The sequence below is a fragment of the Pantoea allii genome (genome assembly GCF_002307475.1).
Lineage (GTDB): Bacteria > Pseudomonadota > Gammaproteobacteria > Enterobacterales > Enterobacteriaceae > Pantoea > Pantoea allii.
Window position 1 is genome coordinate 1 of the sequence record NZ_NTMH01000024.1, and the last position, 57,087, is coordinate 57,087.

A 57,087-nucleotide genomic window follows, 5' to 3' on the forward strand; every position below is an offset into this window, starting at 1 on the left:
GCCGCCCGTCTCCGCCGAACCGCAAAGGGCCGCGTTTCGGGCCTCCCGGCTAAGGTCTGATGGCTGAGGTCAAGGGCTGCAACCGGCTGTCGCCGGTGCGTTCACCGGGCGCGGGCGCCCTGTAAGGCCGTCACGCCGTTCCGTCGTGCCGCAGGTGTTCATGCTCATGTTATCCCGTGCGGCTGTTCTGTTCCGGTGGTTCAGCGCGGAGGGCTGACAGTAGCACAGTCCGTCGCCCTCCCACTCCGGTACGCTTCGCCGTTCCTCACCCGTTCGCACTCGCCATAAACCCGGCTCGCTTGCGCTGCGGCTTCCGGTGACGCCTCCGTTCCGGTCGCCGGCCGGTGCCACTTTGCCCTTCGCCGCGATGAACTCACCGAAACATGGATAACAGCAACCGACAGAGGAGAACCAGCATGAACACACACAACGTCAAGACCGCCGCTTCTGAATCTACCGAAACACGGGTTGAAGGGACAAAAGTCAACACAGGACTGACAGCGGATCAGTTTCAGGATCTCAGCGAATTCATCATCGACAACGGCACGTTTTGCGGGCCAGGCGGAGTGACCTGGCAGGAACTGGCGCTGTTTGACGAAATCATCGATCCGTCAGAAGACGGTGAGCCACGCAAAATTTATGTCTGGGAGGGCTGGCCATACGCCCTTTATGAATTCGACCTGGGCTACACGGCGATCAATTACGCGCAGACCCGAAAACTGATCGCCTGGTCACTGGAAAACGCCGGTAAGCATTCCTCAGTGCCGCGCTGAGCGACAAACGCCCGATGCCGGGACAACCCCGGCTTAATAACAACGTATCTTAGAGGTAATCACTATGGTCAGTTTTGCAAGCCGTTATGCCCCAAAAACATCCATTCGCGAAAACCGCCCGCTCACCAATGATGAGCTTATGCGGTACGTCCCGAGCGCGTTTTCCGTTGAAAAACACGAGTCGCGCTCAGACCGTTATACGTATATTCCGACGATTACCCTGCTCGACAAACTCCGCTCCGAAGGGTTCGAACCTTTCTATGCAAAACAGTCCCGCGTGCGCGACCAGAACCGCCGGGATTTTACCAAACACATGATCCGCCTGCGTCGCGGAAATAACGGCAGCGGCAAGGAAGTACCTGAAATTGTTCTGCTGAACAGTCATGACGGTTCCAGCAGTTATAAAATGATCCCCGGTATTTTCCGCGAAGTCTGCACCAACGGGCTGGTCTGCTGGAAAACATTTGGTGAAATCAGCGTGCCGCACAAAGGTGATATTGTCAGCCAGGTAATTGAAGGCGCGTATTCGGTTCTCGATGTGTTTGAAAAAGTCGAAAATAATATCGGCATGATGAAGGGGATTCAGCTGGATAAGGCGGAAAGGCTGCTGCTGGGCCAGCTGGCGCTGGAATACAAATATGAAGACAAAGCACCGCCGGTGACCGCCGAAAATATTATTCACCCCCGCCGCTGGCATGACAAAGGCACCGACCTGTGGACGTCCTTTAATATCGTGCAGGAGAACCTGGTAAAAGGTGGCCTGTCGGGACGCACTGAAAAAGGGAAGCGTACAACCACACGACCTGTTAACGGCATCGACGGCGACATAAAATTAAATCAGGCGTTGTGGAAGATGGCGGAGGAATTCGCGAAGCTGAAAAGTTGAAAAAGTAAACCCCGGTTCGCCGGGGTTTACTTTTGGGCCGTGCCTGGCTCAATCCGGCTAAGCGTTATAGAAGGCGATTTTTCAATAGGCCCGGTTTTATTCATTCGCGCATAAACTTCATCCCTCGCAACCAGAACGCGGTAGATGCTTTTAATTATCGCGGCATACTCTCTGCGCTGTTTAATTAACTTCGGGTTCGGTCCGGTGTTATACATACCGACCGTATCCCACGTTCTGCCATACTTTTTGAAATTGCTCGCCTCGATCCATGCGCCGGTATAAATGCAAATACACGGATCGGCCAGTAAACGTTCCCGCGTAATATTGAATTTCTTTAAAGCATTGAAGTTTGAACTGTTGATTTGCATGTTGCATACGTCAGTGCTTTTTCGTGCGCTTTTGTTGTTTATTGCGTTATTACGCATGCGCGACTCCTGAATGGAATGTGCCATGAGTAAACGCGGATCGATTCCGAAATCATGCCCGGCTTTCGTGAAACACATTTCTGGTTCAGCCTGAACGGTGAATGCGATAAAAAGGACGGAGGCGGGTAACCACTTCATATTTATGGGATCTCATGTGCGTGCGCAAAATGCGCCGTGCTGTGTCTGCGCAAAAAATACCTTCTCAGATCATCCTGTGCAAGATAATTCGTTACAGACGCGCACTCTGCGCTTGTTGCCTGTAGTCAGCACCAGGCAGAGGTTATTTAAATTCCACTTAAGACACATATTCAACTAGCCGCTTTTATAGTTTCTCTTTCATCACACCCCACGCAAGATTTCATCTTGCGGTTTTGTTTTTTTAAAACATGTAGTTAGCCTTAAATTATTTTGTTTTTTTTAAAGTATGAATGAAATAGTGTGTTAATCCGCACACATTACAGTGCCTGATTAAGTGATATGATAGTGCCTGATTGTGTGTGATTGCAGTGCTGGATAGTGTGGGGCTACAGTGCCGGTCAGTGTGTGAATCCGGCACCATAAAAGGCACTGCCATGTGTGTTTATTGTGGTTGTTCATTTTTATCAATAGTTTAAATGCATTGAGTGGGCGGATGGTGCTGAATTGCCACACCTGAAATTGCCCCGTGGTGCCGGATTGTCACACCTGATTTCAGGTGGTGGTGCTCAATTAACACACCCGTTAAAGCGGCTTTTTAAGGTAATTTTGCAACGGAAGTGCCGCATTAACACACACCAGAATGATGTGAGGTGCTGCATTGACACACCAAAAAAAGCGTACTGAAAAAAAATATAAAGTGCCGGATTGACACACAGTTAAAACAGGCCGAATAATAAAAAGAAGCTACCTGACTTTTACACGGTTCGCGTGGTTTTGAACAGGCCATTTTAATGTTATTTATTCGCTGTCATCTGGCGAGGTTGCCGGGTGAAGCGCAGGGGAAAGTGATGGGAAGAAGAAATATCTATTTCAAAGAAAAAACAGAAAGGGAAGTGCAGGAGATGGTCGATATGGAAATCCAGAACGGGGCCACTCACGGTGAAATAAACTTCTCATCGATGGTGAATGAGCTGGTTGGTTTCGGACTGATGGTAAAAAAACACCAGGATGAGGGCGGTAAGTTTGATTTAGAAGGGTTTAATCGTGACCTCATTCGCAAGGTGTCAGGCACGAGGGAAGGGGTGAGTATTTTAATCGCAATGGTGTCAGAGATGTACCTGAACATGCGTGGAGAAAACACCAGTGAGTTAATGGAGGAACTTCTGGACAGGAATTTATCTGCAATTAATGACGCTGAAGACAAAGCATCCAGTAAGCATTTTCTTGCACAGGAATAGCGTCAAAGGCATGTCAATATTTCTTCAGTCCCGACTCGTTAATGACTGAGTGAAATTTAAATTCTCGCCGGTATCATTCATGCTTTTGCTGTAAGTGCTGCCATGATGGCTTTATCCCTGCGCTGGATGAGTGCAGGGGTTAACTGAAATCATCAGCCTCATATCAGAGTGGGTATCAGGTATTGAGTGGGGATGTGAAAGTGTTTTTCATTCACCTTTCTTTCGGTGAAATAAGAGCGCTCCCTGCCGTGACTGGATGCCATTTATCCTGTGGCGCAAACGACAGGTTTATTGTGTCGTTTACGCCGTTATATATCCTCTTTTCAGTGTGCTGAAACACGGCGTGACAACGTTAAGCCTGAAATGCTTCAGGCCCGACAGGGCTTAAAATAAACGGTACGTATCACACCCGTGACGAGCTAATCACGCCTTAACTTTTTTCAGCACGGTTCCGGATTTCGGAAGGGAAGAGGTTAACCTGAAGATAAGGGGTTTTCTGCACGCCCTACTTTTTCATAAATAAATTCATCAAAAAGCACGGCCAGTTCCCGTAACCGGTGAACCTCTTCATTTTCCGGCAGCTGATGTTCGGTCAGATAATTCAGGGAGCCCAACAGCCGCTGCATTATTTCATCGTTCATGCTCCGCCTGTTAAATCGTGCGCTTATGTCAATATCACGCCGCAGGTTAACCGGAAAGCTGCTGCTGAATGCCCGCCTCTGTCCGGGAATAAAGATTTTTTTATCCTCATTCTTTTTTTCGTCTTCAGCATACGTCTGGCGAATGATGTCCAGTCTGCTCTGAATAAATTCATCGAACATTCTTGCCAGCGCAATAAGCCGCTGGCCTTCATCGGTTTTAATAAGTGGCCTTCGTGGAGAGAACTGAAGAGAGAATATTAACCGGCTGATAATTTCATCGTTGGTGGTATATCCGCGAACCCGCGCCGCGACGCGCAGCTCCGTCAGGAGATTTTCCGGCAGCCACAGCTTCCGGTACTGGACCTCCCCCTGAGCATACTTGCGGGGCCTTCCTCTGCCGCCACCCATTTTTTCTTTAACTTTCATGCTTCTGGTTCCTCCTTGCGAGGCGTCCTTAGTCAGGAGCAAAAGCCTACGCCAGGTGCTTTCAGGATTAATCTTAAAATTCATTAAAGTAACCTGTAAAAGTGTGACATGTGTCACAGATTTTTTTTTTTTGAGAAAATGTACACTTGCATCGCGTTACGTCTGTTTACGTGCGTTGACATTTCCTTAACTCAAACAGAGGGATTTATACATGAAAGTTGCCACATCCGGCTCCGCTCTGACGGAGGGGGCTGCGGAAGCCTGTCCGACGTTCAGTGAGGCGCCGCTGACGGTCCTGACCGTCATGGCCAGTCGGGGTTTTTCGTATCTTCGTCAGCACCGCGCAAATGCCATTCTTGTCTGTATGGCCATTCTGGTTTTTGCACTGCCGCACATCGGGCATGCAACTGACCTGCTGGCAGGGCAGAAGCAGGATGCCAAAGATACGTTTGGTCACGGCTCAACGGTGGAGTGGGGGATTTACATCTGTGAAATCATCCTCTCTGCAGGCCTCTACATGAAAACGCGTAACCCGATGCACTTCGTCGGTGGTCTTGCCTTCCTGATTGTCATCACCAAAACGTTCTTCGCCCTCGCCGGTTAAACCGACATGGACGGGGACGCTCAGCAGTATCTGTTTCCGGAAACACTCAACCAACAAAAACGCCTGATGGGACTCCCGACCGAGGAGGCCATTGTTGTCATTGCCTGCGCCGGTATCGGGCTGCTCTGCGACATATTCATCGTGATGTTGTTTGTGGCCGGTGCGCTGTGGCTGTTAATCCGCCATCTGAAGAAGGGCCAGGGCACCTGGTGGCTTCTGAACCTTCTCTACTGGTATCTGCCGACCGTGCTTCTGCGGTTGCAGTTCCGGCGCGTACCTGACTCAGCAAACCGGCACTGGATGCAGTAAACCCGGCGCCACCGCACGGTGGCGCTTTTTTGACTTACTGGAGAACGCTATGAAGTATCAGGTCGGGAATGAGCGTAACCGTGTGGTTGTCGCGACGCTGGCGGGGCTGCTGTTGCTGGTCTTTCTGCTCGGTGCCGGCAATGTCATCACCGGTTCACTGGCGTGGCATTTCTATCACACCCAGAAAACGCTCACCATACCGATGGGCTTTGACCGGCCTTTTCTCTCTGACGAATCCGGAGGTGACGCGGCCCTGAATGCCATGCTGGTCAGGGCATTCGTCAATCTCCGCCTGTCCGTCACGCCGGAAACCGTGGATGCCCAGCACACCGCCCTGCTGAGCTTCGTCCCCCCGGCAGACCGGGACACCATGAAAAAGCAGCTTGCCGCCGAAGCTGACTATATCAAGAAGAGCGGGGTGACCTCCGTATTCCGCATCGACGATGCAGCCACCGATACCACCACCGGTGACATCACTGTCCAGGGGGTACTCAACGCCAGTACGTCAAACGGCAAACTGCCACTCCCGGATGCGAATAAAGCCTACCGGCTCAGCGTGCACTACGTGGACGGGCTTATCCGCCTGACAGCCTTCCGCGAAGTGCCCTGGACGAAACCTGAACGCCGCCCGCAACAGGAATGAACCATGAAGATAACTCTTGCCGCCCTGGCGGTTGCCGGTGCACTGGCCTCGCTGCCTGCCGCCGCACAGTATGCCGTGCCCGGACCGACCGGCACGCCGTTTGAAAACAATGCGCACCTGAAGGCGCAGATGAGCACGACCAGCCCGAACAAAATCGTCATCGATGGCGAGCTGATTACCGGCGTGACCGGTCCCGAAGGGGCGTACACCAAAGAAACAACCGCCGATGGTGCCCTGCTGATAGCCCCGCTCACCACACGGGACTTCACTGTATTTATCGAGACCGCAAACGGCATCAGCCTGTCACTGGACGTGTCGCCCAGGCCCGGCAGCGGACGCACGATTGAACTGATACCGGCAGATGCGCCGGTTAAGGCTAATCCGGACGCGGAAGCCTGGGAGGAAAGCCAGCCTTTCCAGACCACGCTGGTCAGCCTGGCCCGCACCGTCGTGAACAGGGGTGTGCCTGACGGCTATACCGACATGAAGGTCAGCCGGGGCCCGGCCTACAATCCGCCCGCCGGTGTGCTGCTGACGCCCGAGCGCCAGCTGGTCGGTTCTCACCTGCGCGTGGTGCGCTACCGCATGAAAAACACCGGTTACGTGACGCGCATGCTTGCCGAGAAGCAGTTCTGGCAGAAGGGCGTGCGTGCGGTGATGCTGTCCACAAACACCCTGTACGCCAGTGGTGAAGGGCTGCTCTGGGTAGTCTTCTCCACCGGAACGGAGGGCGGGGATGAGTAACATTAACATCGCCACGCGCCGCCGCCAGTGGACCATTGCAGGCGTATCCGCTGCCGTGATGGTCGCCATCGGGGGCGGTGTCTGGGCTTATTCGCATCATCAGGCCGAGCTGGAGCACCCCACCGCCAAACCGGCACCGGATATGACGGGCGGGCTGGTCAACACCTCATTCACGCAAGGCGTGAACACCTCAGCCCTTCAGCAGCAGCAGGAGAAGACAGCCGGTCTGGAGCGTGACCTGGGCACGATAAAAAACACCCTCGTCACGCAGAATGAGGAGCTCAAGAAGCAGCTGAGCACCCTCACGGAGCAGCTGACACAGCTGCAGACGCGGCAGGCTCAGGAAAGTAAGCCCGTAAACGGACCCGGACAGGGGAGCGGCACCGCCAGCCAGACCTCTGCCAGCGGCCCGGTTGCGCATGGCCCTGCCGGTCCGGCGCAGTGGAGTATTACCGACCCGCAACGCGGTCCCGCTGCGGGGCAGGGCAGTCAGTTCTATCCGGTGCAGGGACAGGGGTATGCGCCCGGCAATATCCCGCCACGCACGGGTGGACTTCAGCGCGATACCTTTACCTATGCCTCGCTGAAAAAGCCCGTTCACAAGCTGCCCTGGATACCGTCAGGCTCGTTTTCTGAGGCCGTGATGATTGAGGGCGCAGACGCCAACGCCAGTGTGACCGGTCAGCAGAACACCTCGCCCGTGGTCATCACGCTGCTCGGCGACGTCTCCATGCCGAACGGCCGCACCTACAACATGGACAAGTGCCGCGTGACCGGCGAAATCTACGGGGATATCTCCAGCGAGCGCGGTGACGTCCGGACCAAAAACATCAGTTGTATCCTGAAAAACGGCGATCACATCGATATGCCGTTTGAGGGGCACGTGTCCTTCCAGGGGAAGGTCGGCATTCGCGGGAAACCGGTGATGCGTAACGGCCAGATTCTGATGAATGCGGGCGGTGCAGGCTTCCTGTCAGGCCTCGGGGATGGCTTCAAATCTGCGGCCACGCCGATGGTAGGGCTGGGGGGAACGGCCACCATCGGTGCCGGCGACATTCTCAAACAGGGGTTCGGTGGCGGTGCCAGCAAAGCCTCTGAAACCCTGAGTCAGTACTACATCAAACGTGCAGAGCAGTATCACCCCGTCATTGACATTGGTGCGGGCAATGCCGTGACCGTGGTCTTCCAGCAGGGTTTCCGGCTTCAGACCATCGAAGAGGCCGACGCAGAAAAAGAGAAGAAAGAAGCACCGCAGCCGCAGGTGCAGCAGACCGCCGCCAGCACAACGGCAGGCACGTCCGGCAATGGCAACCCGACAGTCCCCGACCCGAACGAGGTCCTTAAGCAGGCGAGCCAATTGAGACTGGGTGACACCATTAATTAAGGGAGCAGGGAATGGAAAACTGGCATGTGGCACAGACAAAATTTGGACAGGAAAAAAAAGCGGAGCAGCAGCTGACCAGTCAGGGGGTGGAAACCCTGCTGCCGGTGTTTTCCGAGGTCAGGCTGAAAAACGGCTTAATACGTCGTGTCGCTGAGCAGCCTCTTTTCCCAAACTACATTTTTGTGCGTTTCGATCCGGAAAAGGTGCATACCACCGCCATCAAGGCCACACGCGGCATTGCGTCACTCATCAGCTTTGGCGGTCTGCCCGCCATTGTACCTGAGCGCGTGATTGAAAAGCTGAAGAAGGGCTGGCAGGGTGCGCCGCAGAACAAGCAACTGCCGGAAGACGGTGACCGCGTCATCATTCAGGACGGCGCATTTGAGGGGATCGAGGCCATCTGGTGTGAGCCGGACGGAATGAGCCGCGCGGTGCTGCTGTTCAAAATTCTGAACCGTCAGATGCGGGTGCCGGTGGAAAGCCACATGCGTTTTCATATTGCCGCGCGGGCGGCGGAACAGCCGGACAGGAAAAGGATATGAACGTGATGCTTAAGCGGCGGTGGCCACGCGGTAAAGGGATCAACCTGTGTGGCCTTGTCGCCATGCTGTTGACAGACAATCTCGTCATGGCGTGGCTGATTAAGACTGGTCAGGTTGACGTTGTCAGCTGGCCGGTCTGGCGAATGATGGTGCTGGCGTCGCTGGTGACACTGGGAGTCCAGGTCCGGAGAGGGAAACACACGCTGTTGACTACGGTGCAGGCGCTGACAGGTTTATGGGCACTGTCGCTCATTGTCTGCATCGTTAACTCACTCATCATATGGGCGTGGCCATCCTCCGCTTTTTTGTATTCCGCACTGTGTGTATCTGCCTGTATGGGGGCTGTTGTTGCTCCTGCTATCACCCTGTTTGAACTGACATTTGATCGGGCCTGAGCACATCAGAACCTGACAAGGAAACCGGATATGAACAATTCGAATGCACGCCTGATAGTTTTTCTGCTTACTTTTCTTGTGGTTACCCTGAATCTGGTCGCTGTATACATCATGCTTCGCATGGGGGTGGGACCGTCCGGGGGCATAACGTGGCAGGTGTGGCGGATGCTGAACCTTCTTGCCTGGGCCACGCTGGGCTTACAGGTGCTTTCTTTAGGTAGCGGATTAAGTATGGCCCCGGTTTTCGCAGGGCTCGTTACCTGGCTTATCGTGCCGGCAGGATGGCTCGTTGAGGTTGCCCGTGCGGGTCAGCTTCAGGTGGCCAGCAAAGCATTCCTTTATATGGGCCCCTGCACAGGGGTTGTGCTCTCGTTCGGCGCGGCCGTATTCGTGCTGATGTTTGAAAGAAGACGCCGGTAGAGGGCGGGCTGTAATGAAAAAACAATTTTTCAGAGTGCTCGCCCTGCTGTCAGTCATGATGCTGGCCGGCTGTGATTATGGTGACAGGCAGTTTGATGAAGACCGGACAAAAGCACTACAGAATCCTGATGCGTTTCAGGCCTATCAGCAGCTGAACAAGGACGCGGAAAAAAACTGCCATCCCGGAGTGTTCAGAGCGACATGCTCAGAGGAAGTCCATACTGCGTATCAGGAGCTCGCACTTTCACTTTACCGCACAGCGTTAAACCGGCGCTCTCCCGCAGCCTTCATTGACCTGTTCATGCGGAATGACCCGCCGGAGGAGCTGCAATCCCGGATGCCCCAACTCGCTGAAGAACTGATTAATCTTGCCACGCATTCGGCGGGTGACAGGTCGTCAGCGCGTCTTCTGGCCACAACTGCCCACGTACTGGAACGGGGACAGTGGGTGCAGAAAGACAGCGTCCGTGCCGCTGCCTTTTTTGCTCAGGCCTGGCTTGCGTATGATACGAAGGCACACGCCAGTCTCAGTCGTCTTTACAGCGAGCAGCACGATGAGGCCAGCGCGCTGTTGTGGCGGTTGCGCTGTATTGGCGACTGTTACAACAAACTGGAAACTGCCGGGCCCCCCGCGACGCTGAGCCCGAGAGAGATTCTGCGCATTCAGTCTCTTGCAAAAGACCGGAGCATTATCACCGTGAACGGGCAGGCAAACTGGGAGGCGAAATGAACATTCTCGTCAGGGGGGCGCTTGTCGCGCTTTGCCTTCTGCAGACGCTGCCCGTTAAGGCTGGCGGTTTCTCTTCCCGATCATCTTTTAAATCTTCATCAGGCTTTGCCGCCCGCAGTCCGTCGTACCGGCCCTCCTCAACGGGCAGCGCGCCCGCATACAAAAGCTTCAGGCCAGAATCGGGCAGCGGCACGAAATCTGCCGGAGGAAACGGCAGTTCAGCGGGCCGGGGTAACGGCACGTCTCCGGGATACGGGCCTTCACCCTCTGCCCGGCAGTCTCTGCTTAACAACAACGGGCCTCAGCCCTCACCCCGGCTTCAGACCATTATCAGGGAGAAAGAGGCCAGTGGTCCCGGCTGGGTGGGAACGGCTGCGTTGGTCTGGTTACTCAGTCAGCACGATTTGTCTTCCAGCGATCGCGAGTGGATCAACAGCCGCCTGCGCGAGGCAAACAGCGACAGCAGCAGTGAGCAACCCGCCCCCGTGTCCGGACAGTCTGATGTCAGTTTTCAGTGGGCCATTCCGTCACACATTGTGAGTGGTCTGCCGGTAAAAATCGTCGTGACGGCGGTTCATTACGGGAAGGCGGTTTTGCCTTCCTGTGAACTCGACGATGTAAAGAGTGTGCCGGAAAACAACGCGGCAGTGCTGAACTGGACACCGGAAGACACGTTTTCTGCCGTGGCAACCTGCAGGGCTGAGGGCTGGGTAGACCAGCGTCTGCTTGCCGTTTCTCAAATGAGTGGAGGGGAAAGTGAATCTGAACCTGAACCAGAATGAGGATACTTTTAACAGGCAGCGAAAACAGTTTAATCGTATCCGTTGGATGAATGTTGGATGGCTGGAAAGACAGCCACCTCATGTTGAAACCCTTGCTGTGTGGGCTGTTACTGTCTTTATCGTGTTAATCAATCTGGATGATTTTTTTTCGGAACAAATCCGTCCCGTACTCCTGACGGCAGGTCTGGCATCGGTTGTTTTATCGGGTGTGTTATGGCTTCGGTGGCGAAAGAAACCGCATAACTGGCCTGACCTTATAGCAGACGAACTGGTTTCGTACCTTCCCACATACCCGGACGCTTTTGCCAGGCTGCAGCAAAGTGTTTTGAAGGATGGCCACCTTGACCCAAAGGTACTGGATGAATGGGTAAAGGAGGAAGAACGCGCAATTCGGGACAAACAACAGGCTTTAAACCGTCGGGAGTTCGCTTTCACGTTACGCAAAATGGGCCATGAAACAGAGGATCGCCATCATGACGACGCCCGGCACCCGTGAAGCGCGGATACGGCTCTGCTCGCTCCGCATCCGGTATCGTAAAGCATGGCAGTCACAGGCCGACAGTAACACCCTGGCTGCGCTGCTGATGGCCATTGAATCTGTTAACCAGTCACTGAATGGTCACTGCATTGAGCCAGAACCCTGCCTTCAGCAGACAGCAGCGGTCATGAAAGAGGAACAGCGAATGGCCAGTGAATCCCTGAAGTTAACAGGTAAGCTGCGGTATAACGCGGTAAGGAGTGACAGAATATGACGACCAGTAAAGTGTCAGATAACCGATCATCGAAGATCAATGAAATCCTGCGCTCACTTCTCTTACTCGCGGGGTTTTTTGGGTTGCTGACGGTAGGCGTGCTGTATGGGTTGCCGATGATGCTCCATGCTAAAAGTGAAAATAAACTGCAACAGATTGGCTCGCTGGCGATGGTGAAAAACAACTGTCACGGCTTCTTTTACCACGATGACGATGTTTCTGTGCTGGTGATGACCAGTGGTTACGTGGTGACAGTCAGCGGCTGTGTGAATGCCGATCCCGGCATAGCTGTGATGGAGCCGATAACCACTCTCACAACGGACGGTCGGGACATCGGTAAATACTGGTGTGTTAATGATATTTGTTATGAGCGAACAAACAAAGAAAACGACTGAGGAACCAGGCATGTTTTGCTGAGGCGCTTTTTCGAGAACGCGTCAGTGCTTCTGCATGAGGGGATAAAAAATGGCTGAAAAGACTCTTAAAGCCCGGCGGAAACAGCTTGTGCGTCTCCGAAGGATGAATTTCATGTGGTTAAAAAGGGTACCTGTTCGTACTGGAATCTGGGCCGCCTGGAGTGTCACTGTCGTGGTTTCGTTATTTGCACTGGTCTATACGGTCAGAGGAGGTCCGTACACTCTTCAGCTTCAGGTGGTTGCTATGCTGATGCAGTTTGTGTCATGGCTAAAGACAGCCAAGACACCCCATTACACATGGTCTGATCTGATTGCGAAAGAACTGGTTTTATACAAACCCACAGACGAGGCGGCTTTTGCCAGACTGAGGCAGGACATCACGCGAAGCTGCTGTCTGGACCCTCACAGGGTAGGTCAATGGATATCGCAGGAACTGAGTGCTCTTAACCGCGAAACATTCGCTTTGGCATCACGCAAAATGGGGCATGACACAGAGGATCGCCATCATGACGATGCGCAATACCCGTGAAGCGCGGATACGGCTCTGTTCGCTCCGCATCCGGTATCGTAAAGCATGGCTGTCACAGGCAGACAGTAAAACCCTGGCTGCGCTGCTGGCGGACATTGAATCTGTTAAAGAGTCACTGAACGGTCCCTGCATTGAGCAACAACCCCTGCCTTCAGCAGACAGCAACGGGCATGAAAGAGGAACAGCGAATCCCTGACGTTAACAAGTAATCAGCGCCTGTTCTGGCAGATAGTGGCAGACCTGGAAGACTGGAAAAAACGCGGCAACCCTGCGCAGTGGGTACGACCCGGGTTTTATCTCGCGCTTGTTGGTCTGGTGCTGCTACCGGCAGAGTTTGTGGCGGTTGTGAAAGCCTCATCAGCGACCAGCGGAAATCTGGTCGGGGCGGTAATGATTACGTTGGGAACATGGTCTGTTGCTTACGCCTGGGTGATTGACCGTGTCTTTCAGAGCTGGTCTGAACGTGTTTACAGACAGTTTGAACGTTATAAACCTGTCAGTGCAGAAGCCTGGCTGGAGATGAAGGAAGACGTGACTTTAAATCACAGGCTGACGCTCAGGGCGGCAGTGCGCTGGGCAGAAAAAGAGCGAGTGTGCCTGAGCGCCAGCAATGATCAATCCGACCCGACAGGTACTCCTCGGGCCTCATTCATGCAGTCGAAGCATAGCTGACCGGCTGCGTTGGCATAGGCGCTGAGGATAAGAGGAGTGGCGGCTTAAGTTTAAAAATGCTTTACGCGGGAAGGAATCTATGGCTGCAATCAGACATCCTGTCATGCGGTATCATGGTGGTAAATTCAGACTCGCCCCCTGGATTATTGAACATTTCCCCCCACACCGTTGTTATGTCGAACCCTTTGGCGGGGCGGCATCTGTTCTGCTTCAGAAACCGCGAAGCGAAGCCGAGGTCTACAACGATCTTGATGAGTATGTCGTGAATCTGTTTCGGGTCCTGCGCGACCCGCAAATGAGCCGACAGCTTGCAGAAGCATGCATGATGACGCCCTTTTCACGGGTTGAATTCCAGGAAGCGTACGAACATACGGATGAACCGGTTGAGCAGGCTCGCCGGACAATCGTGCGCGCCACGATGGGATTTGGCTCTGCCGGCGCGACGAAAGGCAGGACCGGTTTCAGGCTTGATAGCCGCCGCAACTACGCGACTGCGCAGGCTGTGTGGTCATGGGCCCCCGCTAACCTCATTGCAGTGGCTGAACGGTTCGCGGGAGTACTGGTGGAAAAACGGGAGGCAATCCAGTGCATGCTGGACCATGACACGCCGGACACGCTGCACTATGTTGATCCCCCTTACATGCACGAGGTCAGAGTCATGGCCAGTTCGTACTACCGGTATGAAATGGACACTGCTCAGCATGCCCGTCTTATTGACGTGCTCAAGGCGTTAAAAGGCTCGGTCATCCTCAGTGGCTACGATACTGACCTTTACAATGACATGTTAAAGGGATGGTCCAAGCGCGTTAAAACCACGGCGGCAAACGGTGTTTCCGGTTCGGTAAAGCGCACTGAATGCCTGTGGATACGGCTCAGAACTGAAGAGATCGCCTGTGGCACAAACTTCAGTTTCCTGTGAAGTTGAAGAACCTATAAAACTAAGAGCAGATTCTTACAGTAATCAAAACCAGCGTTTCAGGTATGAAAAGAAAGGTACCAACACCAGGGCTTTTCTCCGGCACCCATGAGCAGGACTCACCTGCCACTCTTGTTTCTACTCACTACGATTAACCTGCGGCTCCGCCGCCACTGAGGTAACTCCCATGCAAAAACTGTTTGCGTGCGCACTGCTGTGCGCGGCGCTGACCGGCTGTGCCGGCATGAATTCCGACTTTGACTGCAACAAAACGGCGACTGACCAGTGCCTGACGATGTCAGAAGCCAGTCACCTGGCAGACAAGGGAAAAAGTCTTGATGACCTGACGGCCAGCAGAGAAGCAGGCCCAAAGCCTGCCGCTGAGGCGCTGGCGACGCCCGGCAATGTGAAGCCCGCCATCGATCCGAATCGTAAAGTCACCGTTCCGGCATTTACTCCCCGTGCAGGAGGCCGTTCGCACCTGAGCAGCGATGCGCTGCGCGCCTCGACCATCCCGGTGAGAACGACGTCTGTACCCGATGGCAGCATCACGCCGTCAGATTACAGCGGGCCGGGCCATGTAGATGCGAAACGCATTCCGGATGCCACGCAGCGCCTCTGGATTGCCCCCTGGGTGGACGGCGAAGACAGCTTTCATCAGCCCGCCGTTGTGGAGTTTGTGAAGAAAAAATCGCGCTGGGATGAAGACTATCGCGTGATAAGTCAGGGAGATTAAGCATGAAGAGATGTGAAAGCGTGAGCCTGCTCAGCGGCAGAGGCAGTGGTTACGGGGCTTTCATGATGCAGCATATGCCTGAAAGTGTGGCAAGTGCAGAAGCCCTGAACGGCCAGGCATACAAAACTCATCCCTGGAGCATTTATATGGATGCTCCCATGATCCGGTGGCATACCTGCCCGGTAGATTCGACGGGCCACGGTAAAACCTTCTCTGGAACATTTCTGACGTCGCAGGTTATGTCATCCGCAACAGGTGACCGGCACTGGATGTCTTTCGGTAACGCCTCATGTCTCTTTTTGACCCCGTCGGAGGACAGCCATGCTCGCTAAAGTTCTCGATCACCTCACCGGCATTCTGGACAGCAGCCGCCATGAGGGCGGTGCCAGTTCGGCGCGTAAAATGCTGAAAGACAGCATGAACCATCCCTCAATTACCAGCCTGCTGCCGTGGCGTGAGTTTGATGACAAGACTGAACTCTTTATCAATACGCGCTCGGTCGGCTTCATCCTTGAGGTGGCCCCCCTGGCCGGTGCCAATCAGCAGGTGGTGCAGGCGCTTGATGACCTGCTCCGCAAAAAGCTGCCGCGTAAAACGCCGGTCACCGTACTGATGGTCGCGAGCAAATGCGTTGGCGACATGCTGGAGCAGGGACTCAGCCGTGACATGTGGAAAGGGGACATGGCCCCGCGCCTTAACGCCATCACTAAAGCTTTCTGGGAGCGCTCGGCGCTGAAGGGACTCGCCAACAATCGTGAGTACCCGCTTTATCTGCGTAACTACCGGGTGTTTCTGGTGTATGCGCACCCAGGTACTGGCGGGATCAAGGCGATGGACACGGTCTCTCAGTTGCGTGAAACGCTGAAGGTATCATTGCAGGCGGCCCATATGGAGACGACACGTATAGGGCCTGATGAATTTCTGAACGTCATACGTGAGCAGATCAACTACCGTCCGGGGCAGGTCACCCGTGATGACGTGCAGTGGAATCCTGAGCAGGAACTGCATCGTCAGTGCGTAGATCACAGCACGGAAATGGAAGTGCACCCGGACTATCTCCGCCTCACCACGGCACGCAAACCGACTGACCGTCGTGTCGGTGATGAGGGTAACTCCCGAGTGGCCAGCTCCCGTATCGTCAACATGCAACTGACGACCGTACCGAAAAGGTTCGCGCTGTGGCAGGTCGCAGACAACCTGCAGAACATTCGCTATCCGGACCTGGGCATTCCTTGCCCGTTTATGCTGAGCTGGACGGTCTGTCTTGAAGACCAGGTGGCGAGTCAGAACGAAGCTTTCCGTAAAGAGCAGGATCTGGGAAAAAAGGCGAATTCCTCCTACGGAAAGCTTTTTCCCAATACCCAGCGGACCTATCAGGAGTTCCGCGACCTGCGTATGGGACTGGCCAGCAACGAAATCGCCATGTGCAGCTTCAACCTCAACCTGACGCTGTTCTGTCCTGACAACGACAGTGAACAGCAGAAATGCGAACTGTCGGCGATAAACGTCTTCCGTAAGAATGACCTCGAAATTTCGGCCCCGCGCTATATGCAGTTGCGTAACTGGCTGACCACGCTCCCGTTCATGATGCAGGAGGGGTTGTGGGATGACATGAAACATATGAATGCCACGCTGCGCTGCAAGAGCTTCAATGCAGTGAACCTTATGCCGGTGGTGGCAGAGCGGCAGATGGCTCAGTCCGGCAGCCCGCTTCCCACTTTTCGCAATGCGCTTGCTTTCTTTGACATGTTCTATGAACACAACGGCTCAACGAATTTTAACGTTGCCGTGACGGGTACAACCGGTGCAGGGAAAAGTTTCTTTATTCAGGAAATCCTGCGGCAGGTTCTTAACTCCGGCGGATTTGGCTGGGTTATCGATATGGGCGGCAGTTATAAAAACTTCTGCCGGCAGGCGGGCGGTTCGTATCTTGATGGTGCCACGCTGCGCTTTAATCCCTTTGCGAACGTCACCGATATCAAGGAGTCATCTGAGGGAATTCAGGGGCTGCTGACCGTGCTGGCCAGTCCGAATGAGCCGCTGGACAAGGTCAGCGAAACCATCCTGCTGAAAGGGGTGGTGGCCGCATGGGAGGCCAAGAAGAACAAGGCCCGCATCGATGACGTGGTTCATTACATGACGTCGCCAGAGGTGAAGGATATTTACGCAGAGCAGCCTACCATCATGAACCGCATCAACGAGCTGGTACTGCTGCTTGACCGCTGGTGCACATGGGGAGCCAACGGGGAATACTTCAACTCCGATAACCCGACGCTCGATGCAAACACCCGCTTTGCGGTTCTTGAATTGCTGAGCCTGGAAAACCAGCCACACCTGCTGTCGGCCATCCTGTACTCACTGATTCTGGCGATACAGGAAAAGATGTATCACTCACCGCGTGATCTTAAAAAACTGGCCATTATCGACGAGGCCTGGCGACTGTTCAGTGGCTCAAACCCACATGCCGCCAAATTTATTGATACGGGTTACCGCACGGTGCGCCGCCACAAGGGGGCTTTCATCACCATCACGCAGGGTATAAAAGACTTCACCGGCACAAAAGACCAGGCGGCTCCACCTGCTGCGGCTGCGGCATGGGACTGCTCAGGAACCAAGGTCACGCTGTTGCAGGATGCCAAAGCTTTTAAAACTTACCTCAATGCCAACCCCGATCAGTTCAGTGAAGCAGAGACGCAGATCATACGGGGCTTCCAGCCTGCGCGCAGCACAGGGTTCAGTTCGGTGATGATTTCCAGTGGCGAACACAGTTCTTTCCATCGCGTGTTTGTTGATCCGATCACGCGCGCCATGTTCAGTACGCGCGGAGATGATTACCAGTTCATGACGAACGCTCAGAAACTGGGGGCGACCAGTGAGGAGGCGGCTTACCTGCTTGCGTGCCAGCCGCATATGTATAGGGAAGAGGTGGAAGAACTTGAGCGCTGGGCCGGGATCACGGCGGCTTAACCAGAGGAAATAACGATGCAGGATGAAAATACGTTGCCCGTCCGTGAGGGCGGACAGTCGTCTGGCAATTCACAAAAGTCTGACGACACACCTCTTCCCCCAGAGCAGCCCTTCTGGCGGCGAACCGGGGTGCGATACCTCGCCGGAGGGGCACTGATTCTGCTCCTCAGCGCCGGTATCAGCGCTCTGGTGGCCAGTGCAGCAAGGCCTGCCACGGTGGTGTTTGATATGAAGGGGACAATTGATGCATTCAGGCAACAGAGCGCCCTCAACCCCCTTACAAAAGAAGCGGCTGAGGTACTGACAAACCGCTTCAGCAGAGCCCTGAACAACAGTCTCAGTGACTGGCAACAGCACCATTCAGCCCTGATTCTGGTGAAAGGGGCCGTTGTGAATGGTGCGGAGGATATCACGCCAGAGATTCAGGCCGACATAGCCCGCCAGATGAAGGAGGCACGATGAGAGCGAGGCTGGGTGCGCTGCTGCTCAGTATTGCCGTTGTGTGGCCTGCCGCCGCAAAAGACCTGGGCACGGTTGGCCATCTGTTTCCGGTATCCGAACCTGACCTGCTGGATTTTATCGCTCAGCGGCTCAAAGGAATGCAGGACAGCGGAGAGCTGGCAAGGCTGCAGCGGGAAGCGGAGGCAAGAGTCAAAGCCCATGCCGTTCGCCCGAAGCCGGTTGCAGGGCTTTCGCCCGCGATAAAAGACAGGGTTTACAGTTTTGACCCGACCTTCACGGTAAAGGAAACCATCACAGATATGCGCGGCAACGTCATTGCCCGTGCCGGTGACAAAATCAATCCACTGGACAGGGTGGCTTTCAGTGAGACGCTTTATTTCATCGACGGTGACAATGCGGCGCAGATGGGCTGGGCGGCAAAACAGATCAAAGGGCAACAAAACGTCAAAGTCATCCTGGTCAAAGGCAACATACACGACAGCAGTCTGGCGCTTGATGCGCCTGTTTATTTTGATCAGTACGGCACGTTAACAACAAAATTTGGCTTTGAGCATACCCCGGTTCGCATCACGCGTGACGGCCGCACGCTCAGGGTGGAGGAGGTGGCACTGAAATGAGTCACAACATGCGGGATGTAACGACACCCGAACACGTTAAGCGACATGCGACCACGGTGCGTATGAATGACGCCGACAAGGCCGGTCTGCGGCTCATGACGGAAGAACATCCGCTTTACACGGAGTCAGTGATTGTCCGTGCCGCGCTGCAGGTCCTTCTGGCGTTTAACGGAAAAATGCGCAAAGACATTGTCTGGGCGTCTCTGAACGAAACGGATGTGGCAACAGTGCTTCGCCGTGACGGTTTTCTCCTGGAGTCGTTTATCGATCCTGCGTCGCAGAAGGGTGGAAGCTATGAAGGATGAAGCGGCTCATGCCCTGGCAGAGGGCATCAGACAGGCTGTTACTTCGGCGTATGATTCGCCTCAAACGGTCACGGGAATGCCCGTTCTACAGATACAGCCGCCCGGTTCACTGCCCGAGGCTGTGGACGCACCTTTTCTTCCTGATGGAGTAACGGTCTGGTCGGTGCTGCTCACAATGGTGACGGGTTACGTTATAGGAACGCTTATCGGGAAAGTACTGAAGGCTGTGCATACCCGGCTGCAGCCTCCGAAGCAGGAGGTGACTTACGACGTTCCGGTCGAGAAAACCGGGTGTTATCCGCTGGGGAGTCTGAACATGGCGGCGTGTATGGCTCAGAGCGAGAACGCGAGGCTCTGGCAGCACCTGCTGGCCGCTTATGGCGGGGCGCTGGAGGATGAGGGCCACAGGTTGCGCAGAGACGAGCGCCTTAAGGTGATACTTCCTGATGACGTGCAGTTGAGGGTGGGGCTGAAAGTCGTCGGTGCCCGTCACCGCTATTTCACGCCGTTTCTGGACAGTGAGCATGAGGAAAAGCTGCAGACCCAGGCGTCAGAAGAGGGGTATGCGCACAGCTGGGCGGCTTCCTGTCAGAGGGCTGCGGAGGCAGCTGGCTGGTTCGTCACACTGAAAGGTGATGCCTTTCAGGCCTGCCATGATGCGACGAGGCCCCCGGAAGAGGCTGCGTTCGGGGCGCACCAGATCTGACCCATGAACCGGGAGGCATCAGGTGGAAAAACTAGATGTGCTGTATGTCGCGGGTGGGCTTCCCTTAACCCTGTGGGTGGCCTCATACGTAAGAAAATTCATACGTAAGCAAACGAACAGAGCGCTGGCACTACGCGCAGGCGGACGAAACGCACCACGGCATGCTGAAGCTGAGGCAGCCATTACACCGAGGTCGTTTATATCACAGCGCGATGTGCATTCGGGCTGGCTGCAGGAGGCATGGCCACTGCAGCAGGTCAGCATCCTCTGCTGGGGCTCGCCGGGTACGCTGCAGCGGGAAATACCCGATGGCCTGCGCCAGCTTGCCCGCTCACTCAGAAAGGAAAGAGGGACATTTACGGGCGGGAAACTGGGCAAAGAGGGGGTTTTACGCTGGCAGATGGAGTCTGATATCACCGCAGACAGCCCCTCATTTTTTGGTCCCGACTCTTCCGGGGGCAGAGCGCAGCCCGGGGCCTATACGCAGGTTTTCGGTCCTTACATGCCGATGCCTGACAGAGAGGCAGTGGTGGTTCTGCTGCAGGGTACGCACCATACAGCTCCTGAAACGCTGCCGCATTTTCTGCGGTCCGTGGCAGAGCAGATTGAAAAAGGCATCCTGCAGTATGGCGTTAACGACGGTTATACCGGCTGGGCTTTTATTTCCTGTCCATCAAAAAAAGCACGCTCCTCACATCAGGTCGGGACTGACGATGACTGGATGGCGGGAGCTTCGCTTTATCAGAGGTGATGCGCCTTCCGTGTTTATCCCTACAAGGCAGGGCAGGCCTCATTAAGGAGTCATGAATCATGATTGTGGCAAAGATCCTTCTGGTGACAGCGGGTATCGCAACCGTGCTGTGGATGTTCTGGATGATAATTTTCGGTAAAAGCGCACCCGATTTGCAGACAGACACGTCTCTGACCCGTAAAGCAGGTGATGACAGCAGCATCACGTCGGTCGTAATGATGAGCGGCCCGGACAGTGGAGGGCATGACGGAGGCTGTAGCGCATCCGATGCCGGCGGCGACTGCGGTGGCGGAGGGAGTCACTGAGTCTGACTCATCCTGCCTTACTGGATTTGATGCGGGCTGAACCTTTTGCGGCCTGCTGACAAAATCTTCTTAAACCGGAGTTCAGATTATGGACAGGTACAGCATTGTAATGACCCTGGTACTGGGCGTGTTTTTTGCCAGCCTTCTGGTCATAAAGCATTTCGCGTGAGCCTCTGAAACCTTCCTTCCCGCTGCACGCAGGCTGTTCGTTTCTCGCCCTGCTGCGGTACGCCTCAGCCTGCATTTCGCGGGCAGGCCTGACTAACTGACACTCTCCGTAACCGGAATACATTCTATGAATAATGTCGCTGAAATTTCGGCGCACGAAGTCGTGCGCGATCGCTGGGGCCACTGGACCCATCCTTATTATTATTCCCCACCAGATGACAGAGAGTTTGCGCCGCCCGGTGCATTTAATGACTGGCTGAAGACGCACTGCCTGCAGTCGGCGACATCGTGGATGGAAAATGAGGTGGAGGACCGGCAGATGAATCGATTCTGGAAAACCGGTGACTGCAGTGACTGGACTCCGGCTAAACCGCCCGGAGAAGGCTGGTTTACCGGCAGTATCCATGACACCGACGACGGTCCGGTCTGTGTCTGGCTTCGTTCGCTGTCGGACAGGACGGACGAATGAAACGATTATTACTGGTCCTGTGCCTGCTGCTGTCAGTGACGGTCATCAGGCCTGCAATAGCTGGGGGGAGTAACGCCGGTGACGGACGGTGGGTGAATCCCATCAGTGATGTCTGCTGGAAGTGCCTGTTCCCTATGACGCTCGGCAGTATTCAGCTGGCGTCTGGCGCGCACCCCGACACGCCGAACCCGTCTATGCCCATTCAGCTCTGTCCCTACGGCATCTTTTACCGTCTGGGGCTGGCCATCGGCTTCTGGGAGCCGCTGGCGCTCACCGACGTCACGCGCGAACCGGGCGTGATGGTCAATATGGGCGGATTTAAAATCGACCTGGGGCGCACCGGCACCGGGACCGGAGGGCAGAGTGACAGGCCCGCGCCGGGGGCCTTCTATCACGTGCACTGGTATAAATACCCGCTGCTGTTCTGGCTGAACATCATCACCAGTACCGGCTGTATGCAGACCGGCGACATGGATATTGCGTACCTCTCGGAAGTCGATCCTTTGTGGAACGACAGTACGCTCTCGATGATCATCAATCCGGAAGTGGCGCTGTTCAATAACCTGCTTGCGCAGGGGGCCTGTGCGGCGGACTCCATTTCGTCCACGGCGGGCATGCCGCTGGACCCGCTTTTCTGGTGCGCAGGTGCACAGGGCTCGATGTACCCGTTCACGGGCTATACCAGCAACGAGTTTTCACCGCTGGAGGCGTCCCTGCTGGTGACGGAACGCATGGCCTTCAAGCTGCACCGCGAGGGGCTGGTAATGGAGACGGTCGGGGCCGACACGGCGGTCTGCTATGAATATCCGTCCCCGATCATCCCAAAATCGCGATGGCGCTATCAGATGGTCAACATGTATCCCGAACCCGGCGACTGCCATCCGTTCGGGACCTCGACGCAGCTGTGGGGCAGCACTCATAACACCCCGGCCACGAAGAAGAACTTCGGCTGGCTGCTCTGGCGAAAGCGCAACTGCGTTTATCTGTAAGGACTCATCATGAACATTTCTCTGAGGGCACTGATCATCAGCGCCGCGCTGTTTTATGCCTGTGCTTTGTCCGCAGCGGAGCAGCCCACCGTATCAGGTGACAATCTGGCATACATGAAACAGCAGCAGCAGGAGCTGGAGCAGTTTAAAAAGCAACTGGAAGGCGCAAACATTGCGCTGCCTGACATGCAGCAAAACCGCGTGACTCAGTTCCAGAACGAGATAGCCGCGTCTCAGGCAGAGCAGAACAGCGCGGACCGCCCTGTACCGCGCGCGGTGTATTTCGTGAGCCTGGGCATTCCGGAGGACGGTCTGGTGCTCATGCTGCAGGATGCGCGGCGTTTTGGTATCCCGGCGACCATTCGCGGTCTGCTCAACAACGACTTTCATAAGACGGCGGAAGTCATGGTTGAACTCTCCAAAAAGGACAAGAAAGCCGGTGTGCAGATTGATCCGACGCTTTTTCAGCAGTACGGCATCAAAGCGGTACCGGCACTGGTGGTGACCTGCGGGAAAAATTACGACGTCATTTACGGCAACCTGGAACTCCGTCAGGCACTGAAAGAGATTCAGCTGCTCGGCGATTGTGGCTCCGTCGCGGCGCAACTGCTGAGAGAAGGGGAAAAGGGGCGATGAAACGGTTATGTCTTCTGGCGTTTCTGCTGCTCACCGGCATACGCGGTGCTTACGCTGATGCCAACAGTGATGCCTTCAATGATGCGAGTAACTTTGGTCAGAATAATAAAAATCAGGGCACCTCGTCCGCCAGTGGAACGGACCCGTCCTCGGTTATCCCTGGTTACACCCCGAACCCCTCGCAGAGCAGCAACTACGGCGGCGTGCGGGGCGGAGACGGCGGCATTGCCGACAAAGGTCAGACGTCACTCAGTCAGAATGACGCCGGTCAGGCGGTGAATGATTCCAGCACCAAAAACCCGTCGCCGAAGATTGATCCGAACGCCGACTTTATTCAGAACGGCAAGAACGCCGAGGCTAACGGGGGCAGTATCGTTGACGGCACTAACGCCAACTGCAGCGAAAAGGTTGTATCGAAGTCGGTCTTTGAGAACTACAGCTGCGACAGGGACGTGAATCAGATTCAGACCTGTGCCCGTACGGCAAGCATTCAGGTTACCGGCTCGAAAGAGACCTACACCACGCAGTTTGTGATGGACGCGAGAAACTCATCAGGCAACAACGAAGGGGACTGGTGGGTACGTTATGACTTCACGGCCCCGGACGACGGAACGCTGAACAGCGGCAGCTGGGTTTTTCAGCAGCCCGACTCACCCGACTATCACGGTGGGGGATTTACTTTTTCAATGCAGTCTTTAGGACAGTCGATCACATTCGACCTCAACAATTCAGGCGCTTTCTCCATTGCGTCACAGCATGTCAGTAAGGGGCAGGTCATATCCATGAGGCTCCGGTGGAATTCTTCTGGCCATAATGACAGTTACCGCGATGGACTGAAGAAGGCTCTGGCAAACGGGAAGTACGTAGCACGAATTACGCTCCCCATGACGGCAGAACGGGACACCACATCGTCAAAGGTTGTCTGGACCGAAAGCTGTCCTTTCGACAAATCAACGGCAACCAGCAGCGCGGGCTCGCAGTGCGTAGACCCGGGCGGGAACCGCACTATTACCCAGAACGGCCGGGATTACACCCAGTACAGCGACTGCTGGCAGTACTCGGACGCCTATGTCGTGCCGGTGAACTCCACGGGCAACTGCGACCAGCTCATCAACAACCGCAACTGTACGCTGGCCGGACGAAGCTGCTCCCGGTCAGAGGCGGGTGCCTGCATGCATGAGAATGACACCTACCAGTGTCAGACCACCTATACCTCACAGGGCCTGCTGTGTGGCGGCCAGTATTTCTGCCGCTCCGGCGACTGCAGCGACACGGACGGCACAGGGGACAATGGTTTTGATATGTCGATTTCAAAGCTTGCCGGTCTCGCCTCTGCAGGGGATGACGTAAAAAAAGGCAGTCAGACGGACATCCGTGCCTTTACCGGTCAGCCGATGTCGTGTCGCAAGGCCGTTGCAGGATTCTCTAACTGCTGCGTGGATACCGGCTGGGGCAACAGCTCCGGACTGGCGAACTGCAACAGCGAGGAGATGGCCATCGGCAAGGCAAAGGCCAAAAAGGTCACGGTTTACGTGGGTGACAAGTGCGATCACGCCGTGCTGGGCGTCTGTGTGCAGAAAAGTCAGGTTTACTGCGTCTTTGGCGGCAAGCTGAGCCGCATCATTCAGGAGCAGGGGCGGCGTGACCAGCTGCACGTGGATTTCGGCAGCGGCGATTCGCCGAACTGTCGCGGGATCACTGTGCCGGAGCTGCAGTCCATTAACTTTGACCTGATTAACTTCCAGGACTTCTACAGCGATCTCATGGCCAACCAGAAAATCCCGGATTCGGCCTCGATGGTTCAGCAGGCTAAACAGCGTATCGCTGCTCAGGCAGCGGCACAAAACGGAGGCAAAAAATGAAGCGTCTGCTGCTTGCCTGTCTGCTGATGGCAGGGGCTGCGCCGGTACTGGCAGATGATGCGCAGAGTGCCGACGCCGTAATCACACCTGCTGCGCCATTTACCGGCTGGCACTGGTATAACGAGCCCAAAAAGAAGCCGGAAACACCCGCGCCGAAAGTTAAACCGCCTCAACCCGGTGTGCCGGATTTCAGCAAGTTAACCCCTTCCGAGCAGGCTGATGTTCTTAAGGGGTACACGAAAGAGGCGCTTAACAACGCCATTCTGCATCCTTCAGCTGAAAATACCGCGACGTTTCTGCGCTGGCAGAAGTTCTGGACCGACCGGGCCTCGATGTTCAGCCAGTCGTTTGCCGTGGCGCAGCTTGATCATCCTGACCTCGATTACAACCTGGAGCATCCGCACTACAACAGTACGGCACCGTTGCAGCAGGCGCGGGACCAGGAGGAGCAGAACGACGCCATTAAAAAACTGTCCGGCGAATACGGCCTTTTCTACTTCTACCGCGGGCAGGACCCGATTGACGCGCAGATGGCTGGTGTAGTGGCGGATTTTGCCAGACTCCGGCATATCTCGCTGATACCGGTCAGCGTGGACGGCACCGTTTCTCCACAGGTGCCAGACAGCCGGACTGACGCCGGTCAGACCGCCAGAATGGGAATAACCCATTTTCCGGCACTGTTTCTGGTTGACCCTAAATCGAAGAATTACCGGCCGCTGGCCTACGGCTTTATGACCCAGGACGACCTGGCGAAGCGGTTTCTGAACGTAGCCACCGGCTTTAAACCCAACTTCTGAGGACTTCCTATGTTACTGCTCTCTCCCGTGTGGCAGGGACGGTTTACGGCCGTGCAGCGGCTGGCAAACCTGACGCTACGGACATTTGTGATTCATCCGGCGATGTTTTTCTTTTTACTCTTCATTTTTTGCGCGAATAAGACCGGAAGCGGAGGGCTGATGCTTCTGAACTGGGCTGAAGAGGCGGTGCGCGATGCAGCTGCCGGTCAGGTATGGACCTGCCAGTCGCAGGACGAGCCTGCTCCCACTGTGCCAGCTGACTTTCCTCCACTGTCCCGAAGTGACGTGACAGCAAGGCCTGAGCTACCGGAGGCTCCCCCGTCTAAATGTGTGAAGGTTGCTGAAAGCCGTGAAACCTGGATTTTTCAGGAAAACAACCTGCTTCGGAAACTCTACTTAACCAGCGTGATGATTTCCGTGCTTGCGAGTTTCTACGCTAACCATTTCCGCCGCCGTCATAAACGAGGTAAATGATGCAACGACTTCCGCTGATTGCCGCGCTGTTTATGGCGGGCATTATCTGTAACTGTCTTCGCCAGTTACTTAACTGGTCTGTAACCGTCACACACGATGTTCTCGTCATTCTCAGCAGCCTTTATCTCGGTATGACGGCGATGTTAGTCGTTTATGAAATTATCGTTTACCGGCGCACAGGGCGTGGGCGTGGAGGTCATAATGAGGCTTAAAAAGCTGCTTGTTATGATGATGCTTTTCGCACCGGTGGTGGCGCAGGCGACGGTGGCTGATGAGATTGCCGCGCTTGAGCGTATGAAAGCAAAGCAGGGCCCACAGTTGCCGGATCTGGGTATACCCGGCTCGCAGCGGCATGTAAACAGACCACCCAGTATGGTTCAACTGGCTGACGGTCGTCAGGTCAACATTAATGATTATGCTGTGGTGGTCTTCATGCAGCGTGGGTGCCAGTACAGCGCAAAGTTCGATCCCAAGCTGAAATCCTGGGCAGATGAAATGGGCATCAAAGTGTATCCCTACTCGCTCGACGGGTATGGGGACGCGTCTTTTCCGGTCGCGCTGATACCTCGTAAAGCCGGTCCAAATGAACCCATTGCCGGCGAAATCCTGACCTTTTTCGGTAATGGCCTGCCAATAGCCACGCCGACAACGTTTATGGTCAACGTCAATACCAACACGGCCTATCCGCTTTATCAGGGTGATACCGATATGGCCACCATGAGCCAGCGTCTGTCACAGATGATTGAAGCGGATATTGATCACCTTCCTCCGGACACGCTGGGGCCGGTTCCCAGCAGCGGCTCGGTTACCCCTCAGTAACGCAGCGGCATTGCCGCCCAGGGATAAACATGACTGAAGAACCATTGACGCTCAACAGACTTGAGAGCGTGCTGTTGCTTGTCTGTGCCTCATTTCTGGCCGCATCAGGACTCTATGCCTGGCTTGTCTGCGAATTGACCGGAGGTGGCCTCCTTATCCTGAGCGCTGGCGCGAATGCCGGACTGATCTGTGCGGTTCGCGATTTTCCACTGCTGTTTCTGATTTCACTTGCAGGGGGCGCGGGATGTGGTGCGTTGATAAGTATCACGCTGCGCCGTAACGGATTTATGACTGAACATCCCTTTAATTAAAGGGCCTCAACCAGCCGGATTGAACCAGGCTTGCTCGGATTCAAGCCGACAGGAACAAATGATGAAGACAGAGAACATAGCCTGCAGACGCAAATTCACAACCTGCGCAGAGAGGTTCGTACTCTTTAGTGCCTTGATGTGGGCCGGGGGGACTGGCTGGCTGTTTTTTTTCAGTGCGGTCGCAGAGCCTCCCCTGCCACCGCCACAGGTTGCACGTTTTCTGATGGACGTCAGAATGCTCAGCCTTTCGGGTTGGCTGCTGGCGCTAATCCCGTTGTGGTGCCTCTGGCTGGACTGTAAGAGTTACGGTGTGCTTCCGACGCTTTCAGGCTGGCTGAGACGCTATGGTTTCATCGCGGCCGCCAGCCTGGTTGCGGCATTACGGGTTTTTTGCCAGCGGGGATATCCTGCTATTGTGGCGGAAGGAAATTATCTCTCTTACCTATTCTTATGGAGTATGTTTGGAGTAGTTTGCCTGTTGCGTAAGCCAGCAGAATGATGCCGCACAATATCAGTGAATCCCTGATACTGATGAAAAAGACACTCAGGGACAGCCTGATATTTAACGCATTTAGCCTCTCAAGGCTCCATCCCGCTAAACGGTATATTACAGAGCGCTGACTTTTAAGCTTCAGACAGGCGTTATTGCAGTCTTCATCTGAAATCTCATTGAGCAGTTGTTGGGCTTTATCTTCCTCAAGGTGGTTGCTGAAATACCTGATGAGCAGAATTCTTTTTGATACGGAGGTAATGTCGGTCTTCAGTTCAGAAATCAGCGACAGTGCATCATCACGTGTGATGACAGATTTTTGCTCATACCAGGCGTCCTGCACCGCAGGATTGTCCGGAAACTGCTGGCGAAGACTGTTCAGCAACGCTTTGCGTCTTTCTTCAGATGGGATCTTGTCGATGACCAGTGCCGGATAGATGTTTTCTGCATAGGCGGCGGACTCAGGCGTGTAATAGAAACGGCTGGGCGTTTTGCGGTAAAAATCCAGTCTGAGATCAGCAGCCTGTCCTGTGTTGTATTGACTGGTTGTTTCCCAGTACAGCGGTTCATGCGTCTTTTCATCTCTGTACGAGATGAAAGCATGATGTGGGGCATAAAAAATTTCAGCCTCACGGCCAGCCGCATGCATTGCATCGATCAACAGATAAGCGTTCAGATCGCAGTCTGAGTAATGTCCTGCCCAGCCGTCTGAAACGGCCTGCACAGGTGAATAATAAAAGTGCCTGCCCAGCAGGCGGTTTGCACAGGCCAGATAATCCTTATTGCTGAGTGCTGTGTCGCAATGTTTTTTAACATCGCTGAGCCAGCCCTGCGTATTGCCATATGCCAGATTTGCGTTTTTTTCTGACGCAATCCCGGCCCGCCTGTCGAAGTTAATCAGACGATGAGTCAGGAGTTCAGGATCATAGCTGCCTGAGATATCTGCACGTGAACGCGCAGGCTGCTCATGTTTTCTGGCTTTGTAATCATTGTCATACCAGCTGCAGACAAACACATAGCTGAACGCACACACCATCAGGATGGCGAGAATAAGCATCTCGTATCTTGTTTTCACTCTCAGTTCCTCATTCCCTTAAAACGACAGTCCACGACTCAACGCATGGGCCCTTAATCCCTGTTATCGGCTGGCTGTCTGTTGATTTTATTTGAGCCGTTAAATCAACCAGGCATCATAGCCTGTTACGGAGCGTCACTACATGAAACTCAGGCAGTTCCTTCTTTCTACCGCTGTGGCACTGTTCATCAGCGCGCCTGCGCTGGCCGACGTGCAGGGCGATCTCAACGGCTACTTTGGCAGTCTGGGCTTTGACGGTAACGTCTCAAGAGCACAGGCATGGCAGGGACAGGCCGCAGGCTATGTTACCGGTGGTTCGGTTTACCTGCGTAACCAGGTTAAACAGGTTCAGCTTATTTCTATGCAGGTGCCTACGCTCAATGCGGGCTGTGGCGGAATTGACTCTTACCTGGGGGCGTTCTCTTTCATCAATGGCGCCGAACTGCAGCGCTTCGTGAAACAGATCATGAGTAACGCTGCCGGCTATGCCTTCGATCTGGCGCTCCAGACGATGGTGCCGGAACTCAAGCAGGCCAAAGACTTTCTTCAAAAGCTCGCCTCGGATGTTAACTCTGCAAACATGAGTTCCTGTCAGGCCGCTCAGGGCATCATCGGCGGGCTTTGGCCGGTAACGCAGGTTTCAAACCAGAAAATATGTCAGGACATTGCAGGTGAAAGTAACATTTTTGCCGACTGGGCCGCTTCACGACAGGGTTGTACAGTGGGTGGGCAGGGCGACAGCGTCACCAGTCGCGCCTCTGACCAGATGAAAGATCAGGTGCTCAAAAACAAAAACCTTATCTGGGACGCCCTGGGCCGCAATCACTTGTTCGACGGTAACAATGAACTCAAAGAACTGGTGATGAGCATCATCGGTTCTATCGTATTTAACGCTCAGGGCCAGGTGACAATCCTCCCCCCGATGGTGGATAACCGCGACGTTATAACGGTTCTTATGAACGGCGGAACTGCGAAAATCTATGGTTGCGACACAATGGATCTCTGCCTGGGCCCCACGGTCGCAACAGTGAACATCAGCAGCGATGCCGCTCTGGTTTCCCAGGTGCGCAGGCTGATGCTGTCGATTGACGGAAAGCTCAGTTCAGATTCACCGCTGACCGATCAGGAAAAAGGCTTTATCAACACGACGTCAGTGCCGGTACTTAAATATCTGACCAACTCGCGCAGCATGGGTATGAGTCCGACCTACCTGGTTCAGGTGGCTGACTTTATCGCGCAGGACATGATGATTCAGTACCTGCAGGAGCTGGTAAAGCAGGCAAGTCAGTCTCTCGCCGGCAGAAACTATCCGGAACAGGCCGCAGGAGAGTTGCGGGGCAACGTCCTGACTGCGCAGTCGCTGCTCGCACAGATGAAACTCCAGTCCACTGCAGACCAGAATGCGCTCGACGGCATTGACCGCAACATGCAGTACCTGCAGCAGCAGGTTTCAACCATTATCTCAACGTCTTACCAGAGTAATTACCAGTGGGGAACGGGCAATGACTGAAGTCTGGACCATCTATGGCGGTGACATGTGGCGGCAGGTGTTCAACGGTGTGGTGACCATTATCGGTTCAGACACCTATGACACGCTGAAACGCATTGTCGGCCTGTTTGGGGTGCTGGGTGTGATGGCCAGCTTTGTTAAATCGCGAAATCCGATGGTGTTCCTGCAGTGGTTTGGCGTGTTCTTTCTCATTACGTCGGTGCTGCTCGTGCCAAAACGCAGCGTGCAGATTCATGACATTACCGATCCGGCCGCCGTCTATGAGGTCGATAATGTGCCAGCCGGACTGGCCGCTATCGCAGGGCTGACGACCGCACCGGGATTTGCCGTTGCTCAGTTGTATGATTACAGCCTTGCGCGGCCTGACTCACTCACCTACACCAAGACCGGCATGCTCTTTGGCTCCCAGATTGTTGCGCAGTCGTCCGATTTCCGGACGCTCAATCCGGATCTGGCGCAGTTGCTTCCCGATTACGTCGAGAACTGTGTGATTGGCGATATTATGCTGAACAACAAATACACGGTTAACGACCTGTTGCACAGCAGCGACCCTCTGACACTTATCACCAGTCAGCCGAGTCCGTTGCGCGGGCTTTACCAGAATACGGGCAACGGGAAGGTGTTTGTGACCTGTCAGCAGGCTGCTGCGTCCATCAAAACACTGGTGAGCCGGGATATCGTGCCTGGTGCTGATACCCTTCACTCTGTTGCAACCCGTCTTTTCGGGAACAAAGTGAACGCGGATTCCATGCTGATCAATGCGATGAACGACAGTTACGGTTTCTTCTATTCCGGCGGGCTCACGGCATCGCAGATCATGCGCAATAACATCACTAATGCGGCTATCCGTGACGGCTGGAAAGGATTTGCGGCGCGTTCCTCCGATACGTCGAACCTGCTGAATCTCGCGACAGAATCAAGCCTGACCAAGCAGCGTATCAGTTGGGGGGCGGGCGGCGTAATCGCCACGCGGACGCTGCCGATGTTCCAGTCACTGATGATGCTGATTCTGATAGCACTGTTTCCGCTTGTTATTGTGCTGTCGCTGGTTAACCACAGCATATTCGGCCTTAACACGTTGAAGATGTATGCAGGCGGGTTTCTGTACTTTCAGATGTGGCCAGTCATGTTTGCCGTACTCAATTCACTGGCCAACTTCTATCTGCAGACGAAAACTGGTGCGACACCGCTGGTACTGGCCAATATGGATCAGGTGGCGCTTCAGCATTCAGATGCTGCCAACATCGCAGGCTACCTCAGCATGTCGATACCGGTATTGTCATTCTTTCTGACAAAGGGTGCGGCTTCCATTGCCTCGCAGGCGGTAGGTGGGGTACTGAGTTCAGCAGCATTCACAACGAGCGGTCAGGCTTCAACGACCGCAGACGGCAACTGGTCCTTTAACAATATGTCGATGGATAACGTGAATGCCAACAAGTTTGATACCAATATGGCGCAGCGGTCCGGCCAGCAGTCGTTCCAGACCAGCAATGGTGCCACACATACTCAGACGGCTGACGGGCATAACGTTTATGACACCAGTGGTGCCATTTCAAATCTGCCGGTGAATCTTAAACTGAGTTCTCTGGCAAGCAGCGGCTTCTCCGAGCAGTCTCGACAGGCACAGCAGGAAGCCCAGACGGCACTGGATGGTTACAATCACAGCGTAACCAGCGGTTATCAGCAGATGCAGCAGTTAAGCCATCAGAGTGGTGCGAGTGACTCAATGACGCAGGGAAGTGATAACAGCGTGGCTTCTAACGTTTCACGTGGAGCCAGCCAGATGCAGTCAGCCGTTGAAAGTTATGCGAAGTCACACAACATTTCACAGCAAGAGGCCTATAACAAACTCATGGACATCACCAACCAGGGAAGCGCTGGTGCGGGTGGCAAAATTTACGGTAAATATGATTCGGGTGACATGTTCGCGACCAAACTGGGTAAATGGGCAACGGGCCTGAGTGGTGGTGGTGAAGTGAACCTGAACGCCGACTGGAGACACTCTTCTGGCAGCTCACATGGCACACAGGACAGCCATGCAGAGGGGCATGACTACCGTAACGACAGGAACAGCCAGGATGCGAAAGAATTTCGTCAGGGTATGGACATGGTCACATCTACCCGCCTGAGCGAGTCTGGAAGCCATACTAACAACGAGTCAGATTCAAAAGTGCAACAGTTTGCAGCCACGCTTAATGATGCGAAAAGTCAGTATCACCAGTATACGGACAGCAGTACCCGTAGTCAGGAATTCAGCCGTATGGCCACGCTGGCTCAGAACCAGAGCGCAAGTTTGGACGCCAATTACAATCAGGAGTTTGTGGACTGGACTACGGCTAAGTACGGAAGCGATGCACAGCACGTACTGACCAACGTCAACACAGCTCAGGCAGCCGCCACCGAGTTCATGAAAGAACGTCTGGAACCTGAAATCATGCAGAATTATGCTGGCAGAACGGAGCAGGTTGCAGCTCAGCCTCTAACACCTTCAGGCTCTCTTGAGGCTTCAGGAAATAATGGCAGCGGCGGTAACACGATTCATGGGCGTTCAGAAAGAAATGTTGTTGGCGGGCGGGAGGCTGGGACGTCTCTAATCAGCGGCGATTATCAGGCTGGTGTAGACCGTATCAACCAACAAGCTGGTTCTTTGAGTGGTCCTCAAAATATTGCTGATAAGCTTGCAGACAGAAACTTTGAGAATACGGGAAAAATTGGACAAATTGACGGAGAAATAAGCAAAAATAAAAGCACTGTTCAGGCATCCAGTGATATACTCAGAAATGAGCATCAGGGTGCTGTGAAAAGCCAACAAATCGGTCGTGCTGAAGAAGAAATTAGCCAAGCAAAGCCCAAGATTGACGATGCGCAATCTGAATATTTAAAACGTAAAATAGAAGAACTTAGAGCATCGAACAAGCGTGCTTCTTAAAAGTTTGAACAGGTGGGGTGTAAGATGAGTAATTTAACCGTTGCAGATGTTAATTCAGATGTAGAGATGCTGATGAGTAGTTTCAGCTCGGGTGATCGATTGCTTCCTTCTTCATCTCACCTGTTTAAAATAAGTTTAGCAGTTCCATCATTTGCATTCGCTCTCAGTTTGGTTGGGGACGCTCTGGGTTATCTTTCTTTGGCTCGCGAGCAGCATTCAATCATAGGGTATTACTATTATATTCTGAGTGACGGTTGGGCAGTTCTTCTTCCGACCTTTATTTTAGGGTTGTTTTTTGCATTTATGGTATATAACAACCTTATGACATATATGGCTGTTCCTAAAAATGTTCGTGAAAAATCCGTCATTTTGTTGCACTTAAAGAAGATAGTTCAAAGAACAATTGCAGTTTTTGCATTTCTAATGTTCGTTGCGGCCTTGGCTTCAAGTTATGTATCTTGGGCTGTACTTACTATCCCAGTATTAATGATGGTGCTTTTTTTCTCTGTTAACATTATCGTCAGTTCAGAAATAAATCGTTTGGGCGCAGGCGTTGCACTCGAAAAAGTCAGTGCATTGCTGAAGAAGATCTAAGTCTGATGTGACCTGCTCTAAACACATTTTCAATAGCTTTTTCCTTTTAAACCGGGCGCCCGCCCGGTTGGTTTTATTTCTAAAGTACAAATCTGTTATTTTTACTATTAAGTTTGATTTAAGTCATGAGAACATTTCTTGATTAAAACCCCATTACATCCTCACAATGCTCTGCATAATTATAAGCAAGCAGATGTTCTTTAAATAAAACCAATGTCACCTGCCTCTGAATAAAGTAAGTGACAGGACTAAAAAAACTCCTCTGGGAAATTCTGTCGGGCATTCATGCTCATTTTTTCGTTTAACAAGGATACTGAAATGAAAAAGCGTTCCCTCTTTGTGGCGGCGATTGCTGCTGCATGTCTTGTGCTGTCCGGGTGTGGTGCGATGAGTACCGCGATCAAAAAAAGAAATCTTGATGTAAAAACGCAAATGAGTCAGACAGTCTGGCTTGATCCGTCAAGTAATAAAACCGTTTGGCTGCAGGTACGCAATACTTCAGATAAAGATATGGGCGACCTGTACGGCCTTATAGGGCAGGATGTTCAGGCGAAAGGCTATACCCTCACTTCAAGCCCGGATGCAGCCAACTACTGGATTCAGGTCAACGTACTGAAAGCAGATAAAATGGATTTGCGGGCAGCGCAGGGATTCCTGAACAGCGGTTATGAAGGTGGCGCAGCTGGCGCAGCACTGGGGGCCGGCATCACAGCTTATAACGGTAACTCAGGCGGCGCTGTCCTGGGGGCTGGCCTTGCCGCAGGATTGATTGGTATGGCCGCAGATGCGATGGTAGAAGACGTTAACTACACAATGGTAACCGACCTACAGATTTCAGAGCGCAGTAAAGCGGCTGTCACCACCGATAACGTAGCTGCTCTTCGACAGGGTACATCTGGCATCAAATTGCAGACCAGCAGCGAACAGGGTGACCGAATGAAATATCAGACGCGTGTGGTTTCAAACGCCAACAAGGTAAACCTTAAATTCGATGAAGCCAAACCTGTACTCGAAGCCCAACTGGCAAAATCTGTCGCAGGTATCCTGCCTTAACCTGAGTACCTGTATAGCATTGCTGAGTTCTTTCAGTGTGTTTAAGCGCCGACACTGAGAACTCTGCAAAAAGACACGAAACAGGCATACGCCCGAGGAAAATAACAGACCTTCTTTCCTGGCAACCGGGTGTATGCCGCCCCTTCTGATGACATTCCTGAATTAAAGCATCCGTGTTTTGTAACGGTGCGTTCGTGCCGCATGGCTGAACTGGTGACATTTCGCCTCCTCGCGCCGGTTCAACGGCCCCGGCGTCTGCGGCGGGCGCTGCATACTCTCAATTTCACCGACGTGTCCTGACTCTCATATCCCTTAACAAGGAGCTTTTATGCTGCAATTTAATGGCGTTCTACGCACGGCTGTAACCTGGTTTACCCTTTTCCTCGCCTGGAGCGCATTGGTTTTATGGCATTTTGGCATGCAACTGCATCAGTACATCATGTCTGACAGCACCCTGTTTGCATATGAACTGGCCGTGCGCACGGCGCAAAGTGACATGATGCCGCAGGGGATGATCCCTTTCCTGATGGTACTGCTGACACTTACGGCCGGTGCCGTTTTGTCTGTTCTGACGCTGCTCGGCTGGAATCTGATCCTGTTCGCCTGCTGCCTGCCTGTTATGGCGGGGGAATGGCTGCTCAGACGCACTGGATTAATCCGCTCTGAGTCTACAGCCTCTGTTGAAAGATAAATTTTGCACTCAGAGAAAGGGTGGCGGGTCCGTTCGCAGCGGACCCACCTGTAGCCTCATCAGTCATTTACGAGAATCTCAATGAAGGCCACATACTTTAAAATAGCACTGATCATCATCAGTGCCGTAAGCTTTTGCGCGCATGCTGCCAACACTGTCGGTCCCGGTTACACCAGCACGCTTATCACGGGTGACGGTAATTCTGTGACCGGCACCCCTGACTGCTGTCAGAACTTTCAAATTGATATTTATGGCGTTAATAATGATTTAAAAAACTCCTATGCCACCACCGTCTTCGGAGACACCAACCTCACAGACGGTTCAGATATGTCGATTTTCGGGCAGAGCAACAGCATCACCGGAGGCTACGGCAACATATTCGGGGATGGGAACAATGCCAAAACCGGAACCCGGCAGTTCGTCAATATCTTCGGTAATGGCTCATCACTGAGCGGGAACGGAGATAATATCTTTGGTACTGCTTCATCCATTACCGGGAATAACTCAACCATCACCGGGAATGGCAATAACTCCAGCGGTGATGAAAACAACACCACTGGTTACAGCAATACTATCTCCGGCAACCAGATCAACGTTTTCGGCTCGTCGAACAAGGTCACTGCCTCACCCTTTTCAAACGTTACCGGCAACGGAAATACCTTAGAGACGGGCCCGTACGCTATCACGCTGGGTGACGGGAATACCAACACCGGTGGAGACACGGACTCTGGCGGTATTGAGATTGGTTCAGGAAACACCCTGAAAAATGCGCTGAACGGAACCGTTATCGGCAACGGTTCCAGCGCAACGGGGGCTAACAGCCTCGTCTTTGGCTCGGGCGCACAGGCCTCAAACGGTGGGACATCTGTGGGATACGGTTCCGTTTCCTCACAGGGAGACGAGGTGTCTTTTGGCAGTCAGAACGTCCAGCGACGTCTGACGCATATTGCTGCAGGGACAGCGGGTACGGATGCCAGTAACGTCAGACAAATGCAGGACGGTGATGCGGCAACGCTCAGCAGCGCCAGAGGCTATACGGACACACGGGAAACCGCCATCAACAACCGTACTGACGGACTGATTGCGACGGAGCAGCAGGCCCGTTCTGCAGGGGATGCCTCGACACTCAACAGTGCGGAAACCTTTACCACAAACCGTGAACAGGCGATCAACACCCGTACTGACAGCATGATGGCCTCTGAGCAGCAGGCCCGACAGGACGGAGATGCCTCTACGCTGTCTAGTGCGAAAGCCTACACAGATTCCAGAGAGCAGGTTCTCAACAGCAAAATGCAGTCTTACTCCGCTTCGCAGCAGAGTGCGCGTCTCTCAGGAGAGGCAGATACGCTGGCCAAATCGGGCAATTATACGGACCGTCAGACAGCGGCGGCGATTGGCGCGTCAAACAGCTATACCGATGCGAGAGAGCTGGCAATCAACAGCAGGACTGACGGGCTTGTTGCTGATGAAAAATCACAGCGCATTCTGGGTGAGGCACAAACCCTCACCTCAGCAAACAGCTATACCGACACGCGCGAGCGTGCCATCAGCACCCGGACCGACACCCTGTTTTCACAAGAAAGAACGGCGCGTACTCAGGGCGAACAGCGCATGCTGCAGAGTGCAAACTCCTACACTGACCAGCGGGAAGTGGCGGCAAATCAGTACACCGACAGTGCGATGTCGGATGAACGGCAGGCCCGTACACAGGGTGATGCACGCGTGCTCAGCAGCGCAAACGGCTATACCGACCAGCGTGAGAGCGCCATTCTGCTGCATACCGACAGCGCGCTTTCTGCAGAAAGGCAGGCAAGGGATGACGGTGACCGGCGAACGCTGAGCAGTGCAAACACCTACACAGACAGCAAAGTGCATCAGCTTTCACGCCGGGCCAATGCGGGCATAGCTTCCGCGATGGCCATGTCGGGTATTCCTTATCTGATCAACTCTGTAGACAACAGCTTCGGTATGGCATTCGGCACATACCGGGACGAGCAGGCCATTGCTGCCGGCTACCAGCGTCGTCTGGCCGCTCAGGTAAGCGCGCGCGTGAGTCTTACCTGGGATACCGGACAGGGTGCGGGCATGACTGCCGGCATGGCTATGGGCTGGTGATCTCATAATTTCCAGTAAAGCACGGGCCTTCGTCACTTCCATGTCTCAACAGGCCTTACTGGCTGCATAAACCGCTTTTCATCTGAATCATCACTGACCCGACTGCATCCCTGCGCAGGGATTTCTGACGCCTCAAACGGAGCCATTCATGAGTTTTACGCCTAAAAACCTTACCCAGGGTGGCCAGATTATGGCTTACCGCCTGCGTATGTTCGCGCAGGTGAGTAACTGGATTTTCCACTGGATGTTACTGCTGTTTATTGCCTCTACGGCGCTGCTTTTCTGGCTGACTACGCCCGATGACGTGATGCGAAATGGCTTCTGGTACTGGGCTGCATGGCCGACGCATTCGCTGATGGGACTCAGTCCTGCCAGCGCTACCGCGACCTGGGACATTACCTGGCACTGCGGAGACGGTACGCAACTGTGTAAGGTTAAAATGACGCCAGACCAGTTGCTCTCCGATGCCTGGATGCAGGGGATGGGTAATGCCTTTCTGGCCAGCCTCCGTTTTGTGGCCACGATCTGCGGTACCACAGCATGCCTGCTTTACTGCCTGATTGCCTGGTATGTGGGGTACAAAGGCAAAAAAGAAACAGAGGATGAGTTTATATCCGGAATGGAGCTTACGGATAACCTCAAAGTTATTAACCAGCTGCTGAAAAAGGCCGGGGAAAAGTCGGATCTACAGGTGGCCGGGCTGCACATGGTCCGCAATGCCGAGATCATGAATTACCTGATTCACGGAACCGTCAACGTCGGGAAATCCACCATTATCCGCTGGCTGCTTGATTACATCCGCAAGCGGGGTGACCGCGCCATCATTTACGACTCGGGCGGTACGTTTGTCGAAACGCACTACGACGAACGCGTGGACAAAATCCTGAACACGCATGACAGACGCTGCGAAAACTGGGTGCTGTGGCGTGAAGGCCGCGAGGTCGTGGATTACGAGAACATGACGGCCGCGCTGATGCCGGTTGAGGGCGACTCGGACCCGTTCTGGGTGTCCTCATCACGGACCATCTTCAGTGATACGGCCATGCAGTTTGCATCTGACCCGAATCGCAACATTGAAAAATTCCTGAAAACCCTGCTGTCCATTGACCTGAAAAGTCTGCGCGAATTCCTGAAAAACACGCCCTCCGCCAACCTGGTGGAGGAGAAAATTGAAAAAACCGCCATCTCGATACGCTCGGTTCTGACCAACTACGCCAAGTCGCTGCGTTACCTGCAGGGGCTCGACAAGGAGGGTAAACCCGAGTTCAGCATCCGGGAATGGATGACAGAGAAGCAGTATGACAACAGCTGGCTGTTTATTTCCACCACGGCCCGTCACCGTAAATCTGTCCGACCGCTGATAACGATGTGGCTTTCGCTGGCCACGCTGTTTATTCAGAGCATGGGCGAGGACAGCAAGCGACGGGTGTGGATTATCGGCGATGAAATTCTGGGCCTGCAGAAACTCCCGGATCTGGGCGAAACACTGGCCGAGGGCCGTAAGTTTGGTGCCTGTTTTGTACTGGGTATTCAGAATATGCCCCAGCTGATTAACGTCTACGGGCGCGAGATGGCCAAGTCCATTTTTGACCTGCTGAACACGCGCTTTTACGGCCGTTCACCCAGCGCCGAGGTGGCAAAGATGATCGAGGAGGACCTGGGCCATCAGCGCCGGCGCGAAGCCCGTGAGCAGAACAGCTTTGGCCTAGCGCAGGAGCGTGATGGTATTTCCATCAGCAAGGACAAAGTCAGGGAACCGGTTGTTGATTACGACCAGATCATGAAGCTGCCCAACCTGCGCTTTTACGTGCGTATGCCGGGCGAGTATCCGGTAGTGAAGCTCAGCCTGAAGTACCGCGAACAGAAGAAATATCATCCTGCGCTCATCGAGCGTGACTTCAAAGACAACCTCAGTCCTGAGCTGGAAAAAATCATCAGCCAGAACGAGCGTGACGCTGTCGGGCTGGGGCTGCGCTTTCCGACCGGCGATGAAATCCTGGAGGGAACCACACACCCGCCGCTGGCATCCGTTGCTGCTGAGTCAGGGGCGGAAGTCAGGCAGCCTGCACCTGTTGCCGCCAGCGTCACGCCTCCGCCTCCGCCTGCACCGGAGCAACACCCAGTACGCGTCCCTCAAAAAGCCCCGTCAGCGGAACCTGCTGAGATTCTGGCTGGAAGTCTGCTGCCTGATAACGTCCGGGCATTTCCCGGTCGTGGAGCAGCAGCTTCACGATCTGCACCGGCTGTAAGGCCCGTCGCCCGTCCTGAGCCTGACGTGCCGGCAGAAAAAACCGCACCAGTACCGGCAGCAAAAGTAGTTGCCGCGCCCGTACCCCCTAAACCACCGGTCAAAACGACCAGTGCGCTCGACATCCTGGCTCGCCGGGCAAATCTGCCTGCCAACACGGATGACTCCGAGACGGCTGAGGAGGGTACGCAGGGCGAAGCGCCAGAGCTGAACATGGTGGCGGAAAAAGATGATGCAGGGCAGCTCACTGTGCAGACGGCGGGACACAGTAAAGGCGTGCATGACAGCCGGGAGGAAGCCTACGCGGACCAGTACCGGCAGGCAAACTACCGCATGGCTGACGATGAAAAAAACATCCTGCGCCACCGTGAAGATTACGAGGCCTGGCAGGAAATGGGCGACCATCATGACCACGGAGATTATGAGCGATGATGACCGTTGCGCCGGTGGCGTCGGCCGCCGATGCTGCCAGTTACTACAGCAGCAAAGATAACTACTATTTTCTCGATGACCTGGAAAGTCAGTGGCTGGGTGAGGGCGCGCGCGAGCTGGGCCTGGAAGGCCCGGTTGACCTGCAGACGTTTACGGACGTGCTGCACGGCAAGCTCCCCAACGGAACGGAGCTGGGCAAAGAGGTGCAGGGCGCGCACGTCCACCGTCCGGGACATGACCTGACGTTTTCCGCCCCTAAAAGCATCTCCATGCTGATACTGGCCGGAGGCGACAAACGCCTGCTGGAGGCACATCACGAGGCGGTGAAAGAGGCGCTGGGGGTGATTGAAAACCTGATAAGCGTGCGCAGCACCCGAGACGGTATTACCCGCATCGAACCGACCGGCAAGATGGTGGCCGCGCTGTTCACGCATGACACCTCGCGCAACCTCGATCCGCAGATTCACACCCACGCCGTTGTGGTGAACGCCACTGAACATGAAGGCAAATGGAAAGCCCTGTCCACCGACTACATCCACGGAACCGGGTTCATTGAGACGATTTACAAACACCAGGTGAAGTTTGGCCAGATTTACCGCAGTTCTCTGAAGGGAAAAACCGAAGCGCTGGGTTATGAAACGGAGCTGACCGGCGGACCGCATGGCCTCTGGGAGGTTAAAGGCTTTACCGAAACCGTACTGGAAGAGTTCTCTTCACGGCACAGGGAAATTCATGGCAGCGTGGGGGAAGATGCCAGCCTGAAAAGCCGTGATGTGGCCGCGCTCGACACGCGCCAGCGTAAACAGTCGCTTGACCGCTACGGCGAAAATGACACCCTGCCGGCAAAGAGTCAGGAAGAGGTCACACGGCACGGGCCTGACGGGGTTACACCAGAACGTGTCGGGAAAGCGAAAGACGGTGAGCAGCAGCCAGTATCCGGACAGGCGGAAATGGCCATCGGCAAAAGCGCTGAAAACACGGTCAAGCCCCGCGCATCCGATGCTACTGAAAAGCATCCGGACGTTCAGCAGAAAGCCGATCCGGACTCAGTTTCCGCCGGTAAGCCTGCGCCTGAACCGGAGCAGACAGGTACCACTGTAAAGACCGTCACCGCAGCGCCGGACAGAGCGGAGCCGGTCGATACAGGACAGGTATTGCGGGACATATCTTCTCCCGGCAATGAGCCGATTGTTAAACCTGAAACCGAAAGGGGACGCAGCCGCCTGCAGGCGCGCTGGCAGCGGCAGATGGACGATCTGGGCTTTGACATCAAACAGGTCGTCAGCGATGCCCGGGCGCGTGAGGTTGTGCTGTCAGGCCCTGAAGCCCCCCTGCGCACCGATGCCACGGAGGCCGTCCGGGAAGCCATTTCCGTGCTGAGCGACAGCCAGACCCGTTTTACGTATGGCGATCTTCTGGTAACGGCCTTCAGTGCAGGGCAGCATGAAGAGAAAATTCCCGATCTGAAACGCGCCCTGGATAAGGTGATCAGCAGTGGCGAACTGGTGCCGCTGGATGCAGACAAAGGCGTATTCACCTCCCGCATACACCTGCTTGACGAACTGTCACTGCAGTCTGTTGCGGGAAGTGCGGCCAGAGAAAACGTGGTGGCCAGCTTTCGCGCGCCGAAAGAGCCGGTGCCCGCCCGCTTTGAGAAAGCGATGCTGGCACCGGTGGCCATCCTCAACGCCCCTTCATCAGCGCTGCGTCAGCGGGAAACAGCAGAGCAGCTGGTGACAACGTCACGCGCTCACGGGCGTGACGTGATGGTCATGGCCGCCTCTGCCGAACGCGCCCTGTCACTCGGTAAATCCACGATCCTGAAAGACAGCCTGATGCAGCGCAGCCGGATACTCGGCAACGGCTTCAGCCTCGCGCCCCAGAGTACGCTCGTGGTAGACGGCGCAGAGAAGCTGAGCCTCAAGGAGATGCTGGTGCTGACCGGCGAGGCGCTGGAGAAGAATGCCCAGTTGCTGTTCCTCGACGGGGCGGGACGCACGGCCGCAACAAGTGCGCTGTCTGTCCTGGAGCAGTCGGGCGTCCCGCGTCTGTCACTCAGCGAGCCGTCGCCCGGACTGGCAGCGCGCGTCATCAGTATTGCCGACAAACGTGACCGCTATCAGGCGCTGGCCACGCGCTATGCCGAACTGAGCGGGCCGGAGATGACGCTGAGCGCGACGGTCGCAGGCGAACGTGAGCAGCAGCAACTGAACGGCCTCATCCGGTCGGCGCTGAAAGACGCCGGCAAACTCGGTCAGGAAGAGGTCTCAGTGGAGGCCCGTATTCCGGTTTTTACCACGGCCAAAACCCGTCGTCTGGTAAACACCTACCGGCCCGGGCAGGTGCTGGAAGATCGCTCGGACAAAAATGAGACGCGACATTACGTCATTGACCGTGTTCACGAAGACACCCGCCAGCTGTCGCTCATCGATACTGACGGGGTGGTCAGCATACAGGATATCCGGACCCTGACGGGAGACTGGCGGCTGTTTGACCGCGAGACACTGCCGGTCTCTGCCGGTGAGAAGCTGTTTGCCGTGACCGGCGATAAAGAGGCTGGCCTGAAGGCGCGCGATCGTCTGACGGTGGAGTCCGTCAGTGAAGGGCAGATTACCGTCCTGCGCGACGGCCAGAAAAAGCCCGTGACCCTCGAAAGCGGGCGCGCGCTGTACCTGACCCACGCCTACGTCGCCGCGCCCGGCAGCCTCGATAACGATCGCGGCGTGGTGCTGGCCAGCCTCAACGGACGGGATCTGACGGCGAACATGATGAACACCCTGGCGCGCAGCGGGAATGAAGCGGAAATCTTCACGGGCGAGCCGCAGGCCCGGGCGGAAGACCGTATTGAACGGATGCGATCGGTTCGTACGCCGCTGTCGCTGGTACGTGAAGTGAGCGGTAAGGACGACGCTACGGAGGCCGTGACGGCGCTGAAAAGTGCCGTACAGACGGATCTGCAGAAGGCGTTCACGCGCGCCGTGGCCCAGATGCGCGACGTGGCCTTCACCGAGGTTGCGCTGCTGAAGGAGGCCATGAGCTTTGTGCCCGACACGCCCGGACTGCAGCAGATGCTGCGACAGCAGGTGGCGGACAAGGCCCTGATTCGCGTGTCGGTTGACGGTGAGAGCCGCTATGTGGCGCGCGCTACCTGGGAGATGGAAAAGGCGATCGTGGCTGAAATCGCGGCGGGAAAAAATGCCGTGCCGCCGCTCATGGAGGCCGTGCCTGCGTCACTCACCGCCGGGCTGACCGGCGGACAGGGTGAGGCGACGCACCTTATCCTCGGAAGTAAAGACCGGTTTATTGCCATACAGGGGTATGCGGGCACCGGTAAAACCACTCAGTTCCGGGCGGTAACGTCGGCGCTTGATACGCTGCCTGAACATGCCCGACCGCAGGTTATCGGACTGGCCCCCACGCACCGCGCGGTGAAGGAGATGCGCAGCGTCGGCATTGAGGCCCAGACCCTGAAGTCATTTATCGTGGACTGGCAGAAACGCACGGCGGAAGGCGAAAGCGTCCGTTTTGAGAACTCGCTTTTCCTCATTGATGAGTCATCGATGCTGGGTAACCAGGACACCGCGGCGGCTTACCAGGCTATTTCATCAGGCGGGGGCCGGGCAGTCTCGGTCGGGGACGTCGCGCAGTTTACCTCTCCCGAGAGCGGTGCGCCTTTCCGGCTGGTTCAGGAGCGCAGCCCCATCGACGTGGCCGTGATGAAAGAGATTGTCCGTCAGCGCGATGAAAACCTGAAATCTGCGGTTTACAGCGCGATCGAGAACAAGGGAGCCGCGGCCATTGAAAAAATCATGCAGGTGCTTCCTTCGGTGGTGCCACGATCAGAGCAGGTGGTTCTGCCCGCCCGGTCTGTTGTCGAAACCCAGGCACCGGTCGAGGCCATTGTGGCGGACTGGACTGGCCGCACGCCCGCTGCACGGGAAAAGACGCTCATCATCGCGCAGCTGAACGAAGACCGTCGCGCCATTAACCAGGGCATTCATGACAGGCTGACTGAACTGAAGGAGCTGGGTGAGAAGGCCGTCACGGTGCCGGTGCTGTCGCGCATCACGGGCGGGCGTCATGACTTCAACCGCACCTCGGCCTGGAGTTCCGGTCAGGTGGTAAAGGTCAACGACAGCTATCTCAGCGTGACGGCGGTTGATTCGGGGATAAACCGGATCGTCCTGCGGGACGAAGGCGGCAGAACACACTTTTATTCTCCCGCCGAGCTGAACGTGACGGAAATCGAGGTTTTCGAGCGCCAGCATATTGAACTGCGGGTGGGAGACAGCGTGCGGATGAACAAAACGCAGAAAGCGGCCGGCCACGCGGCGCATGAGCAGTACCGTGTGCAGGCGCTGCGGGATAACGGCGAGGTGGTGCTGAAGAATGCCGCCGGTGAAAAGGTGATAGAGCCGGGTACCGTGACTGCCGATCAACATCTCGATTATGCGTGGGCGGTGACCGGCTACGGTGCACAGGGGGCCAGTGCAGATTTCGTCATTGCGCTTGAAGGGACTGAGGGCGCGCGTCAGCGCATGAGCGGAATGCGGGCGTTTTACATCAGCCTGTCCCGCGCGGTCGATCACGTGCAGATTTACACGGACGGTCTGTCAGACTGGCTGAACACGCTGCAGAACAGGGACCGGGAGCCGGAGACGGCGCACGATGCGCTCGATCCACAGCCTGAACGCGCCCAGGCGCGGCTCGTATGGGGGATGGGTAAATCTCTGTCTAAAACCGCAATCGGGCGGACGTTCCTGCGTGAACAGGGGCTGAAGCACAATCCCGTTACCGCGCGTATCATTCCGCCCACCAGGAAGTATCCTGCGCCCCATCTGGCCCTGCCGGTCTTTGACGGGAACGGCAAAACGGCAGGCGTCAGCCTGTATCCACTTCAGCCTGACAAGGGTTTGAAGGTTAGCGGGACCGGGAGGGATCTGTTCACTGATGGTGCGCAGGCGGCGGTATTCCAGAAAAGCCGTAACGGACAAACGCTGATTGTGACATCTCTGGTGCAGGGCATGGAAGCAGCGCGGAGTCATCCGGAAACGGGGGTGGTCCTGCAGACCGGCCGGAAAACGCCATCGGCGCAGTTGCTTAAGGTGGCCGGTGGCCATCCGGAACGCTCCTCACGTCCGGATGCGGCGCTGGTCAGTCTGGTGCGGGCAGAGCTTCAGGATATTTTTAAAAACCTGCCTGCTGACGGCCCTGTCCGTGATGATACGGCGTCGCTGCGCGCTGCCCTTGCTGCCCTGGACAAGGCGTTTCCGGCGTCGTTAGTCCGGCCAGCGGAAGACAGGGCAGAAAAAAAGGCACTGGCTGATCTGCAGAGCCTCGCGAAGCAGATTTCGGCGGAAGCGACGGCGAAAGCACTTGCCCGTATTCCGGAAGCCGAAGCCGGTGAAAAAGGTGCCATCAGTGCCGCGTTGCTCGAACGGGTGGCGGAAGCCGTCAGGCTGCAAATCCCGGCGCTGCCGGGTGAAAAAGAGCCCGACTATGCCGGACTTGTCCGTCAGGCCGCCAGTGCCATGCCTGCACAGGACGGGAATAAGGCCGGCATCGTCAGAGCCGTGATCAGCGCCCTTGCAGGCGGTGGCCTGCCGTCAGATATCCGAATCGCTGCAGGTGAAACGGGGGCCGGAAACATTCCGGCTGCGGTCATCCGGAAAGTCACTGAAGAACATGACCGGTCCGTGCAGCCTTCTCAACGGATGCCGGATGGCCTGACAGAGCGATCAGTCGCCAGTGCGGCCCGTGAAATGGAACGGCAGAACCTGCTTAACCTGCCTGCGGAACCACGCGGCCGCGAACGCATTGAGCCTGTGCCAGAAATGACCCGTAACATCCAGAAAGAGCGTTAATCACCCTTTGGGCCAGACCACACCAGGCCCTTTATCTTCCATCTGCCCCACTTATCGGGGGCAGGTCAATGAACCAAGTCGTCGCCGGTGTGCGACATACGGACACTTATGAAAAAACACGTAAAACTGGTCGCAGCGATGCTGGCCACAGGCTTCACCTGCGCCGTACCGGCTGCCCCTGCTGATTTGACGCCGGTACAGCAGCATGCGTCCGCAGCGGGTGATTTTACCCCGGCGCAGCAGGCCCGCATCGGCGAGATAGCCGCTGATTACCTGGTGGCGCATCCGGATGTGCTGATCGAGGTCAGTAAGAAGCTGCAGGCGCGTCAGAACGAAATGAAGCAGAAGGCCTATGCCGACGCTGCCGTAAAAGCCCACCGACTGCTCATGCAGCTCGACGGCGTGCCTGTTGCTGGTCCGGCCGGCGCAAAAGTCATTGTGACGGAGTTTTTTGATTATGAATGTATCGCCTGCAGCATGATGTCGCCGGTGATGGAGAAAGTCATGGCCAGTAATTCAGACGTCAGGTTTGCGTTTCGCGACTGGACGATATTCGCGTCGCGCTTTCCGGAATCCACCCAGGCTTCGCGGCGTGGTCTGGACATTTACCGCCAGAAGGGCGCAGAGGCCTACATAACCTATCACAATGGCATTTACCGGACTGGCCACAACGAAGGAAAACTGACACCTGAAGACATTGAAACCAATGCTAAGTCTGCAGGGGCAGGGCCGGTTAACACAGAGAGTTACGCCCGGTCTGACAGCCTTATTGCGAACAATGATTCTCTGGCAGAGATGCTGGGGCTGACGGGGACGCCGGGGATTGTCGTCATGCCGGCAGAGAATGCTAACGTTGAGAATACGACCGTGATACCGGGCGTGGTCAGCGAAGCGGTGATGCAGCAGGCTATCAACAAGGCTGAGGGGAAATAAAAAAATACCGGCAGCTTGAATCGGTGACTGCCGGTATAAAAGATATCAACACTTATCAGTAGGCTGAGACAGTGTCTCAGTTCCTGTTATCGTCTCGCTTACCACAAGCTTTAGGTTAAATTTCCAGGCAGGATTAGCTGGCGGATAATCCCCATCCCTGCCTTTAATTATTTGCTCTGGATAGCATTTTCCGGTGTCTGCTTTTTCGCTGAACCCAATGTTTTCCACCATATCCTCCCTGTGACCAATCCGATAAACACCAGAAAGACTCCACTCATGAACAGGTAGTAAGCCAGAAGAGAAAAATAGGCATCATGCCTGTCATAGAACTTGTCCAGCCATGAATAGGGATATGTAATAAAGCGCTTTAAAGGGCTTGTTTCAGATAAAAGTTCAACACAACTTGTCTGACAGTCTTCAGAGTTTATGCGTGAAAGATAAGCGGCCGCTTTTGATTTGTTTCCATGAGCAAGGTAGTAAATCGCAAGCGCCCTGGTTCGGTCGGTTGAGGTAAAATCTTCCTGCAAACCGGATCTTAAAAAGGCAACATCTTTATCGGTAAGCTTTCCTGCACGGGCTTTGTTATAAAGCAAAATGTCTGAGACAAAATGGTTATCTAGTAAAGGGATGAGGCCCGTGTCCAGAGGCGTTTTTTCACGTGAGTCAGTGTAGATAATCGCCTGATAAAATTGCGTTGCATATCTGCCGTCGCGGGGACGGTAATAGGCCGGGCTGATAGCCTTTTTGTACAATGGCTCACGGAAATCAGCCCACTGTCCTCGGTTATTATCGGTAGTGGTTTCCCAGTACCGGTAATTTCCGAAACTGTCTTTCCAGGCAAAGAAAGCATGACTGGGCGCAAAAACCACCCATGACTCGATCCCTGCCTCGGATGCTGCAGTCATCATTAAATAAGTGTTGGCGTCGCAATCTGAATTATCTGCTGCATAATTCGCTGTTACAGGACCACCCGGACTGTAATAAAAATGTTTTTCGAGGGTATGTCCTGCACATGCAACGAATTTCTCATTTCCTGCGTCGGTATGGTCTGTGTGACAGTGACCTTTTACGTCATCAAGATAGAGTGTAACTTTGTAGCGGGCTTGCTGAGCAACCGCATCATCAACGATCCGGTTAGTTACGTCCATATTTATTAGGTCATAAACCAAACCGGTATGGTTTAGCGCATTTGCTGCAGTTGTTGATGTTAAGTTCTCTGAGGAATGGGTTTTGTAGAATTCCTTTTTAAAATTGGAATACAACCTGAAATCCTTCCAACACGTGCCCAGCAGTATCGTGCCAAACAAAAGTGTAAGCAGACTCACTAATGCCAGAGGGTGAAAACAGCAGTTCTTTACGCGCACAATTGATGCCTTTATTGAGGACAGATATTTGCATCATTTCGGCATCAGTGTGCGAATCTTTAGGGAACTTTGTACCTGCACCGTCAATTTAACATTCGCAGTAAACTTTGTTCTGACACTCTTTTAAGATTTATCACGCCAGCTGCTTTCATCGTGGTCCGAAATGCTCCGCTTACGCGAGAAATACCTTATGTGATTCGGCTTTATGTACACAGAGAATGCAGGAATGTGACGGAAAGCGGCTCAGTTTTTCTGTCGCCAGCTCCCCTGAACAGCAGACGGGCACTTTTTTCTGAGGTTACGCTAACAGGTAGGCTTTCGGCACCGTTGGCCAGTAGCCATATAGTGCGCGTTATTCCGTCCGTAAAACTCGTATTCAGGACGGGTAGCCCTTTATCCAGCTCATAACGTGCATCGCATAACGCCAGTGGAACGGGGTCAGCGTATCCGGGCGAAAAGCATTTCTCAGACCGATGAAACTTGAAATCTTTTCGCCACACGGTTTCATCGCCGTTTGCAAGCTGAGGTTCCCGACCATTTTGTGCCCATGCTTCAAGAAAAGGGCGTTTGCGGACAATCACGACCCATTTGTCAGAGTCATGGTCCAGCGCCAGTTTCATCCAGGCCTTTTGGTCGTTTCTCAGGCCGACTGAAAAGGTGCAGATTTTGGCTCCATATTCTCCGTGCTCGCGCCCTATCCGACATATTCCGCAGGCGGCAAGCAAAGGATGTTCATTAAATATCGGATCTGCATTCATGAGGTCGCTCGCTTGTTATCATGGCCTTAATCACGACACGGTCAACGGCGATCGGGCTTTTCTGCAATCAGATAGGTCAGGCCGTAAACAACCAGTCCACCGACGAGAACGAGCAGCGGAGCAATGATGCGCATGGCCCCTTCATTCAGTGTTGCCGCCAGAAATATTCCCACCACCATAGCCATTAAGACCAGACCGCCGGACACTTCGGCGATAAGCTTACGAAGCAGTCTAATAATTTTCGATAGCATTGATAAATTCTCTGGAGGCGGAGGGGTTTTTACGCAGCATTTCACCCATTTTGATGAAGTTCTGCAGGGGTTCTTCAAACATGAAATAGAGCATGTCGTAATCGTTAACCCGCAGCTTTCGCCACAGTTCAGGGTTCTGCATCTGCAGCCGTCTGGAGGCTTCACAGGCACGGGATATCACGCCCTGAGCAATGACGCCGCCAGTCATGCCACCGGTCAGTCCCCGGAGGGCAACGCGCGTCATGAATGACAGCATGACACCACTGACGACCTTTGAACCGAGATAAGAAGACAACGTCAGTTGTGTAGCGGTCCTGCTGGTCATTGACGTAGCACTGCCAATCAGTTTGTCATAAACCTTACGCAGTGCGGGTTCGGGCAGATACTGCAGCGAATCATCAATGATGATCTTAACGATTTTCGCAATTTCGTTTCTGTTTTTGAAGGCATTATACACAGCGCGGCCAACGCGAACGTCGTCGTGCATATTGCGCGACTGGATGCGTCGGCCACCGTCAGAAAGATCCAAATCCTGAAAGGTTCGCTCCAGTCCCAGATAAAAGTCCATTGGCACTGAAACTACGCCCGATACGATTGAACGGGCGAGCATTGTTGCGTCCATTCCTTTTCCCCCAATAACCGTGCCGTCTGACAGGTAAACATTAAAATATTGTAACTGTCAGGGCAATATTTTGACAGTTCATGCAGTCCTGAAACCAGGCTGTCATCGGTACATAACCTTTCAAAAAAAACCTACGGGCATCGACACCCCATTCCCGGCCTGAGTGTGCGCTGCACCGCCATGCGCGTGTATTCAGGTCAATTGAGGACTGCAGGTGATTTTGAGAATAGTCTGGATCGAGGGCGGTTTATTTTTAACCATCCGACACCTTAAAACCCTATTAAATGCTGGATTTAGCCGGTTGCTGCGGGTATGCTTTTCTGACTTCGCCGGGCGGCGATCTATTCAGATCCTTATCAGAATACTGTGGTGGTTGATGATAGGGATGAGCGAAACCTGTGGCCGGACATGCGCGGTACGGGGAAAGATTTATCCGGATGGGACGTATCCGTTAAAACGTCCAGGGTACAGAGAACGACAATTGCCGGACTCTGAATGCAAAAACCCCCCGAAACTGTTATCAACTTGGCGGAAGAGACAGAATCAGGGGGTCCAAAAGCAGGCGCAGCGCCTGTGAAGGATTATAACGCATGCATTTCATAAGACAAGCCCTGCCCGCCATAAGTCCGGGACAGGGTGAATGACCAGATTTTAATCGGGTTAAACTGCCCGACCCCGTATGAAGCCAGACGTTGCAGCAGTGACCATTCTGCTGCCGGCATTTGCCCCCCGACCGGGTGTGGCCTGGCTCCTGTTACGTTGCTGAAGTCTGTTTTCCGGCTGAACTGGCCGGCAATACCTCTTCACATCAAAACTCTGTTGTTCGCGCGTGACACCCGCAGTAATGACGGTGGGCTTCCCCGCGTCTTTTTTCCGGCTTTCCTGCTTACACGTCAGGTTGTCAGTGAAGACCGGCGACATACCTGTGGCCAGAGAACAAAGCGGCCTCAGTCTGACAGGGAGGCGCTGTCATGAAACAGGGCAACCCGTCACGGCACTGGAGTCAGCTCAGCACCGAAGAACAGGTACGTTTCTGGCAGGGCGTTGATGCCGGTGAAACGGCATCGTTTCTCGTTCCCGCCGAACCGCGTAAAACCCGCCGCGTCAGGGGCGAACACTCCACTCGGGCGAAATGCGAAAATCCGCAATGGTTCCGGCCGGCGCGCTATAAGCCGGTAGGTGGCCAGATCGGCTACCTTTACAACCGGCTGGTGAAAACCGATCCGGAAACCGGCCTCAGCGAGCTGCGAATGCGAGTGTCGCTGCACCCTTACTACATGATGAACCGCCAGAAGGCGGGGCGTAAAAACCATTTCAAACCGGAAAAAGCCCGGCTGCTGGACTGCACCTGGCCGGTTCTGATCAGTTTCTGCGACAAAGGCAAACATTCTGTCGGCATGTGCACGTCGCGGCTGGCTTATGAGGTCAGTCCGAAAGACGAACAAGGAAACGTCATTCCGGAGACGGCCGTCACGGTGAGCCGTATGTCCCGCCTGATTAGCGAACAGGTCCGGTATGGCGTGCTCGCGGTGTCCGAAGAAAAAATGTGGGACCGCGAGTCCGGGCAGTGGCTGCCGAAGTACGTCTGGATAACCGATGCCGGTTTCCGGATGCTGGGCGCGGACATGGCCAGACTGGCCAAAGAGCAGGAAAAGGCGCTGCGCAGGAGCGAGGAACGCCGGCAGATGATAGCGGAAGGGCTGATGCGGGAGGATGAAGACATCTCGCCACAGGCCGCCCGACGTCGCTGGTACGATCGCAAGAGGAGCGAGTCGCTGAAGTACCGCCGCCAGCAGGGGGCGATGCGCAAGCGGGCCAACCGTCTGAGCAACCATCCTCGCGATGTGCAGGTGTTTGAGATGATGAAACACCTGCGTAAAACGCTGCCCGCAGGCGAGCTGCTGTACTGCACGGATGACCGTCTTGAGAAGCTGGCCATCCGGCAACTCTTCCAGATGCAGCTGTTTGAGACACACGACACCCGCGTCTGACGCTTAACACCTGACATACAGACCATGCCCCTTAACCGGGGCTTTTGCCGTGGTTTTTTTTCAGGCTCCGGCCACGTCTTCGCTACTATTCCCGTTTCATGCCGGCCGCGACGTCGTTCATGCGCCGGCAGCGCGCGCAAAACCCCGTCGTCGTCTTTTTATCCACAAAAATCCGCAACGGGATAACCTCAGAAAGCAGCAAACGGATATCCGATAATTTGCAAAACAGTCTTAAACACTGTTTTAAGGTCTTCCGATAAAGCCGGAATGATCTCTGTCACCCGCGAGATTGTGGATAAGTGGAAAAGGCCTTCGCTCGCAGCGGCCGCGCCGCTCAGATTCAGGAGTAGCTCCCGCTGACGCGGGCCCCAAATACAAGTATTTTAGTTACAGCATACATTAGTTCACTGTAAACAGCAGAACGCGCAGTCCTGAACCATAAGTGCCCCTCCAAGCAGGGACCGGAGCCGGACCTGATAACCCATCGCCCCCACTGACCAGCCGCCCCCGCCCGGCCCTTCGGGCCGGAACAGGCGTGGCTGATTAATGGGTGTTGTAACTAATGGCTCTGATGTTGCTTTGAGTAGTCTCGCTTCAGGGTACAGTGAACACGCCCGTAAGCGGCCCTAACGGCCCGCTGACGCGGAGATACGCCCCGACTGCGGCTACGCCTTGTCGTGACCACTCCGACGGCGTACAGTGGCTTTCGTGCGGCGGAAAGCGGGTTTGGCTTTGCAGGACGAAGTGCCCGACAGGCAGAATCTATCAAACCGTAACCGGCTTCGCCGGGCTACCGGCGCCATGTGGCCAGTTTCCCCTGGCGGGCATCAGCTGGCGCCTTCATGCGCTTTCGCGCATAACTAACTGAGACACTGCAGGAGATATCCAATGCAGAACGTTGATGATGACGCAGTTCAGGCTACTTACCGGGAAGCGTGCAGACTCACCGGCATGGTTTGTCTGAGGAAAGCGAGTGATGGCGACGTAATCAGCCGCGAAGAAATCAAACGTGATCTTATACTTTTGTTAAGGGCACGTCTGGGACGAAGTGATCAGGTTGAACCCGCTCTCATGTTTGCCATCGAGCAGCTGATGGAGCCGCCGCAGTAAGCTTGCTAGTAAATATGGCCAGTAACCTTTTATGTTTCTCTTACTCAGGTTTACTTAAAGGTAGTTACTTCCATGTAAAGGTATCTACTTGCATGATAAAAACCAGCTGGCATATAGGAAGGTATCTACTTTCATGTAAAACAGAGCGTTAATTCACTCTTTTACATGAAAGTGGATACCTTTTAACGTCCTTTGGCTGCACAGCATTCAAACATCGGGTGTTTTACATGTAAGTAGAGACTAAACATGTATGTCAGCATGATCTCACTGAGAAATTTGTAGCTTTGGTGACCGGCTGAAAATAACAAACTGAATCTCTCGTCCCTTTTTCAATTCTGAAAAATTGATATAGCCAATCCTTTCAAGATCAGCCATTGCACGTCTGATGATTGAATTCTGCAGCTTTACAGGGGAACCCATAGCGAGTCTCTCTCGCAAACGTTTCATGGATATGTAAAGCGTCCCTGAAGGCATACTTTCAAAGTAGATATACAAAGATTGCGCAGCTTCTTTTCGTGATAGTTCAGAAAGGGCTTTGAGGCCTAAAAGAACCTTATGATCATAGCGATAAAGCTCCCAAAGATTCTTATCAGCTGTGATTTCGACAGTATCAGTATTCATATTCAGTACAGCGCTTTGTACCAAATGTGAAAACATGGATTTCTTACCGTCTTTGCTACTGAACGCCAGTGTGACACTGGATATGTTGAACAATGAATCATGAAGTCGTTTACGTGAACGAGCATTGAGATCAGAAGATTTGATACCACACATTTTTGCAAACTCAGTGAACGGTAAACGTATAGTCTCGGCACTATAGCCGTAGGTAGAAAATGCCATTATTATCCCTAACCATGTCTTAAAATCTGTAGACATGCTTAGTTTCGCGCCCTGAATTTTTATATCCGTATACCCTTCTCTCTGCGCAACTTCCAAGCTGGATAGTTCATCAGACGCATCTATCAAAAAGTCCCGTTTTCCCTTTTCCTTAGGAGCAACCGGTGTGAAAACGCTAAGCCTCAGTAAAGCCACGGGTTGCACAGTCTTACTACTGTTTGGCTCCAGTAGATAAACTGTGTCTGAGTCTTTTCTAACAATGGCAAACGGGTTGCTTATATCAATGATATTATTATCTTTTTTCATAATTTTAATTTTCTAAAAGCAAAAGGGGGATTACATGAAAGTGAATACCTTTGTCGCATGAAATTAAATACCTTTCACATGAATGTAAATACCTTTTTCATGCTAGTAGATACCTTTTGCATGAAAGTAGATACCTTAAAAGCATTTAATATCATATAAATCAATTATTTATACTATTGGTGATCTTTAATGATCTCCATATGATCTTTATAGAACTTAAAAGAATTGATCTATCCAATTAATATGTGGATAAGTGGCTTCCTAACGCGCCTCCGGCTTGTTCAACGAAAATCGCACACGCAAAAAATTTGCGAATGCGATTCCCGTTTTCGGTAAAGGCCTGCTCAGAAGCGTTTAGTTTGATCAGTTTACTAATCTCCAGACATGAACCGGCACGCGGTCAAACAGCTTGCCCACTGTCAGTTCGGCTTTACGGTGATCGTATGCTGAGGTCATGGCATAGTCTTCTTTTGGATCGCCTTCGTATTTCAGGTGTTCGTACACGGTCTCCAGCGTGTCCATAGGGCGACAGCGCCTGAATCTCATTAACCAGTCTGTTTTTGTCATACCTTGCCTTAAATAAGTGAGCGGTCATGGCACGGGATTTGCCATAAACCAGGAGAATTTTGATGAGTGAAATAACTGCAACGTTTAAAATGATCCGTGACGCAGACAAACGAGAACAGGCCTGATTTGTTAAATCCTGGGAGCATTTGTTAAATCCTGGAAATGACAGGAGGGGATTCGCCTTAACATGAAACCGCATACTGTTGATTCTTCGATTTTCAGTCTTGTGCGTTACGATGCAACCAGTGACCTTCCCGAACTGGAGTATATTAACGGAAGCAGTCGCCGCTGGCTGAGCGTTCCGGTCAGAGTTTTCCACTCCTTCTGCAGGGCCAGAGACCCTGATGCCTGCTTCCGGAGCTGTATCGACGGACACTACACTTCCCTGCGCGGGGTGCTGACTTTCTGAGAGGGATTCAGGTTCACTTTTTGCGCTCAGTTCAGCCATCATCCTCGCATAGTCTTCGTAGTGAGTTTCTGCCTCTGTCCGTATACGGTTGAAGGAATATGAGAACCGGTGCTGGTATCCGCAGCGCTTTTCCCGGGCGGCCTGCATCAGCGTCTGCTGGACCCACAACCAGAAAGCACGCCCTCTGTCTGAAGGGACCGGGTATCCGGCCTTTTTCATGATCTTACGTGCAACGCTTTCGCTCCAGCCATTTATCAGCGACAGTGCACCATTAATATCACCACGTGATGTCAGTAAATTAATTTCATGAAACTGGTTCATATTAACCTCCCCGTATCTGTTGTTCGGATTATCGGAACGGGGATTCATTACTTCAGTCGGTAATTGTTAGAGGTTATTAAAATTATTTAAATTTGAAAAGATATTGTTTATTTGTTGATCGCATCAGATGTATTATTAATCTTTAATTAAACAGGGTGAATAAAAAATGAAAAAACAAAATCTTTCTGTCTTATTATTTTTACACTGCCTTTTTTTTCCTGTTCCGGAACTGACCTGCAGGCGGGTTTTTCACCGGGCGGTACTGCTCAGGAACTCATCATCGACTTCATACGCTCAGCTACGGGTTCTGCTGACGTGGCTGCGGACGAATTTACCAGTGAGCCTGTGGCAGAGGCGCTTGTACAGCTCTCACGGCGCGGCGTACCTGTAAGAGTGGTGGCCGACGAAAAGAAAAGTCATGACCGCTGGTCGCTGGTTAATGAGCTGGCCTGTTCAGGTATCCAGGTCAGAACAGACGCGCAGTACAGTATTATGCATAACAAATTTATCGTGACAGGAAATAACGGCGTGCAGACGGGCTCTTTTAATTACACCTCGTCGGCGGAAAAGCGTAATGCCGAAAATTCGCTGGTTGTCAGAGACAGTTTGTCAGTGAGTAAGCAGTATCAGGATTAATTTAACCGGCTCTGGGCGGAATCATCGCCTGTACAGTGCAGCCGTTAATAAAAATATAATTAATATTGCCGGTACGGTGGGCTGTATATGACGAAGAAAAAATTTTATCCGGTTTACTTCACCGGTCAGCGGGGCCGGCAGGAGGCGTCTGAAGCTTTTCAGCAGAACGAAACGCCTGTGTGGCAGCGCTGGCTGAAGCATGCCCGCGACAACAAAAAGACCACGGTGGTCACCTGCAGCTG

The 57,087-nt window shown here is 54.0% G+C and carries 59 protein-coding genes (1 of these 59 only partly in view); 50 read left to right on the forward strand and 9 right to left on the reverse strand.

Annotated features, from left to right (window positions below; genetic code table 11):
* Nucleotides 1-416: 416 nt before the first annotated feature.
* Nucleotides 417-773, forward strand: coding sequence for a hypothetical protein (locus CMR03_RS08180; RefSeq protein ID WP_208625012.1), 357 nt, complete (start codon nucleotides 417-419; stop codon nucleotides 771-773).
* Between the two features lie 64 nt (nucleotides 774-837).
* On the forward strand, nucleotides 838-1,659 hold the full coding sequence (locus CMR03_RS08185) for a DUF932 domain-containing protein (RefSeq protein ID WP_096011279.1): 822 nt from the start codon (nucleotides 838-840) through the stop codon (nucleotides 1,657-1,659).
* Between the two features lie 26 nt (nucleotides 1,660-1,685).
* Here the strand turns inward: CMR03_RS08185 and CMR03_RS08190 are convergent, their stop codons facing one another.
* Nucleotides 1,686-2,222, reverse strand: a complete 537-nt coding sequence (locus CMR03_RS08190; protein WP_096011280.1) for a lytic transglycosylase domain-containing protein — start codon at nucleotides 2,220-2,222, stop codon at nucleotides 1,686-1,688.
* 791 nt (nucleotides 2,223-3,013) lie between these two features.
* On the opposite strand from CMR03_RS08190, the gene CMR03_RS08195 reads away from it, so the two are divergent.
* The gene (locus tag CMR03_RS08195) at nucleotides 3,014-3,460 is read left to right on the forward strand and encodes a relaxosome protein TraM (RefSeq protein WP_019105066.1); all 447 of its coding nucleotides are present in this window, start codon (nucleotides 3,014-3,016) and stop codon (nucleotides 3,458-3,460) included.
* 473 nt (nucleotides 3,461-3,933) lie between these two features.
* Here CMR03_RS08195 and CMR03_RS08200 read toward each other — a convergent pair whose 3' ends face one another.
* Nucleotides 3,934-4,611 (reverse strand): Arc family DNA-binding protein, encoded by a 678-nt coding sequence (locus CMR03_RS08200; RefSeq protein WP_244181349.1) that lies wholly within the window; start codon nucleotides 4,609-4,611, stop codon nucleotides 3,934-3,936.
* 127 nt (nucleotides 4,612-4,738) lie between these two features.
* Between CMR03_RS08200 and CMR03_RS08205 the strand changes: the two genes are divergently transcribed.
* The 34 genes from CMR03_RS08205 to CMR03_RS08375 all read left to right on the forward strand — a co-directional run bounded on the left by CMR03_RS08205 (nucleotide 4,739) and on the right by CMR03_RS08375 (nucleotide 27,739).
* Entirely contained in the window at nucleotides 4,739-5,131 is a 393-nt protein-coding gene (locus CMR03_RS08205; protein WP_028715642.1) for a type IV conjugative transfer system pilin TraA, read from the forward strand.
* Between the two features lie 6 nt (nucleotides 5,132-5,137).
* Entirely contained in the window at nucleotides 5,138-5,440 is a 303-nt protein-coding gene (traL, locus tag CMR03_RS08210) for a type IV conjugative transfer system protein TraL (RefSeq protein WP_019105069.1), read from the forward strand.
* A 49-nt stretch (nucleotides 5,441-5,489) separates the two neighbouring features.
* The gene (locus tag CMR03_RS08215; protein WP_029571074.1) at nucleotides 5,490-6,083 is read left to right on the forward strand and encodes a TraE/TraK family type IV conjugative transfer system protein; all 594 of its coding nucleotides are present in this window, start codon (nucleotides 5,490-5,492) and stop codon (nucleotides 6,081-6,083) included.
* 3 nt (nucleotides 6,084-6,086) lie between these two features.
* Nucleotides 6,087-6,827, forward strand: coding sequence for a type-F conjugative transfer system secretin TraK (traK, locus tag CMR03_RS08220; protein ID WP_029571073.1), 741 nt, complete (start codon nucleotides 6,087-6,089; stop codon nucleotides 6,825-6,827).
* A complete protein-coding gene (traB, locus tag CMR03_RS08225; RefSeq protein ID WP_029571072.1) occupies nucleotides 6,820-8,211 on the forward strand; it encodes an F-type conjugal transfer pilus assembly protein TraB in 1,392 nt (463 codons plus the stop codon). The genes traK and traB overlap by 8 nt, the downstream gene beginning before the upstream one ends.
* Before the next feature lie 11 nt (nucleotides 8,212-8,222).
* The gene (gene rfaH / locus CMR03_RS08230; protein WP_029571071.1) at nucleotides 8,223-8,753 is read left to right on the forward strand and encodes a transcription/translation regulatory transformer protein RfaH; all 531 of its coding nucleotides are present in this window, start codon (nucleotides 8,223-8,225) and stop codon (nucleotides 8,751-8,753) included.
* Nucleotides 8,750-9,148: a hypothetical protein gene (locus tag CMR03_RS08235; RefSeq protein ID WP_029571070.1), complete on the forward strand. Its 399-nt coding sequence runs from the start codon at nucleotides 8,750-8,752 to the stop codon at nucleotides 9,146-9,148. Before rfaH ends, CMR03_RS08235 begins: the two co-directional genes overlap by 4 nt.
* 30 nt (nucleotides 9,149-9,178) lie before the next feature.
* The gene (locus CMR03_RS08240) at nucleotides 9,179-9,568 is read left to right on the forward strand and encodes a hypothetical protein (protein ID WP_019105075.1); all 390 of its coding nucleotides are present in this window, start codon (nucleotides 9,179-9,181) and stop codon (nucleotides 9,566-9,568) included.
* Entirely contained in the window at nucleotides 9,549-10,298 is a 750-nt protein-coding gene (locus tag CMR03_RS08245) for a hypothetical protein (RefSeq protein WP_244181350.1), read from the forward strand. Before CMR03_RS08240 ends, CMR03_RS08245 begins: the two co-directional genes overlap by 20 nt.
* Nucleotides 10,295-11,080 carry a hypothetical protein gene (locus tag CMR03_RS08250; protein ID WP_029571068.1) on the forward strand — a complete coding sequence of 262 codons (786 nt, stop codon included), beginning with the start codon at nucleotides 10,295-10,297 and terminating at the stop codon, nucleotides 11,078-11,080. Before CMR03_RS08245 ends, CMR03_RS08250 begins: the two co-directional genes overlap by 4 nt.
* Nucleotides 11,055-11,576, forward strand: coding sequence for a hypothetical protein (locus tag CMR03_RS08255; RefSeq protein WP_242638502.1), 522 nt, complete (start codon nucleotides 11,055-11,057; stop codon nucleotides 11,574-11,576). The genes CMR03_RS08250 and CMR03_RS08255 overlap by 26 nt, the downstream gene beginning before the upstream one ends.
* Nucleotides 11,554-11,832: a hypothetical protein gene (locus tag CMR03_RS08260; protein WP_244181351.1), complete on the forward strand. Its 279-nt coding sequence runs from the start codon at nucleotides 11,554-11,556 to the stop codon at nucleotides 11,830-11,832. Before CMR03_RS08255 ends, CMR03_RS08260 begins: the two co-directional genes overlap by 23 nt.
* Entirely contained in the window at nucleotides 11,829-12,227 is a 399-nt protein-coding gene (locus CMR03_RS08265; protein WP_096011282.1) for a hypothetical protein, read from the forward strand. The genes CMR03_RS08260 and CMR03_RS08265 overlap by 4 nt, the downstream gene beginning before the upstream one ends.
* A 70-nt stretch (nucleotides 12,228-12,297) precedes the next feature.
* Complete coding sequence (locus CMR03_RS08270; RefSeq protein ID WP_052656070.1) at nucleotides 12,298-12,777, forward strand: hypothetical protein; 480 nt, start codon at nucleotides 12,298-12,300, stop codon at nucleotides 12,775-12,777.
* Nucleotides 12,755-12,973: a hypothetical protein gene (locus tag CMR03_RS08275; protein ID WP_096011283.1), complete on the forward strand. Its 219-nt coding sequence runs from the start codon at nucleotides 12,755-12,757 to the stop codon at nucleotides 12,971-12,973. Before CMR03_RS08270 ends, CMR03_RS08275 begins: the two co-directional genes overlap by 23 nt.
* Before the next feature lie 35 nt (nucleotides 12,974-13,008).
* Entirely contained in the window at nucleotides 13,009-13,449 is a 441-nt protein-coding gene (locus CMR03_RS08280; RefSeq protein ID WP_244181352.1) for a hypothetical protein, read from the forward strand.
* A 79-nt stretch (nucleotides 13,450-13,528) separates the two neighbouring features.
* Nucleotides 13,529-14,368 (forward strand): DNA adenine methylase, encoded by an 840-nt coding sequence (locus tag CMR03_RS08285; protein ID WP_029571062.1) that lies wholly within the window; start codon nucleotides 13,529-13,531, stop codon nucleotides 14,366-14,368.
* Nucleotides 14,369-14,552: 184 nt separating this feature from the next.
* Entirely contained in the window at nucleotides 14,553-15,101 is a 549-nt protein-coding gene (traV, locus tag CMR03_RS08290; RefSeq protein ID WP_019105083.1) for a type IV conjugative transfer system lipoprotein TraV, read from the forward strand.
* A gap of 321 nt (nucleotides 15,102-15,422) precedes the next feature.
* Entirely contained in the window at nucleotides 15,423-18,068 is a 2,646-nt protein-coding gene (gene traC / locus CMR03_RS08300) for a type IV secretion system protein TraC (RefSeq protein WP_096011285.1), read from the forward strand.
* 15 nt (nucleotides 18,069-18,083) lie between these two features.
* Nucleotides 18,084-18,530, forward strand: coding sequence for a type-F conjugative transfer system protein TrbI (gene trbI, locus CMR03_RS08305; protein ID WP_096011286.1), 447 nt, complete (start codon nucleotides 18,084-18,086; stop codon nucleotides 18,528-18,530).
* Complete coding sequence (gene traW / locus CMR03_RS08310; RefSeq protein WP_029571058.1) at nucleotides 18,527-19,147, forward strand: type-F conjugative transfer system protein TraW; 621 nt, start codon at nucleotides 18,527-18,529, stop codon at nucleotides 19,145-19,147. Before trbI ends, traW begins: the two co-directional genes overlap by 4 nt.
* Nucleotides 19,144-19,452 (forward strand): hypothetical protein, encoded by a 309-nt coding sequence (locus CMR03_RS08315; RefSeq protein WP_019105088.1) that lies wholly within the window; start codon nucleotides 19,144-19,146, stop codon nucleotides 19,450-19,452. The genes traW and CMR03_RS08315 overlap by 4 nt, the downstream gene beginning before the upstream one ends.
* Complete coding sequence (locus CMR03_RS08320) at nucleotides 19,442-20,158, forward strand: hypothetical protein (protein ID WP_029571057.1); 717 nt, start codon at nucleotides 19,442-19,444, stop codon at nucleotides 20,156-20,158. Before CMR03_RS08315 ends, CMR03_RS08320 begins: the two co-directional genes overlap by 11 nt.
* 22 nt (nucleotides 20,159-20,180) lie before the next feature.
* Complete coding sequence (locus CMR03_RS08325; protein ID WP_029571056.1) at nucleotides 20,181-20,909, forward strand: hypothetical protein; 729 nt, start codon at nucleotides 20,181-20,183, stop codon at nucleotides 20,907-20,909.
* 59 nt (nucleotides 20,910-20,968) lie between these two features.
* On the forward strand, nucleotides 20,969-21,214 hold the full coding sequence (locus tag CMR03_RS08330; protein ID WP_029571055.1) for a hypothetical protein: 246 nt from the start codon (nucleotides 20,969-20,971) through the stop codon (nucleotides 21,212-21,214).
* A 295-nt stretch (nucleotides 21,215-21,509) separates the two neighbouring features.
* Nucleotides 21,510-21,851, forward strand: coding sequence for a hypothetical protein (locus tag CMR03_RS08335; protein WP_029571054.1), 342 nt, complete (start codon nucleotides 21,510-21,512; stop codon nucleotides 21,849-21,851).
* Nucleotides 21,848-22,840 carry a conjugal transfer pilus assembly protein TraU gene (gene traU / locus CMR03_RS08340; RefSeq protein ID WP_029571053.1) on the forward strand — a complete coding sequence of 331 codons (993 nt, stop codon included), beginning with the start codon at nucleotides 21,848-21,850 and terminating at the stop codon, nucleotides 22,838-22,840. Before CMR03_RS08335 ends, traU begins: the two co-directional genes overlap by 4 nt.
* A 9-nt stretch (nucleotides 22,841-22,849) precedes the next feature.
* Nucleotides 22,850-23,476 (forward strand): type-F conjugative transfer system pilin assembly protein TrbC, encoded by a 627-nt coding sequence (gene trbC / locus CMR03_RS08345; protein WP_029571052.1) that lies wholly within the window; start codon nucleotides 22,850-22,852, stop codon nucleotides 23,474-23,476.
* On the forward strand, nucleotides 23,473-25,338 hold the full coding sequence (gene traN / locus CMR03_RS08350; protein WP_029571051.1) for a type-F conjugative transfer system mating-pair stabilization protein TraN: 1,866 nt from the start codon (nucleotides 23,473-23,475) through the stop codon (nucleotides 25,336-25,338). The genes trbC and traN overlap by 4 nt, the downstream gene beginning before the upstream one ends.
* Nucleotides 25,335-26,135, forward strand: a complete 801-nt coding sequence (gene traF, locus CMR03_RS08355) for a type-F conjugative transfer system pilin assembly protein TraF (protein ID WP_019105773.1) — start codon at nucleotides 25,335-25,337, stop codon at nucleotides 26,133-26,135. Before traN ends, traF begins: the two co-directional genes overlap by 4 nt.
* 51 nt (nucleotides 26,136-26,186) lie before the next feature.
* On the forward strand, nucleotides 26,187-26,609 hold the full coding sequence (locus tag CMR03_RS08360) for a hypothetical protein (RefSeq protein WP_244181353.1): 423 nt from the start codon (nucleotides 26,187-26,189) through the stop codon (nucleotides 26,607-26,609).
* A complete protein-coding gene (locus CMR03_RS08365; RefSeq protein WP_232285096.1) occupies nucleotides 26,606-26,821 on the forward strand; it encodes a hypothetical protein in 216 nt (71 codons plus the stop codon). Before CMR03_RS08360 ends, CMR03_RS08365 begins: the two co-directional genes overlap by 4 nt.
* A complete protein-coding gene (trbB, locus tag CMR03_RS08370; protein WP_029571049.1) occupies nucleotides 26,811-27,428 on the forward strand; it encodes an F-type conjugal transfer protein TrbB in 618 nt (205 codons plus the stop codon). Before CMR03_RS08365 ends, trbB begins: the two co-directional genes overlap by 11 nt.
* Nucleotides 27,429-27,457: 29 nt before the next feature.
* On the forward strand, nucleotides 27,458-27,739 hold the full coding sequence (locus CMR03_RS08375; protein WP_029571048.1) for a hypothetical protein: 282 nt from the start codon (nucleotides 27,458-27,460) through the stop codon (nucleotides 27,737-27,739).
* 410 nt (nucleotides 27,740-28,149) lie between these two features.
* Here CMR03_RS08375 and CMR03_RS08385 read toward each other — a convergent pair whose 3' ends face one another.
* The gene (locus CMR03_RS08385) at nucleotides 28,150-28,890 is read right to left on the reverse strand and encodes a hypothetical protein (protein ID WP_128604195.1); all 741 of its coding nucleotides are present in this window, start codon (nucleotides 28,888-28,890) and stop codon (nucleotides 28,150-28,152) included.
* Between the two features lie 556 nt (nucleotides 28,891-29,446).
* Here CMR03_RS08385 and traH point away from each other — a divergent pair.
* The 9 genes from traH to CMR03_RS08430 all read left to right on the forward strand — a co-directional run bounded on the left by traH (nucleotide 29,447) and on the right by CMR03_RS08430 (nucleotide 47,673).
* A complete protein-coding gene (traH, locus tag CMR03_RS08390; RefSeq protein ID WP_096011288.1) occupies nucleotides 29,447-30,814 on the forward strand; it encodes a conjugal transfer pilus assembly protein TraH in 1,368 nt (455 codons plus the stop codon).
* Entirely contained in the window at nucleotides 30,807-33,743 is a 2,937-nt protein-coding gene (gene traG, locus CMR03_RS08395) for a conjugal transfer mating-pair stabilization protein TraG (RefSeq protein ID WP_096011289.1), read from the forward strand. The genes traH and traG overlap by 8 nt, the downstream gene beginning before the upstream one ends.
* Before the next feature lie 24 nt (nucleotides 33,744-33,767).
* Entirely contained in the window at nucleotides 33,768-34,337 is a 570-nt protein-coding gene (locus CMR03_RS08400; protein WP_029571044.1) for a hypothetical protein, read from the forward strand.
* A 318-nt stretch (nucleotides 34,338-34,655) separates the two neighbouring features.
* On the forward strand, nucleotides 34,656-35,390 hold the full coding sequence (traT, locus tag CMR03_RS08405) for a complement resistance protein TraT (RefSeq protein ID WP_019105781.1): 735 nt from the start codon (nucleotides 34,656-34,658) through the stop codon (nucleotides 35,388-35,390).
* A 328-nt stretch (nucleotides 35,391-35,718) separates the two neighbouring features.
* Nucleotides 35,719-36,081, forward strand: a complete 363-nt coding sequence (locus CMR03_RS08410; RefSeq protein ID WP_029571043.1) for a hypothetical protein — start codon at nucleotides 35,719-35,721, stop codon at nucleotides 36,079-36,081.
* Nucleotides 36,082-36,162: 81 nt separating this feature from the next.
* Nucleotides 36,163-38,196: a YadA-like family protein gene (locus tag CMR03_RS08415; protein WP_029571042.1), complete on the forward strand. Its 2,034-nt coding sequence runs from the start codon at nucleotides 36,163-36,165 to the stop codon at nucleotides 38,194-38,196.
* A 148-nt stretch (nucleotides 38,197-38,344) separates the two neighbouring features.
* Nucleotides 38,345-40,876: a type IV conjugative transfer system coupling protein TraD gene (traD, locus tag CMR03_RS08420; RefSeq protein WP_096011290.1), complete on the forward strand. Its 2,532-nt coding sequence runs from the start codon at nucleotides 38,345-38,347 to the stop codon at nucleotides 40,874-40,876.
* Entirely contained in the window at nucleotides 40,873-46,740 is a 5,868-nt protein-coding gene (gene mobF / locus CMR03_RS08425; protein ID WP_096011291.1) for a MobF family relaxase, read from the forward strand. The genes traD and mobF overlap by 4 nt, the downstream gene beginning before the upstream one ends.
* Nucleotides 46,741-46,848: 108 nt before the next feature.
* The gene (locus CMR03_RS08430; protein ID WP_029571039.1) at nucleotides 46,849-47,673 is read left to right on the forward strand and encodes a DsbA family protein; all 825 of its coding nucleotides are present in this window, start codon (nucleotides 46,849-46,851) and stop codon (nucleotides 47,671-47,673) included.
* Between the two features lie 167 nt (nucleotides 47,674-47,840).
* Here CMR03_RS08430 and CMR03_RS08435 read toward each other — a convergent pair whose 3' ends face one another.
* The 4 genes from CMR03_RS08435 to CMR03_RS08450 all read right to left on the reverse strand — a co-directional run bounded on the left by CMR03_RS08435 (nucleotide 47,841) and on the right by CMR03_RS08450 (nucleotide 50,668).
* Nucleotides 47,841-48,935: a hypothetical protein gene (locus CMR03_RS08435; protein ID WP_029571038.1), complete on the reverse strand. Its 1,095-nt coding sequence runs from the start codon at nucleotides 48,933-48,935 to the stop codon at nucleotides 47,841-47,843.
* A 305-nt stretch (nucleotides 48,936-49,240) separates the two neighbouring features.
* A complete protein-coding gene (locus CMR03_RS08440; protein ID WP_242638500.1) occupies nucleotides 49,241-49,795 on the reverse strand; it encodes a plasmid fertility inhibition factor family protein in 555 nt (184 codons plus the stop codon).
* A 41-nt stretch (nucleotides 49,796-49,836) separates the two neighbouring features.
* Nucleotides 49,837-50,046 carry a hypothetical protein gene (locus CMR03_RS08445; protein ID WP_019104923.1) on the reverse strand — a complete coding sequence of 70 codons (210 nt, stop codon included), beginning with the start codon at nucleotides 50,044-50,046 and terminating at the stop codon, nucleotides 49,837-49,839.
* Nucleotides 50,027-50,668, reverse strand: coding sequence for a hypothetical protein (locus CMR03_RS08450; RefSeq protein ID WP_026020915.1), 642 nt, complete (start codon nucleotides 50,666-50,668; stop codon nucleotides 50,027-50,029). The genes CMR03_RS08445 and CMR03_RS08450 overlap by 20 nt, the downstream gene beginning before the upstream one ends.
* A 971-nt stretch (nucleotides 50,669-51,639) precedes the next feature.
* Here CMR03_RS08450 and repA point away from each other — a divergent pair.
* Together repA and CMR03_RS08465 are read left to right on the forward strand one after the other, a co-directional pair.
* Complete coding sequence (gene repA / locus CMR03_RS08455; RefSeq protein ID WP_096011292.1) at nucleotides 51,640-52,659, forward strand: plasmid replication initiator RepA; 1,020 nt, start codon at nucleotides 51,640-51,642, stop codon at nucleotides 52,657-52,659.
* Nucleotides 52,660-53,547: 888 nt separating this feature from the next.
* Nucleotides 53,548-53,769, forward strand: a complete 222-nt coding sequence (locus CMR03_RS08465) for a hypothetical protein (protein WP_096011293.1) — start codon at nucleotides 53,548-53,550, stop codon at nucleotides 53,767-53,769.
* A 264-nt stretch (nucleotides 53,770-54,033) separates the two neighbouring features.
* On the opposite strand, the gene CMR03_RS08470 is transcribed toward CMR03_RS08465, so the two are convergent.
* Nucleotides 54,034-54,912: a RepB family plasmid replication initiator protein gene (locus CMR03_RS08470; RefSeq protein WP_096011294.1), complete on the reverse strand. Its 879-nt coding sequence runs from the start codon at nucleotides 54,910-54,912 to the stop codon at nucleotides 54,034-54,036.
* Nucleotides 54,913-55,275: 363 nt separating this feature from the next.
* Nucleotides 55,276-55,479 carry an Hha/YmoA family nucleoid-associated regulatory protein gene (locus tag CMR03_RS08475; protein WP_096011295.1) on the reverse strand — a complete coding sequence of 68 codons (204 nt, stop codon included), beginning with the start codon at nucleotides 55,477-55,479 and terminating at the stop codon, nucleotides 55,276-55,278.
* 1,018 nt (nucleotides 55,480-56,497) lie between these two features.
* On the opposite strand from CMR03_RS08475, the gene CMR03_RS08485 reads away from it, so the two are divergent.
* Together CMR03_RS08485 and CMR03_RS08490 are read left to right on the forward strand one after the other, a co-directional pair.
* On the forward strand, nucleotides 56,498-56,845 hold the full coding sequence (locus tag CMR03_RS08485) for a phospholipase D-like domain-containing protein (protein WP_279627532.1): 348 nt from the start codon (nucleotides 56,498-56,500) through the stop codon (nucleotides 56,843-56,845).
* Nucleotides 56,846-56,932: 87 nt separating this feature from the next.
* Nucleotides 56,933-57,087, forward strand: the 5' end (the start) of a protein-coding gene (locus CMR03_RS08490; RefSeq protein WP_096011298.1) for a DUF1173 family protein. The gene runs 1,150 nt beyond the window's last position; only the first 155 of its 1,305 coding nucleotides appear in the window; the start codon lies at nucleotides 56,933-56,935; its stop codon lies off the right edge, out of view.

Bases quoted from the DNA above. Each gene is read 5' to 3' on its own strand.
- CMR03_RS08180 (WP_208625012.1), top strand. From the start codon at position 417: ATGAACACACACAACGTCAAGACCGCCGCTTCTGAATCTACCGAAACA.
- CMR03_RS08185 (WP_096011279.1), top strand. From the start codon at position 838: ATGGTCAGTTTTGCAAGCCGTTATGCCCCAAAAACATCCATTCGCGAA.
- CMR03_RS08190 (WP_096011280.1), bottom strand. From the start codon at position 2,222: ATGAAGTGGTTACCCGCCTCCGTCCTTTTTATCGCATTCACCGTTCAG.
- CMR03_RS08195 (WP_019105066.1), top strand. From the start codon at position 3,014: ATGTTATTTATTCGCTGTCATCTGGCGAGGTTGCCGGGTGAAGCGCAG.
- CMR03_RS08200 (WP_244181349.1), bottom strand. From the start codon at position 4,611: ATGAATTTTAAGATTAATCCTGAAAGCACCTGGCGTAGGCTTTTGCTC.
- CMR03_RS08205 (WP_028715642.1), top strand. From the start codon at position 4,739: ATGAAAGTTGCCACATCCGGCTCCGCTCTGACGGAGGGGGCTGCGGAA.
- traL (WP_019105069.1), top strand. From the start codon at position 5,138: ATGGACGGGGACGCTCAGCAGTATCTGTTTCCGGAAACACTCAACCAA.
- CMR03_RS08215 (WP_029571074.1), top strand. From the start codon at position 5,490: ATGAAGTATCAGGTCGGGAATGAGCGTAACCGTGTGGTTGTCGCGACG.
- traK (WP_029571073.1), top strand. From the start codon at position 6,087: ATGAAGATAACTCTTGCCGCCCTGGCGGTTGCCGGTGCACTGGCCTCG.
- traB (WP_029571072.1), top strand. From the start codon at position 6,820: ATGAGTAACATTAACATCGCCACGCGCCGCCGCCAGTGGACCATTGCA.
- rfaH (WP_029571071.1), top strand. From the start codon at position 8,223: ATGGAAAACTGGCATGTGGCACAGACAAAATTTGGACAGGAAAAAAAA.
- CMR03_RS08235 (WP_029571070.1), top strand. From the start codon at position 8,750: ATGAACGTGATGCTTAAGCGGCGGTGGCCACGCGGTAAAGGGATCAAC.
- CMR03_RS08240 (WP_019105075.1), top strand. From the start codon at position 9,179: ATGAACAATTCGAATGCACGCCTGATAGTTTTTCTGCTTACTTTTCTT.
- CMR03_RS08250 (WP_029571068.1), top strand. From the start codon at position 10,295: ATGAACATTCTCGTCAGGGGGGCGCTTGTCGCGCTTTGCCTTCTGCAG.
- CMR03_RS08260 (WP_244181351.1), top strand. From the start codon at position 11,554: ATGACGACGCCCGGCACCCGTGAAGCGCGGATACGGCTCTGCTCGCTC.
- CMR03_RS08265 (WP_096011282.1), top strand. From the start codon at position 11,829: ATGACGACCAGTAAAGTGTCAGATAACCGATCATCGAAGATCAATGAA.
- CMR03_RS08270 (WP_052656070.1), top strand. From the start codon at position 12,298: ATGGCTGAAAAGACTCTTAAAGCCCGGCGGAAACAGCTTGTGCGTCTC.
- CMR03_RS08275 (WP_096011283.1), top strand. From the start codon at position 12,755: ATGACGATGCGCAATACCCGTGAAGCGCGGATACGGCTCTGTTCGCTC.
- CMR03_RS08285 (WP_029571062.1), top strand. From the start codon at position 13,529: ATGGCTGCAATCAGACATCCTGTCATGCGGTATCATGGTGGTAAATTC.
- traV (WP_019105083.1), top strand. From the start codon at position 14,553: ATGCAAAAACTGTTTGCGTGCGCACTGCTGTGCGCGGCGCTGACCGGC.
- traC (WP_096011285.1), top strand. From the start codon at position 15,423: ATGCTCGCTAAAGTTCTCGATCACCTCACCGGCATTCTGGACAGCAGC.
- trbI (WP_096011286.1), top strand. From the start codon at position 18,084: ATGCAGGATGAAAATACGTTGCCCGTCCGTGAGGGCGGACAGTCGTCT.
- traW (WP_029571058.1), top strand. From the start codon at position 18,527: ATGAGAGCGAGGCTGGGTGCGCTGCTGCTCAGTATTGCCGTTGTGTGG.
- CMR03_RS08315 (WP_019105088.1), top strand. From the start codon at position 19,144: ATGAGTCACAACATGCGGGATGTAACGACACCCGAACACGTTAAGCGA.
- CMR03_RS08320 (WP_029571057.1), top strand. From the start codon at position 19,442: ATGAAGGATGAAGCGGCTCATGCCCTGGCAGAGGGCATCAGACAGGCT.
- CMR03_RS08330 (WP_029571055.1), top strand. From the start codon at position 20,969: ATGATTGTGGCAAAGATCCTTCTGGTGACAGCGGGTATCGCAACCGTG.
- CMR03_RS08335 (WP_029571054.1), top strand. From the start codon at position 21,510: ATGAATAATGTCGCTGAAATTTCGGCGCACGAAGTCGTGCGCGATCGC.
- traU (WP_029571053.1), top strand. From the start codon at position 21,848: ATGAAACGATTATTACTGGTCCTGTGCCTGCTGCTGTCAGTGACGGTC.
- trbC (WP_029571052.1), top strand. From the start codon at position 22,850: ATGAACATTTCTCTGAGGGCACTGATCATCAGCGCCGCGCTGTTTTAT.
- traN (WP_029571051.1), top strand. From the start codon at position 23,473: ATGAAACGGTTATGTCTTCTGGCGTTTCTGCTGCTCACCGGCATACGC.
- traF (WP_019105773.1), top strand. From the start codon at position 25,335: ATGAAGCGTCTGCTGCTTGCCTGTCTGCTGATGGCAGGGGCTGCGCCG.
- CMR03_RS08365 (WP_232285096.1), top strand. From the start codon at position 26,606: ATGATGCAACGACTTCCGCTGATTGCCGCGCTGTTTATGGCGGGCATT.
- trbB (WP_029571049.1), top strand. From the start codon at position 26,811: ATGAGGCTTAAAAAGCTGCTTGTTATGATGATGCTTTTCGCACCGGTG.
- CMR03_RS08375 (WP_029571048.1), top strand. From the start codon at position 27,458: ATGACTGAAGAACCATTGACGCTCAACAGACTTGAGAGCGTGCTGTTG.
- traH (WP_096011288.1), top strand. From the start codon at position 29,447: ATGAAACTCAGGCAGTTCCTTCTTTCTACCGCTGTGGCACTGTTCATC.
- traG (WP_096011289.1), top strand. From the start codon at position 30,807: ATGACTGAAGTCTGGACCATCTATGGCGGTGACATGTGGCGGCAGGTG.
- CMR03_RS08400 (WP_029571044.1), top strand. From the start codon at position 33,768: ATGAGTAATTTAACCGTTGCAGATGTTAATTCAGATGTAGAGATGCTG.
- traT (WP_019105781.1), top strand. From the start codon at position 34,656: ATGAAAAAGCGTTCCCTCTTTGTGGCGGCGATTGCTGCTGCATGTCTT.
- CMR03_RS08410 (WP_029571043.1), top strand. From the start codon at position 35,719: ATGCTGCAATTTAATGGCGTTCTACGCACGGCTGTAACCTGGTTTACC.
- CMR03_RS08415 (WP_029571042.1), top strand. From the start codon at position 36,163: ATGAAGGCCACATACTTTAAAATAGCACTGATCATCATCAGTGCCGTA.
- traD (WP_096011290.1), top strand. From the start codon at position 38,345: ATGAGTTTTACGCCTAAAAACCTTACCCAGGGTGGCCAGATTATGGCT.
- mobF (WP_096011291.1), top strand. From the start codon at position 40,873: ATGATGACCGTTGCGCCGGTGGCGTCGGCCGCCGATGCTGCCAGTTAC.
- CMR03_RS08430 (WP_029571039.1), top strand. From the start codon at position 46,849: ATGAAAAAACACGTAAAACTGGTCGCAGCGATGCTGGCCACAGGCTTC.
- CMR03_RS08440 (WP_242638500.1), bottom strand. From the start codon at position 49,795: ATGAATGCAGATCCGATATTTAATGAACATCCTTTGCTTGCCGCCTGC.
- CMR03_RS08445 (WP_019104923.1), bottom strand. From the start codon at position 50,046: ATGCTATCGAAAATTATTAGACTGCTTCGTAAGCTTATCGCCGAAGTG.
- CMR03_RS08450 (WP_026020915.1), bottom strand. From the start codon at position 50,668: ATGGACGCAACAATGCTCGCCCGTTCAATCGTATCGGGCGTAGTTTCA.
- repA (WP_096011292.1), top strand. From the start codon at position 51,640: ATGAAACAGGGCAACCCGTCACGGCACTGGAGTCAGCTCAGCACCGAA.
- CMR03_RS08465 (WP_096011293.1), top strand. From the start codon at position 53,548: ATGCAGAACGTTGATGATGACGCAGTTCAGGCTACTTACCGGGAAGCG.
- CMR03_RS08470 (WP_096011294.1), bottom strand. From the start codon at position 54,912: ATGAAAAAAGATAATAATATCATTGATATAAGCAACCCGTTTGCCATT.
- CMR03_RS08475 (WP_096011295.1), bottom strand. From the start codon at position 55,479: ATGACAAAAACAGACTGGTTAATGAGATTCAGGCGCTGTCGCCCTATG.